Here is a 57671-nt window from a genome sequence, read left to right as displayed (position 1 = left end):
GGTTTGGCTTGCTCAAGTTGTGCGGCGATACGAATCAGTAAATCCTCACGTCCATACGCAGCCACCAGATGGACACCTATCGGTAGTCCTTCTTTACTCCAATGTAACGGTAAAGAGATCGCGGGCTGTCCGGTCTGATTAAACGCTGGAGTAAAGGGAATAATCGTCTCAGTTCTTCGCGCAGCTGCTAGGGGATCACTCCGTGTCGAAACAAACTGCCCAAGCGGTGGAGGTGGTTCAGCCAATGTAGGAGTGAGAAGGAGATCAAATCCTTCGTTCCACCACGCCACGATGCGTCGAGTATCCGCTTGCAGCCAGGTCACGGCTTCAACATACTGTGCCGCAGTTTTCGTCCGCCCAATCTCCGCAATCGTCCAGTTATGCAGCTCAAGATCATCAGCGGTTACTGGTCGCCCGACCCGCTTACTCCACCCTTCAACAACTGCGGCTACCGAACTCGCGACCAAGGTCCACACATGCGCAAACCGTTCGTGATTATTGTCAAGGGTTTTGGGGTAGGACTCTTCAACATGATGGCCGAGGGATTCCAGCAGGCGAGCCGTCTCTGTCACTGCAGCGACACAATCAGGGTGGACCTTAATAGCGCCGCCTGCTGCCGTCGTCATTAGCCCGATGCGTAATTTTCCCAGCTCAGCACCAACTTCCTGCAAAAATGGTCGGGCTGGCGGTGGCGCAAAATAGGGATCACCCGGCATGGCTCCAGCAACAATATCAAGGATCGCTGCCGAGTCACGAACAGATCGACTCACTACATGTTCGACGGCCAACCCAGCCCACAGCTCACCATAGTCCGGTCCCCACGACAAACGACCACGCGACGGTTTGAGTCCAACAAGGCCACACTCACTCGCAGGGATACGAATCGAGCCACCGCCATCGTTAGCGTGCGCGACAGGAACCATCCCAGACGCCACCGCACCGGCTGAGCCACCACTGGAACCACCAGTTGAACGTGTAGGATCCCATGGGTTTCTACTTGGGCCGTATGCTACAGGTTCAGTGGTCGGTAATGTACCAAATTCCGGGGTATTGGTTTTTCCCAAGAAGATGAACCCAGCCGCACGTAACTTCGCTGCCATATAGGTATCTTCTTTTTCCACCCAGCCCGCATTTTTGGCAAAGCGACAGCCCTCATGGTACGGATCACCAGCGGAATGACAGCCAAGGTCTTTCAAGAGAAACGGCACGCCACGAAACGGGCCAGTGGCAAGGGTCGGCGCGTTTGCTTGTAACCGGGCCTTTTCAAAGAGTGGGGTAATGACGGCATTCAGTTGCGGATTCAGCTTTTCGACTCGTGCAATCGCCCGATCGACGAGTTCGATGGGTTTCAGTTCACCACGACGTACCAGATCAGCCTGCGCCATTGCATCGAGAGCAGCAAGTTCATCAGCCATCGCTTTCCCTCCTTTGATGAATTGCTCTCTCTCGTAGCAGAAACACGCGCACAGTGCACCAGTGGCTACTGAGCACGCTTTGTCCTCAAAGGAAGTTTATAGATGTAGGCCGGAATAAGCCAAGCGTTTCCGGCACCGGTTACCCCACTGGCCGTTCGACCAAGTGAATCAACATGCCATGCAGATTTTTGGGATGGATAAAAGCGATGTGAGACCGACGTGAACCTGGCCGTCCAACTGTATCAATGAGCGTATGTCCAGCCTGAGCGAGAGTCTCTAGCGCTTGACTAATATTTTTCACCTTGAGTGCGACATGATGCAGTCCCGGCCCACGTGTCGCAATAAAGCGAGCAATTGCGCTACGATCTTGTTTGGTGTTGCCAGCCTGTCCGTGTTGGATTTGCACACTGAGCTGCGGATCGAGGTCTTGCAAAAATTCCAGTTCACAATCACCAACGGTAATGAAGGCAACGCGCACTCCACCGATCGGCTGTGCCGGTCGCGTATGATAGACAACACCATACTTATCTGAGGTAAAGCTCTCGACTGCGAGTTGGACCTCCATATCAGTTTGTGTACTTTCGAGTGCGTACCCCAGACGATGAGAGAACACATCAATCGCAGTCGTATTGTCACTACTAGCGATGCCAATATGGTCGATACGCTCCACCCATCCAGCAGGTGAGGGTTGCACGTGGAGCGGCTCAGACAGATAGGTCAGGACATGGGCGGTTGCAGGTGCATGCAGTAACAACCGACGGGTGCCTCCGAGTCCTACTTGAGGCGTAGTCGTATCAGAGAGTCCTTTTGAGGCCACGAACGCTGTTGCCGCCGGGAAGTCATCTACCTGCAAGGCAATATGATGCACTCCAGCCTTCGCCGGACCACCGAGAAACGGATCATCAGGAGCAAACAGGGCAAACGCACTCTCACCAACACTGAGAACGGGTGCTGTACGTTGACTATCACCTACAGTGCAGTCAGTGCGATGGAGATCAAAGTCACGAACAAGGGTCGCCGCTGTTGCTTCAACATCCGTCACAACGAACGCCACATACGCCAAGCCATTCCCGAGCATAATCATCCTCCAACCCTTTTGGCTGAGAGATTCAACACGCAATGCGTGTTAATTGCAACTACAATGACCCAATCCCCCAGCGAATGCCACGACGCAGTAACTCATAGTAAACTGGTAACTCCCACGCACAGCGTTCAACCGAACACACGGGCATGATCGGTTGCATGTCGTACTTGCCGCGACAGTGGCCGAGTGTCAGGTACAATACCTCACCTGCGCCATACGGATGGAGATAGAACTGTGGTCGTGACTCGTCTTTGTCCCAGTCTTCTCGTACGTAGCCCGTCGCTTTGGTTGTGTAACGCGACTCCAATAAGGTGTGAACTTTTCCGAAATACTCGCAGTAGTACGGCTCGTCGTACACGTCGAACGCTTGAATGCCGCGTACCAGCGGATGCATCGGGTCTGACACCGTCACATGAAAGTTTTGTTGTGGCGGATGGGCAATGAAACGACTGCCAAGCAACTCCATGAACTTCGGAGCTCTGTCCGGCGTATCGGCGGCACCAGGGATGGTAATATCGCCAACTTTCCGTTCTGGACCGACAAACTCGACTAAGGCATTGGTAGCGTGTAGCGCAAACCAACGCTTGCCGTTGGTCAGAAACTGCTTCAGCCCTTCCTGTTGCTCGGGTGCCGGAGCGACATTACATGTGTATGTCACTAAGAGCTGAGATTGGTTGATAGCGTCGAGGTCGCGATAATCCTCCCCAACTCTCACCATCACATCTTCGTGCTCAGCCAAGAGCTTCAGTAACTCTAAGCGAGCGAAATTGGTGTCGTGAAATCTGGCGTTACAGATCAGATAGACATCAATGCGATTGTTGGTGGTCATGACTTATCTCTCTTCCTTCCCTTTTTACGAGGAGATGTCCCGCTTCTTTGTGAACGCTGTTTCGCTGGGGGCTCTTCAGGCGACTGGGCAAGTTGATAGAACTCATGAAGTTTGCTCTGGAGCAGCTTTTTGTCAGGCAGTTGAGTTTGATACTCGGCAATGAGTGTAGGCGATAGAGAGCGACTGAGAGCGTATTCGACAACCTCGTTGTCCTTGGTGGCGCACAGGAGCACCCCAATAGACGGGCGCTCGTGAGGTTTGCGCACATCGCGATCCAAGGCTTCAAGGTAGAACTCTAACTTGCCAAGATGCTCAGGTTCAAACCGATTCACTTTTAATTCAATAGCTACCAGGCTGTTCAAACCTCGATGGAAGAAGAGAAGGTCCAGAGAAAAATCTCGTCCGCCGACTTGGACGGGATATTCGGAACCAACAAAGCAGAAATCCCGGCCTAGTTCGATGAGGAAATCCTTCAATTTAGCTATGAGGCTGCGGTGCAGATCGGCCTCGGAGTGATCTTGAGGCAACTGGAGAAACTCAACAACGTAGGCATCTTTAAAGACATCCACTGCTTCCGGATGAGAGTTTCGTAGTGCAGCCGCAGCTTTTGGCGGGTTTAGAATAGTGCGCTCGAACAAAGCGCTCTGGAGCTGACGCTCGAGTTCACGTTTTCCCCATCGTTCACGCTGAGTTAAGTGAAGGTAAAACTCACGCTCCTCGGGGCGTTTGGCACGACTCAGAATAAGCAAATTGTGCGTCCACGGTAATTCTCTCACCAGTGGCGAGAGTTTTGGCTCGTCGCGATAGGTCTCATAAAATTGGCGCATCCGCCAAAGGTTTTGAGGGGAAAACCCACGCAAGTTAAGATGAGCTGACCGTATGTAGGCAGCAAGAGATGAAATGGTGGATTTTCCCCATCCATCAACATCAATTCGCTGGCTAATGTACTCGCCTACCTGCCAGTACAAATCAATCAACTCAGTATTGACGGCACGAAAGGCACGTTGGCGGGCCTGCTGGATAAGATCAACAACTTCAGCAAATGAGACGGCAAGCGAAGTTGAGGTAACCTTACGCGAGGAAGAGCCTTGCCGCTTCTTCATGACATCCTCTCCGTTTCCCTTAACCCTACTTGTCTACAGCAACTCGCCCAGCTCTCATTGTCCAGTCAGCGCTTGGACAATTTCGAGATCTGGAAAGACTAACGGCACGCAAGGGTTACCCTGTCACATTAATCACGCTACTGCGACTTCCCTTCTTCACTTCGATACGCATCGGCATAGCGGCAGCGACTTCTTCGACGTGGGTAATGATCCCAACCATGCGCCCTTCCTCGCCACGCAACTCTTGTAGCGTTTCGGTCACAAGCTGTACGCCTTCACGGTCTAACGTACCGAAACCTTCATCGAGAATGAGACATTCGGTCGAGGTACGAGCGGCTTTGCCTGTGGCAAGTTCACGGAAGCCTTGCGAGAGAGCAAGGGCAATGGCTAATGAGGCGAGGAACGTTTCACCTCCTGACAGTGAGTGGGTCGGTCGCTCGCGTTTGTTGTCTTCATGATCAACAATGAGCAGTTCAATCGCTCGGCGTTTATAGGCAATATCGAAGGAATAGCGACCGTGTGTGAGGCGCTGCAAATGCAATGTCGCATCGCGCATCAGCGCTTCCACGGCTTCCTGCGAGAGAAAATCGGTGAACTCGGATCCCAACAACTTGTGTAGATCAGTCGCTAACCGTCCTTCGGTGTCGGCGGCGCGCAGTTTTTCTTCCTCTTGGCCCTTTTCCGCACATCGCCGTTCGAGTTCTGCAACTTCAGCTTCCAGCCGACTGCGACGCTCACGAATGGAAATCTCCTGCGCATGAATACTCGCGAACTGTTCTTTCAACCCTTGCCCATCTTCACCAATATCGGACAGCCCGGCTTTTGCTACTTCTTTCCGTAGGTCTTGGCGCGACCGACTTAGTTCTTGCTCACATTTCGTCACACCCTGTTGCGTTTCTGCTACCGCTCGCTCACGGGCGTGCAAATCCGCTCGGAGGCCCGCCACGGATCGGTCCTGTTTTCCTTGTTCATCTTGTAGTGTTTTCTCTTGCTGCAAGAAAGCCGCATGCCGTTGCTGTTTCTCGGTTAGTGTCACCAGCTCGCTCTCAAGCGTAGTAAGTTCGGGTAAAATTGCGTCGGCAGCAAGGTTGAGATTGTCGCGCACGGCATGCGCTTCACGAAGAGCATGCTGTGTAGCGGCGTCTCTTTGAGAGACCAGAATACCCGCAGTTCCTTCTTGCTGGACTTTCTTGGTCTGTTCTGCCGCCAGAGCCGATTCAAGTGCACGTTGTTGTTGCTCTGTCGTTTCCACTTGTTGTTCGATCTGAACAAGCCGTTGCCGCCGCGCAGTTAATGTGGACTCTGGATCATCGCCAGTCTTTAGGAATGCAGCGAGGGTCTGAGCCAATTCGGCAATCTGAGCGTTGTTCGTCTCCAGCTGAACTGTCAGACTACGTAGAGCCTCCTGCAGAGCCGCTTCTTCCTTCTGTCCCTGTTCTCGTTGCCGGGTCAGCGCTAGTTTCTCTTTCTCCGCAGTTTGCGCCTTTCCTTCGGCCTCTTTGACTGCGGCGACAAGAGTTTGCCGTTGTTGCTGTACGCTAGCGAGCGCAGTCGCTAGGGATGCAAATCCTGGGAAACGACTCACAAACCCTTCCTGCGTTTCCTGGCGCTTCTGTACACGTATAGCAAGCTCTCGTTCAATCGACTCTGTCTTGGTGACTGCGGCTGCGACAGTCGCGTGAGATTTTTGCAGTGCTTGACGTACGCTCTGTGCTGCAGCCTTGGTGGTCTCCACTGAGCGTTGTAGGGTCCCGAGATCACCCATTGCTAACTCGGATATTTCCGGTACTCGTTGAACTGTGACTTCACACACCGGGCACGCCTCACCAACATGCAACGAGGCGCGCAAATGCTCGACTTCATAGCGGCGGCGGGTTTCCTCCAAGTCACGCACTGCGTTTTTTTCTCGCTGTTCCGCTTGTGCAAGGGCACTGTGCTGCTGCTGCAGTTCTTGCTCTGTGACTACTGCTGCAGCACGCGCGTCCTCACATTCCTTCACAAGTCGTTTCTCTTCGCGGACCGCTTCTTGTAACGCTTTTCCCAGTACGTTCGCTTCGTCTTCTAAACGTGCCTTTTCTTGTTCTTCTTCTCGCAAGCGCTCGCGTTGCTGCTGCAAGGTCCGAAGTTCCTGGTCTTTTGTTTCTTCTTGTTGACGATGAGTTGCGAGTGCCTGCTGAACTTGCAGCAATTTTTCATTCTGCTTTTTCTCTTGTTCCTGCAATCGTTGCTGCTCGTGGTGCAACTCTTTCCATCGCTTCGCCTGGGACAACTTTTCGGTCAGAGCCGCAATATCACCGCTCTGGGCAATCTCAGCTTGTAGCGTAGCAGCATGGGCAAGTCGCTCTTGTTCTCTGGCGGCCACTTCTTGTGCTTGAGTTGCAAGCCGCTGAACAAGCGCCTCAATATCTCGCTGGAGGAGCGACAACTCTTGTTGTTTACGCTCAGTTTCGAGTTGTGCCGTATGGTACTCTCGCAAATGTCCGACTGCGCGTCGAAGCACGTCATGGCGAGTAGCGTCATACCCAAGCGCATCGCGGTCTGTAGCGATTTGCGCGAGTCTCTGAGCGAGCGACTGAAGTTCTGTCTCCTCCGCTACAAGAGTTTGCGTTGCTCGCTCCTTCTCATTCGTTCGTGTTTGCGCTTCGGCGTGCAACTCCGTCTGACGACGAACAAGTGTCATCAGAGTATCAACGCGTTGCATCAATGTTTGAAAAACCGCTTCCCGACTGGTCGTTTCAGTCAGTTGCTGCTCAAGTGTCGCAAGTTCTTGGCGGTGTTGTTCAACTCGTTCTTGGCTCACACCTGCATACTGCGAGAGGGTTTCACGTAGGGCATCTGCCCGAGCTTTGGCTTGCCCTGCAACCTCACGTGCGCGTTCGGACACACGAGCATACACACCGAGTTCAAGAATGCTCGCTAGTAATTCACGGCGATCACTTGGTTTGCTGCTGAGAAACTCCGCATAGCGCCCCTGCGGCAGAATCACCGTCTTGGTAAAGCCATCGAAGTCGAGCCCTAACAGCTCCTCAATACGGCCCGTAAGGCGTTCAGAGCCTGAGGCATCTTGAATCCATTCTTCGCCTTCGCGTTCGCTCAACCCAGACTCTGTAGTTTTTCCAGTACGACGCACAGCTCGAAACCAGCGATCGCCGACAGTAAAATCAAATGACACCTCACAGAGCGTTTCACCAGCGGAAACGACCCCTTTGGAATCCGCGCCATAGCGGGCTGTGCGTCCGTAGAGACACCAGACAATCGCATCTATCAATGACGACTTCCCGCTCGCCATCGGACCAGTAATGGCAAAAAGGTCAAGGTTAGAAAAATCGACTTCGTGCGCTTCACCACTGGCAGCACGAAAGGGCATAAAGTTTTTGAGTGTGAGTTTTTGTGGTCGCATAACTTGGGGGTTGGGGATTAGGGGTCGGGATTTGGAGAATTGAGACTTGGGGCTAGAGACTAGGGGCTTGTGGGGAAGGGACCAGTCCCCAACCCCTAACCCCCAACCCCTTTTTTATGTCTCATCCTTTGCCGTGCTTGCTTCCTGATACAATCGATCAAACAATGCTAGCAACTGAGGGTCAGGATCATTCTTGCGTTTGGTGCGGTAATAGTCGGTGAATAACTCACGTGCAGGACGATCCCCATTGCTCCGATTCGCCGATTCCCCGATTCCCCGATTCTGGGTTTCAACTTCCTCAAAGCGCATGGCGATCACACCAGGTAAGGTCCGCACCTGCTCGGCTAGCTCGAAGGCACGTTTATCAGCTTGCAAGACAACCTCTACCCATGCATCAGTAAACTCACTTGCTTGGGAAAGGATCTCCTCAGCACTCCCTGTGCGGCGTAAGAGCCACTTCCCGGCGCTTAATTCGATGGGCGTAACCATCGCTGGCTTATTGGGATGAGCTTCGATGAGACACACGCTCTTTTTGTCATCACGTTCGCCGAAATCCATTTGCAAAATTGAGCCTGCATAACGCGCTTGCGATTTCGCGCCGGGAATCACCTGCGGTTTATGCATGTGCCCGAGCGCGACATATTGCACATGGGCAGGCAGAAACGTCGAGCTGATCGGATAGACACTTGATCGCCATTCACCGCCACCGAACTCACATTCAGAGAGATGAGCGTGCGCAAGCATCACTGTCACAGCGTTCCGATCCTGTCGCTTCATTGCTTCTTCGAGTGCCCGAAAGTAGTCCTGTACTTTGCTCTGATACGTCGCAAGGCGGACATCTTCTGACGCGCCGGCACCTTCGGCTGCAGTTAAGACTGCATGCGGCGACAAATACGGTAGACAGCCCACTAAGGCTTTTTCTTTTCCCTCCCGCGACGGGATCGGCACAATGAGTGAAGAAAGATCTTCGCCAAAGTCAGCCACGACATGGACTTGCACGAGATCACCCAATGGCTTGAGCGTCCGTAAGCGATACGGGTCGTCATGATTACCAGGGATCATTACTGACGGAATTTGCGCCCGAGCAAAATCAGCAAGGGTCTGCGCTACTAATTCTTCGGCTTCAAGCGGTGGGCGACGTTCGTGAAAGACATCGCCAGTAATGAGCACCGCATCAACCTGCTCGCGTTTGGCAATGTCGACAATCTCAGCAAAAACGGCCTGATGTTCGTCAATGCGCGAGCGGTTGCGAATCGTGCGGCCAACATGCCAGTCGGAGGTGTGAAGGAATTTCATACATCCACACCTTGGCAATAAAGTCCCCTCTCCCCTCGGGGGAGAGGGCTAGGGTGAGGGGGACTCAAGAAGAACTCTACAGCAAAAGAACAATCAGACCGAGCGATGTTCATGAACTCCTTCTCACTTTAGCCAACTTCAAATTCGGTGGTGGCATCTCGACTTCTTCCGCTCGCGTCGCCCAAGCTGGCATTGGAAAACAGACCGGCACCGGCGTCGGAATATCAGGCTGTGACACAATCATGCGGCCCGAAGTGAGAATCTTCGCTCTCTGCCGCAGTGTTGGCGGCAGGAAGCCGTATTCCGCGCGTTCCGCCTCTGCTGCGTCTAGTCGACCAACGATACGAAATGCTGGGTTAGCAACAATCCGACGTTCAACTTCTGACGCAGTTTGCTGCGCGCCAATCAAAATCGTGCCGCTGGAACGTCCACGTTCGGCGATTTCCAGCAAGCGCTCACGAATCGGTGACCAGCCATCACGCGGGGCGTAACGGTTCAATTCATCAACAACAATGAAGCACAGTGGCTCAGCCGAACCTGTGGCCTCTTTCTCTTCTTGAATCTGTTGCAGAACTGATCCCACCACAAAGCCTTTACCAACTTCGTAGAGTCCGGTGAGACTGACCACTGTCACCTGCTTCGCACGCCAGTTGATCATGTGCCGCTGGGGATCAGCATCACTCGGATCACGAATGATCGACGACATTTTCTCTTCAGTGCCATAGAGGCGCCGCATAAAGGCGCCAATGGTACCGGAGGCTTGGTTCGTTGAGGACGCAATTGCTTCAATGGCACCAATTAACGAACGGAAGTCACGAATCTCTTGTGGTGGTTCAACTGCACTTTCCTCGCCGTCCTCTTCCCCTTTTCCACTCTTCCTTTTCCTAAGTTGCAGAAAGACGCTTGCACCGTTCGGATCGGTTTTCTCCGCTTCTTCCGCTGCCTCACTTAAACGACGCTCTACTTGATACACTAAGGTCGAGAGTAGCGAAGAATCTTCGCTCGCATCGGTAAACAAGTAGCGTAGCAAATGATCGCGGCAGAAACTGCGTACGGTCCAGAAATATGGCGTCACTTCATCGGCTTTACGCGCTCCAACGCGCGGCTGAATCGGGCCATTGCCATTGTCCACGGGCGGGACATAGAACTGCACCGAATCAAACGCCTCAGCCGGCAGTTCCATCATTTCGTATTCGGCGATATCACCAGGACTTAACTGGTTGTTCTTCTTATCGAGGAACAGCAGGTCTTCGCCCTTCACATTGAAGATAATCGCATGGGTATTGGCCGGATCGCTCAATGCGCCACAATTTAACAAACTGTGCAGAAGAAAGGTCGTGTAGGTCGTCTTGGTGGCAATACCAGAGACACCGCTGATATTGATATGCGCGCCTTTGCGGCCATTGAGAAAGTCGAGATTGCCGTACACCACTTCTTTTCGTGAGAGCGCTAGCCCAAGTGGGAACTTACGCTCCATCTTGTCCATGAACAGCGCTTTGGCATATTCCTCGCCACTGACAACACGGACCTGATCACCCGGGCGAGGCGGATAGTAATATTCAGGGTCAATGCGTGTCACTCGCACATGCGCAGCAATCGAGAGTTCAACCGGTAGTCCGCGTTCGGCTTCGACGACATCAGAATCAAACGTTGACCCTTGATGGCGCGCACGGATAATGTCGACCATACCGAACAACTTGATCGGCCCAACCGGCGTATCGGTCTCGACCACGATCATCTCGTCCTGCTGCACCGGTTCGGTCTCATCCAACCACACCCAGAATTCGAGTGGTGTAGCGTCCTGCGTGCCGATCACTCTGCCCATTATGCCTCCCTATTGCGTCGGTCGAGCAACTCGCGTTCGATACCACGACGCACTAATTGTGGGTCACCCAACTTGTGACGCAACTGTCGTTCGAGCCCGCCAACTGGAATCAAATTCTGCGGTGCACGCGGATCTTTCGGAGCGCGAGAAGCCAGCGCCACAACTTTCACCGCCGCTTGATCGAGCAGCTCCACTGCGTTTTGCACGCCAAGTCCCACCTTTACTTCTAGCCGCACCAGCCCGGCATAGTGATGCTCAATCGGTCGTGGTTCAGCCAAGCGTAAGTAACAGGTATACACCTCAAAGCTGCGATTCTTACTACTGCCAGAGAAACGGAAGAGGGGAGTGCGGTCACCAGGTTTGAGCTTTTCAAGAATCACCGCATCTTTACCAGTGAGGTAGAGCCGTTGGATCGTTTTAATCACTCCGACAATCGATGAGCTATCCGCAAGAAACGTAAGATTACCATCAGCAAGCACTAAATGTTCTGGTCCCGACAATTTGCGGGCAATGTCGATCTCGGTTTGCCGCATTTCGGTCATCAGAGCTCGCCGCAAATCATCAGGCGTTGATTCAGGCGAGCTAATATTACGGTAGACAAGCGGCGTTTTGGTCCCATTGCCAGCTTGGACATGGACATCAGCTCCAGAATAACCACCACCAACAACAAAAAGGCGGTTAATGCTCTCCTCAACAATCGCAACGCGATGATTCACTTGCACCGCACCAGACGCATAGGAACCGAAAATCGCCAGGTAACGCCGATCCTCATCACTCACCACGGCAGGCGCATCAACCCGCATGACGCCATCAATGATCGTCGTCACTTCAGGCAAAGCCGACGGGTTAGGAGTTCGCGGTTTCCATGGTCCCTCCTCCTCTTGCCTACCAATCACTTGTGCTGTCGTCACCTCGCTGTCCACTTCACCAGGAGCCGTCATCTGGCTACCATAGTCTCCACCCCACGGGTCTAGAGAAATGCGCATCACGTTATCGTCCCTCCACCACAAGACGTGCACACGGTCTACACGAGACCTGTAAGCGATGAATCCTTGTTTACACCACTTAGTCTACCCACGCTAGATATAGGGCCCTTCTCCCGGCTCCCCTACCAGCCCTTGTGTTTCTGCCGAGGCTCAGAAACATTGCTACAATGTCGGTCATGGGGGGCTAAAACATGAGTGATGTAGATGCACTGAAAAAAGCCGCCGCCTTGGCGGCACTCGAACTTGTGACAAATAACGCAGTGGTTGGCCTTGGGTCGGGCTCGACGCTTGTGTACTTCATTCAAGAACTGGGAGTGAGAGTCCGCTCAGGCCGACTGCAAGTCGTTGGCGTTCCGACCTCATTTCAATCGCATTTCCTCGCCAAGGAAGCAGGGATACCGCTCCTCGACCCTATGGGTGTGGAACGTGTGGATATTACGGTCGATGGGGCCGATGAAATCGATCCTGCAGGAAACCTGGTGAAAGGTGGTGGCGGCGCCCACATCATGGAAAAACTCGTTGCCGCTATGGCAAAACAATTTGTTGTCGTCGCTGACGAGAGTAAGCCGGTTTCAGTACTCGGCGCACGCACGGCGGTCCCAGTAGAAGTGATTACTCCAGCTCTCGCGTTTGTGATGCAAAAAGTGCGAGAGTTCGGTGGGCAAGCGAAAATTCGCTCAAGCAACGGCAAGCTCGGGCCGGTGATGTCCGACCTTGGGCACCCGATTCTCGATGTCAAGTTTGACGCGATTACCGATGCTGCGCGACTGAATCAGCAACTCAATGCGATTCCGGGTATTGTTGGTCACGGCTTGTTTGTCGGGATGGCAGATCAGACGCTCGTCGCGTGTTCGCCACTCGACTCTCCCAAGATCGAGACACGACACTTCCGTCGGATCGGGTAGCAATTTCCTATTGCGCAGTTGAGCTGGTTAACCGCGTAAGGACCTCCGCCGTCATTCGCTCTCCACGTGCGGCTGTTTCCTCAACACGGTTCAAGACTTCAGCAATCCTTCGTAAGGAAATGACCGTTGCAACACTCGCAGCAATTAACGCAATAGTGTTGATCCAAATGCCGATCGGTATCCAGTTGTCCAGAGCTTGTGACTGTACTTCATGATGGAGGTATACGCCAGAACGACAGCAATACCTGGGTAACAAAAACTCCATACGCTAACCTTGCAAAACCATACGCAATCGGACTAAGCTTGGCCCATCCCGTAAAGGAGGAAAAACACATGGCCGAAAAAAATTATGATCGTACGACACAAGATGTTGGCAACATCTTAGCAATGGAGCACGTCAACGTTACCGTTCCAGATCAAAACATTGCATTACAATTTTATATTCAAACCCTCGGGCTCACCCGCGACCCCTACATGATGGTGGGGACAGAGAATATGTGGGTGAATATCGGTGAGCAGCAATTTCATCTTCCTACTCGGCAACCACAAGTGCTGCGCGGCCTCATCGGCCTCGTCGTTCCCGACCTCGATGGACTCAAACGTCGCTTGGAACGCGCACAGACCAAGCTTACCGGCACCTCGTTCTGCTGCGCAGAAGAGAATGGTCACATTGCTATCACCTGCCCGTGGGGTAATAAGTTTCGTGTCCACGCTCCTGGTCCGCAATTTGGTGATATGACATTAGGAATTCCCTATCTTGAGTTTATGGTCGAACCCAACTCCGCGTTAGGTGTCGCCCAGTTCTACAAGGAAATCATGCAAGCACCAACCACCTGGACGCCGGGCAAACAGGGCGCAGTGGCCTGTGTGCAAGTTGGCCGTTCACAAAAACTGATGTTTCGTGAGACCACCGCGCCGATCCCTGCCTATGATGGCCATCACATTGCCGTGTACATTGCCAACTTCTCCGGTCCACATTCCTTCTTGAAAGAACGTGGGCTCGTCTGCGAAGAAAGTGATAATCATCAGTATCGTTTCCGCGATGTTATCGATCCAGATTCAGGGCGCGTACTGTGCACGATTGAGCATGAAGTGCGTAGCATGTTCCATCCCATGTGGGGACGTGAGTTGGTGAACCGCAACGCGGGGCAAAACATTTTTGCCTATGCGCATGGCAAGGATGCGTTTGCGAGCCAGGGAACGCACGTGGGTGGAAGGTCGTAACACCGACATTCTCAGAGAGACAGGTTTGGCGCGTCAAGGGGTTAGGGGCGAAATCTCACACTGGCATTCACATTTCGTGAGTAAGGGCCTCACGGTGAGTTTTTCAAACGAAGACTTCCTGCGCGCCAGGCCGTTTCCCTATGTTTCGTTCGCTTAAAGTCTTTGCCTTCTTCCTGATCAGCGCCTTCTTGCTCAGTGCTGGCGGCTACATCGCGCTCCATATCGTACTGGGCCTGGCCAAACCGCTGCACAGTAGTGATCCAAAAACTTTTACCATCATTACTCACACGTGGTTAGCAACAGATGCCTAGCGCTACTTCTTTTACGAAAAAGCCATCTCTCAGGAACAGTTCGAAACGCGACACGTAAAAATGAGCAACGTCTGAGAGGAACATCCTGCCATCTGCTATTTTCGACACAAGAAGCGTTTTAGCGCTGGTACCAAGCCTGCGCCTTTCCATGCTTGGCGAAGGCTACTCATGGTGCCTAGTACCGTGTTTCGCAAGTTCATTCGCGGTGAAATCGTAGGGCGCGTACCACGCGCCAGTCAGTTGGCGCGCTTCGCACGCCCTACAACTGCTCACGAAGTTATGAGACACGGTACTAGTGTTGAAGGACAGGTTTAAAGTATCCCTCGATCTTGTACGTCCTGGTTTCGTGAGTGATCGTATCGATTTCCGCAAACGTCACGGACAACCAGCCATAGATGCGAGCGCCCCTCCGCAGGTCAGGAGATTTGAGGCGAAGTTCCTGTTTGAGGATCTTCCACTGCAACGGGTTTGTTAGCGCAGGGTATGTTGCTGAGAATAAACAGCGGTAGTGGAGCGTCCGGTCGATCATAACCGTGAGGGAACTCGCATAGGCTGGGAGTCCACCCGTGAATACGAGTGTGACGCCGTTAGGGGTTGTCATGGCGTCACAAAAGTTCATCTGATGTTTACCCTGATGGCTGGAGACACAACTCGCGGTGTGCTCGACCCGTAGCAGATCGTTGGCGTCAATCACGCCGTCTGTCGTGTCCTCCACATGCCCGTTGTCGTCTTCTACGATCCACCAGTGATACGAGGTCTCCGTCGTATGAAAGAATGGCGTATCGAGCTTTGGCGTAGTGATCGCCTTGCCGAGAAGGGCTTCGTCCCTGGTTACGGCATCGGCAGGCGACGAAGGCAAAATAGCCAGGAACAGCAAGACGAATCGGACGAAGAGGGATGTTCGTGTCATGGTGAAAATCTAAACTCCGTAAAGGTTGTCAGAAAAGTAGGCTGAAACCAATGACCGCCTCTTCCTATATATAATAGATGGGTTCCGTGAGAGGTTTGGCTCTATGTTTCCCGCGGCAGCTTCCGATATCGGTCAGGAGACATCGACGGCGCGTGGGCAGAATTTCTGCACGCCATGCAATTTGGACTACCGGAGGTACGGACGTGGATCGCGGCCTTCTCTAAGCATACTTAGAAGCTGTTGTGCCGATCTGCCCTTACGACAGTCATCGGTGTTCTCAATAACTCCCTATTCGCGGAAAGGTAAGGAGGTCCCTGTGGAGTTCATCATTTTCTGGCAGAGGTTCGTTCTCAGCCTATTCGTTGTCGGAATCTTGTCGTTCACACTCGTTCCACTCCTCTTCGGAAAAGAAGCCATTGACGGTGCGACAGATATCGCGATCGTCTGCATCGGTGGTGCTTTATTCGCCGTGCTCTGGCAGATGGTGCGGCGTATCCGAGGCAGCGCACGGGATCCCGAGCCGATTGTCTTAAGCGAGTCAGCCGTGGTTCTTGACGACAATCAGTCTCACCGAATGCAACGAGTCGAGGAGCGTACGCGAAAAGGCGTTGTCACCAGTCGTTATCAACGAGTGCTCGCTGCCGACGGCACGACGTGGGTCAAGCACGGTCCAACAGAGGAGTTTTTCGCGAATGAAGGGTGGCTATTTTCACGTGGAGAGTACCGGTACGGCAAGCAACACGGTCTCTGGCAAGACTTTCACGAGAATGGTCAACTCTCTACACAAGGCCATTTCGAGAATGGTAAAGAGGTCGGCATCTGGAAAAATTGGGACGAACACGGACACCCAGAAGAACCCGATGAGTATACCGGTGGCACCTCAGAAGACTCGAAGGAATTGGGGCTCCTCCCGAACAGGTAGCGTTACGCCTTCATATTCTTGCCGTGACTCTGGCCGACGGTCGCATTGTTCGCCACCAGTCGATCAATAGCAAGCCGAGCGTCACAAAGGGCAGCCACGGCCACAGCGGTTTGCCGGTCTTTTGTACTGCTCAGGGGAGGCACGCAAGCGCTCCTCTCTTTCGAGAGGTTACGAGGACTTTCCTCATCTCTGTGAGGCACCTGAGATTGACCACGCTACGTTTTAACAGCGTCATGGATTCCGTAGAATTTTTTTTCTTCCCCCCTTTTTTTGCTCCTGAGGAACAACTGCTCCACTCTTTCTTACGCCTATAGAGTACAGGCTGCCTGTCTTGCGTGACTAGACAAGCCAAAAAGGAGGAACCTTGATGCGGTCTCACTGGTACGTACATCGCAGTGTGTTACTCATAACAAATGTGCTCCTGAGTTTGCTCGGCATCGTTTCCCCGAGCCAAGCCGAGGGTCCACCCGCAGTCGTACGGATTACCCCGAACCTGGTCCACATTGAACCTGGGAAGGTACCCCAAGTCATGAGTATGACCGTGAAGATTGTCGACCCGGCAGATCATTTTGTGGTGGATATGCAGACCCAGGGCGAGCCCGTACAGTGGTTGCCGCATGCGGCGACAGGAGACGGCTACTATCGCTATGAAGTGTGGGTGACCTGGCAGGACAATCGTACGGTATCTATCGTTTCACGGTTCGTAACGGACGTATCGAACTGCCGGGTCGACAACTCCGTGATCGGACTGATCCGATGGAGGCGATTGTCGAGTCCATCAGTGGTGGAAAATACACGTCATGGTGGATTCCGCGAGAGAATAGTCAATGAGGAGCTATCTGCATGCTCGACGCCGTGCTGCAAGGTCAAGCCGTTCTGAATGCCCTTACCGTTGCGTTGCGGATCTTTGCTTTCGCACTGGCACTCATCGTCATCGGTGGGCTTGGGCTCTTTCTTAGTAGACGACAAATACGTGCGAACTGGCTGCGGCGTATTGCCCTCGGGGTGTCTGGGCTCGTGGGTATCCTCGGGATACTGCTGCTAGGAGTCGTCGCATACGGCTTCGCGTCTGCGTACTATCAGGCCCACACCCCGATTGCCCTCACTCTTGATTTTCGCGATGGGGCTCGTTTTGACGCCTTCACGCGCATCAAGGAGAATGCGTGTGGCACAACAAAGTATTTTGACACATGTTCTTTCGAAGGAAACATCGAGCTACAGCTATTGTTGCCACATGACCGCGTTATCTCGGATACCGTTCGTACCGTGTGGACTACGGGAAAGGACCAGACGGTCCAGCGTCTGTTGATTATTTCTCAGGCGTACACCAAAGCCGACGCGTTTGCGAAGGCCACAGCCTTATTGCAAAGTTGGCATCTTTCACAAAGCACTCTGAGTGAGTGGTACACAAAGGATCAGAATGAGGAGCTACGATATTTCATCTCGCAAGACTCTCTCGTCGCCGACCAGCGTGCGCCACAACTTCAGCTCTCGCTCCGGCAGATTGAAAACCCAGACTCCGCTGCCACACCGTGGTTCCTTTCTATCGAACTGCGCTGGGATGCAGCAAAGAACTAAGGCGATTTCTTGGAAAAAATATCCCGCAGTCTCTGGTGGCGGGCACAGCCCGCCCTCCGTGTCTTTGCTGGCTCTGGGTAGGGCAGGCTGTGCCTGCCCCTATCAGCAGAACATCGACATCTCAGGGAGCCTCTTTTTCGGAAATCACCTGAAGAAAGACACTTGGAGAAGTGAGATCAGGCGGAGACAGAACATCGGCAACGATACCCTTACTTCATGGGTTCGCAGACATTCTCGTCGGCTGTCGCATTGCCCACCACCACTCGATCATCAGCAAGCACACCACGCCGAGCAGGAGCCACGGCCACAAAGGTTTGCCGGTTTTTTCCAGGGAGAGCGGAGTGGGTGCAGCCAAGGAAGCGACCTGGAGCGGACGCCCGAGTCGCGACTCCTCAGCACTGCTCAGGTTCACCGCAATCTGCCGCTCGCGCCCATTCTCGACAATCGTGTACACACCTTGTTTTGCGAAAAGCGCGGCATTCCCGACTGGCAGCACGCGTTCTCCGTCCGCCATGCGAATCTGCGTTTCGGCATTACTGACCTGCAGCGATGATCCTGTATGCAAATCCAGCGGCAGTCCAGCACGCGCAGCCAACCAGCCCAAGAGATTAAGGGTAAAAATCGAGGTCGGAAGATTTTGCTTCCCCAGGTATGGCAGCAAGTCAAACCCCACCGCTGCATAGCGATATCCATCTCGTTCACCCGCAAGCACAAGCGTTCCCACTGTACCGCTCACAATCGGCGTACACCACCCAACAGGGAGCAACGCCTGCCCATATGATGGCGTTAACAATGAGAACGTCACATAACTGGTCAAAGGATGAGCTGAGGCCCACTGGGTCACCTGTGGTCGCCGAGCAGCTTTTCCCAGAGGGAACAAGGCATTCCCTTCTGGTGGAAAGACAAATGCGGCATTCGTTGCTGGCAGTGTTTCCGGAATCACCAAATGGAACAGAATCAGCGGGAACCCAGCAGCACGCTCAGGCGTGTATTCTGCCGGTGGAACACGTTCAACGCGTAGATTGGGAATTTGATTGAGGCTGTTCACGACATGAGCAGCGGGAGAAACTAACAAGAGAGGAATGGTCCGCAACGACGGGAGGACCACATAGGCTTCGTTGTCGACCGCCAATCCATCGTCCACCAACAACCGTGCACGGTACGTCGTCGCTAGCGGCACGCGTGCAAAGGAAATCTCCGATCGTTCGTGTTTCATCAGGGGTTGAGAGAGCAAGACTTTCCCGGACTCTGCATCTTCAAGATTGACACTTCCGCTCATCCCCCGTTCAAGTCCAGCAATCGTTATCGTTGCTGAGACATCATCGGGAGCAAAGGGGCTGCGATCGACGTGAAACGCTGCGACGGAGACATTGGCCTGCACCGAACCAATAGTGTGTACAGTAAGGGCATCGATCTCTCGCGCTATCGCTAGCGGGCGGTCAGTAAAGAAGACAACGCGCTGAAAATGTTGCTCTTTCAAGAGTTGAGAGAAGAATGCCGAGAGGACCTCATCGCTCACATCTGGCATGTCTGTCACCGTTACCGCTGCCGCTTGTTCGTGGACTCGGGAAGTTGTCTCACTTGACGTCGCAATCAAGGTTGGAAAAGGCGTAGTCACAAAAAAGCTGACGGTATCTTCGCTCGAGAGAGAAGCAATGGTATCGAGCGCCTGTTGTTGCGCCACTGCAAACACGCTACTGCTCGTCGCCGAAGAATGAGCTTGCATGCTCGCTGAGGTATCAAGCACAATTGCGACTTTCTCACCTCGCTGATGCAGAAATGGCTGCGCTGCAGCAGCAATCAACAGCAACAACAATAACAGTTGGAAGAAAAAGAGCGGTGAAAGTCGCAGCCTTCCCCACAATCGGCGTTGTGCCGCTGGCGGAAGACCTTGATAGAGGAACACTGCAGGTACCACTAACCGCTGTGCACGTTCCCGAAAGAGATACGGTATGAACAGCAAGGGAAGAGCATACAGCCATTGCCATGCCGACGGGGAAAGAAAGGAGAAATCCATACGTTCGCTCTCCTTGTCTTGATAGAGCCGAACACGGCATCGAGCAATGGCCTCATCAGCAGCGTCTCCAATTTTCCCGTGTTTAGCGCTTTCCCCATGGCAGACCCATTCGGAGTTTCTCCAGTAGAGGTAAAGGTTCGCTCCTATACGTCGATGACACAAAGGACAAGAGACTGGGGCACGAACGTGACATTAAAGCCATCGCACCAGGTGTGAATCTGTTCCCTCGATCTCGCCAGGGGTGGGCCATATGAATGAAGCGTTTCCATTATCACTGCTCATTACGCAGTTCTTCCGAGGTATCGAAACACTGGAAGGTCGAATCGGTCTGACAAACAATTGCAGCGGCGTACAGAGGATGACGGAGCACCATCTCTCCCTCAGGTGAAAACACGCATGCCAAGACTGAAAAACATTCCGATCCGGGAAAAACTCCAGCTCTTCGCTATCGTGCTCCTCTTTGCGCTCGGAGCAGTTGGACTCGTCGGCCACCAGGGGATTGAACGTGTCAACAATAACAGTGCGCAACATCAACTCTATTTTACGGCAGCCCAAGACATGTTGCAGATCGATATGGCTCACGATGAGTTACGAGCCATCGCTTCCCGCGCCGTCCTCTTAGCGGAACAGCTCGACGCAGAAAACAAGCAACATCTTCAAACGGAACTGCGGGGGGCCGTAGATTCGGTTACCGTTCATCTCACCGAGCTACTGACGCTGCCATTATCTGCTGAGGTCACCCACACACTCACTCTCGTACAACCGCCGTTGGAGAAATACGTTGCCAAAACGGAAGAGGTCGTCGCACAGGCTGTCAATGGCCAAAGACGAGAAGCACGGGCCGCACTGGAGGAACTTGAACAACAGTCTCTCCAATTGCGCGCCAGTTTAGCGATGTTAGATGATAGGCTTGAGGTAGAAGTCTCGGCGATTAAGGCACGGAGTGAACTGATTGCCACTTCTGCAAAACGGACAGCGCAAGGCATTTTCTTTTTTTCGCTACTCCTGACTTTCGCGCTGGGATTCTTCCTCGCCCGCTCGGTGACAAAGCCGTTACTCGACCTGACCAGGGTCGCAACTCATATTGCGTATGGCAACGTCGAACAGCATGTCCCACACGAGTCGCGCGACGAGATTGGCGATCTGGCCGCGGCATTCCGGGCACTCATCCTTTATTTCCGGACCATGGCGAGCGCTGCCGATGCCATCAGTAAGGGAAATCTGGCTATCCACGTATCTGCGCACTCTGAACATGATGTGCTCTCGCATAGTTTCGTGCGGATGATCGGGACGCTCCGAGAGATGAGTGGCCAGATGCAGCACAGCACTCGCGTCTTAGCGTCTGCCATTGAGAGGATTGTTTCATCAATGCAGGAGTTAGGGGCTACTACTACCGAGACCGCAACTTCGGTCGCCCAAACCGCTACAACGATCGAGCAGGTAAGGCAAACCGCAGACGTCTCCAATCAAAAAGCGCAAACCGTTGCAGAAGGCAGCAAACACACGCTACAAGTCTCTCAAGACGGGCAGGACTCGGTCAGTGAAGCGATCAGCGGCATGCATCACGTCCGAGAGCAGATGGAAGTGATTGCCAACGGCGTCGCCGAACTCGGTTCACAAACAGAGATGATCGATAGCATTATCACAACGGTCAATATCTTGGCAGACCAGTCGAATCTTTTGGCGATCAATGCCGCTATCGAAGCGGCAAAAGCTGGTGACGCAGGAAAAGGGTTCCGTGTCGTCGCTCAAGAGGTACGGGGTCTCGCCGAACGGTCCAAACACGCGACGGCACAGGTACAACAGATATTAACCAACATTCGTCGAGCGGCGGCCCTCGCAGTCGGAGTCACGCGGCAAGGCTCTCTCTCTGCAGATCTGGGTGCACAGCGGTCGCTCCAAGCTGGGGAATCGATTCATGCACTCGCACAGAATGTGACTGAGTCCGCTCAAGCCATGACGCAGATTGCCGCTTCCAGTCAACAACAACTCATCGGACTAGCGCAAGTCACGACCGCCATGCACGAGATCAAACATGCGAGTTTACAAAACGCAGACGGGATTCGGCAGGTGCAAGCCGCTGCGCAAAATTTGCAAAATGTTGGACGGGTACTCGCTACGTTAGTCGAACAATTTGTTCTGCCCGCAAGTGAAGAACACGTGACAGAACCCCCTCCTGCCACAGCGTTGCCCTCCTGACTCCGACCACTCGACCTGAGAAGGGGTGCACTGTCTGACAAGCCAGCAGTGGCACGCATCTTTGCGTTCGTTGTCAGTGGCAATCACACCAACAAACCTAACGTGGGCAACTCGCGTAAGACGAACGCTTGCAGATCCTGAGCCGTCGTCAACAATGCGTGATGGACTCCGGTCTGATGACAAAAGCTACGGAGAGCGCGATTGTGAGCGTCGAGTCGCCGGAGATATTCCTTCTTCGCTTCCGCGTCAAATCGCACTAACACCGACTCGCCACTTTCACTATCTACCACGTTGACACCTCCGGCTTGCACCGGTGGATCAACTTCTTCTGCACTGAGGACCTGGATGACAGCAATATCAAAATTGGCTGCGCGTAACAGGTTGAGCCCAGTTTGATACGTGCTCGAAGGGAACAAAAAATCAGAGAGCCAGATCGCTTTCCCAGGGCGATGCACAGTCTGGAGGTGCCGGGCGAGCGCAACAGGCGCTTCAACTTTCCCCCCTGGGCTCCGAGCCTGGAGAAACGCCGCGATATCAAACATCCGCGGACGTCCGCGAAAGAACGGCGTCGCTTGTGCCCCTGTCTGAGTACTGAGCACGTGCAGTTTCACTGCATCATCGTTGGCAAGGACAACGTACGCTAAAGCCAGCGCCAAATCACGCGCTGCTTCATACTTGCCACTCACGGCAGGGCATGCCATCGAGGCACTCAGATCGAGGAACAACGACGTATAGAGTTCTTCTTCTTCCTGAAACAACTTTATGTAGACACGATCAGTCCGACTGTAGAGTTTCCAATCGATATAGCGGAGATCGTCACCTGGTGTGTAGTGACGGTAATCTGCAAACTCAAGGCCTGCGCCACGATGCGGCGATAAGTGACTGCCCGGGCGGTTGCCAAGGTACTGGCGGCGCGCACGGATCCGCAGCGTCTCAAGGCCAGCAAGAAACTGGGGAGTAAAACGGGAGGGAAGCACACTCTTTTTTTCGGCCATGCGTAGCGAGCTTAGCAGCCGGGAGGATGGGAGGGAACGGCAACGCTACATGACTGGCACAAACGCACTCGTACTCCCAGGCGTCAGGCAACGATGCGTTCGCCATCGTGCAGCAATCGTGACATCCGCTTCATACATCGGCAAGAGTTGGAGTGCTAACGGCGCCAGCTCCCCAGCACGATATCCTTCATCTGCTGACAACAGCGCAAGTGGTGCCACAACCCAGGGCAACGCACACGCAACAATTTGTTCATGGCGCATGCGGCGACTGAGCCAGTTCTCAAGTTTCGGCTGGACTTTTTTCATACTGCGCGTCAGCCACTCCATTTCCGTAATGGGGAGCACCTGACCGGCGCCATCTTTCCCCGCGAGAAAAGCGACCTCTCGTATGTACGCTGGATACGCTGGCGGGACAGTCTGCAACTCCCCACGGTCCGTGATCTCAAGCGTTTGAAAGTCTTCAGCATCGAATGTCATTGCCAGAGCGCAGGTACGGTATGGCACATCGCTCACAGTATCCCGCCACGGATAGTACGTCCCTTTGAGATCACAACAATCCCTCACCACCAGGACTCGTTCGACGTTTAACGGATAGGGACCTGAATCAGCACTGCCAACTCGTGCTCCAGCATGCACGCGAATGCTGTAGTCATCGAACGCCGAGAGAAACTGAGACAAGCGAGAGCGAATCATAGGGTCGACCGGCACAAGCACTTCATACAATTGCTGGACGGTCGTCGGCGGTAAGAAATCATTCGTCGCACCGGCATCACTATTATCCAAGCGACCGTCGCCACGATGGGCAAATGCTAGCCGACGCCAGAAATCAAGCACTAAAGCAATATCGTCCGCGTGTGCACTGGCTGACACTTGACCAAAGTCAATGAGAATCTCCCGACCAACCAAAAAGTGATACCCCAAGAGCCAGATTGCCAGTGGGGACACAGCCGAGCCCACGCTTTTCCCGCGCTGGGCAATGGCTTCAGGCGTAGTTCGTTTCAGCGTACGACGGACGGCATCTGGCAGAGCGAGAAAGAGATGCGTCGTCGCTAAAGTCACGGCCTGATTATGAAGTGGGTGGTTCGAGGTCGAATGAGGTTGTTTGGCTAAAGCAGCACGGAACTTTAGCCCCATACTCCAAATGAGCTGATTGAGTCCACCAAGGTCCGCCACGCGTTCGCAACACCTCTATTTCTGGCTTAGCGTACTGTATGCCGCGCGGTCAAGCCAGTGGGGACTTTGGGGCGCAATCGGGTCACGGAACATTCGGACAGTTGGGGTGGCGTGCGCTGTGCGCACGATGCGCTTGCTAGCTTTGATTCCCGTGCGCATGGCGCACGCGACGGCCTCGCCGGTGACAATCCCACGTGTACCAATCTCGGGTGGTTGGATTGCGAGGCTGGAGGTTAGCGTCTCGGTACAAGCATACGAATTTCAAGGGGTTGTCGCCCTGAGAAGGGGAACACCGAAGAATCTCGCAGGTGGACAGTTCCCTATTCACGCCTTTTTTCACCGGTTGCCTCCTGTTTCTGCCATTTTCCCTTTTAGTCTAGCTTGCTATAACAGATAGTCAGGTTGGAGAGACTCCACTTCACAGAATAGCAGGGAGGCATGATGCAGCGGATCTTCCGTCTGGTTGTAGACAAATCTTGGCTCGTCCTGGCGGTTATCTTTGTGTTGACTTGTTTCTTTGCCTATCACGCTCAGCATATCCGACTGGATGGCTCTGTCGAACGGCTGCTGCCTGAGAATGACCCGGATAATCAGTACTATGCCGAAGTCCGAGAACTCTTCGGCAATGACGAAGTCGGTGTCATGGCAGTTGTCGCCGACAACATCTATGCCCCAGAGGTATTACAAAAGATCCAGCGCCTCACTAAAGAAATCGAAAAAGTCGATGGCGTCGCTAGTGCTCTCAGTCTCGCCAACGCAGTGGACCCGGTCGTCGATGTTACCGACCCGCCATTGCTCATGCCGCAAGTCCCGGCAACTCCAGCCGCGGCAGCGGCACTGCAAGCCACCCTCGCGGACCGTCCGGTGTACCTCAAAAATCTCGTGGCTCCCGACGGGCGCGCAGCCGCAATCAATATCTTCTTCGCTGAAATGACCAGCGACGAGTTCATGCGCCGTGGCGTTGATGACGCAATCCAGAACATTGTCGACCGGGAAAACGCCACCGCAACACAAGAGCAGCGCTCGGAACGGTGGTACTACACCGGCCTGCCGCACTTTAAGGTGTATTCCACAAAGGTCATGCAGCGTGACTTGCTACGCTTTGTCCCGCTGATGTTGCTGTTTATTGTTCTCGTCCTCTTCTTTTGTTTCCGCTCGTTGCGTGGCGTGTTGCTCCCGACTCTGACGGTAATCGTGAGCCTCATTTGGACCCTTGGGATCATGGTTCTGCGAGGGGACGCCCTGAGTCTGGGCAGTATCGCCCTGCCTCCCTTAGTGTTGGTAATCGGCGTCGCCTACTCGCTCCATGTGGTCGCTGAGTATTACGAGCTGGCACGCCCAGACCGCTCGCCCAAAGATGTCGTGTTGGAGACATTACAAACGATCAACACGCCCGCGCTCATGGCCGCACTCACCACCGTGCTCGGGTTTTTCTCACAAACGCTCAATCCGATCGTCAGCATTCGCGATATGGGTATCTATGCGTCGCTCGGTATCACGCTGGCGTTCGTCTTCTCGTTAGTCCTAGTACCGGCACTGCTGGCTTTGCTCCGCCTCCCCAGTCGACACTTCGACACTTCTGCTTCCGGCCTCAGTGCGAAGTTGCAGGGACTGACGAATGCTGTCATCCGACAACGACGCACGATTATCACTGTCTGTACACTGATCACTCTCCTTGCGGCGTACTATATTCCCAAAGTTGAAGTGAACTCCGATTTTCAGTCGTTCTTTCGCTCCTCAGACCCTATTCGCCAAGCTACCGATATGGTGAGTCGGAACCTCGCCGGGAGCATGGCGTTCAATGTCGTTATCGATGGAACAACCCAGGATGTGATGAAGCAGTGGGAAACGCTACGACGCATACGTACGTTGCAAGAGGCCATTGATGCGCTACCAGGAGTCGACAAGACGGTATCTTTTGTCGATTACTGCTTGCTTATCGATCGTGGCGTACAAGAGGGAGGTGGCAGCATCGAGGTCTCTCCTGATGGAGAAGTCGTTGAACCATCGACACAACCTTCAGGCCCCAAAACAACCTTTCTCGACAACCCCGAACAACTGAAAGGAGTGATGCAGCTCCTCACCGGGCGACCAAAAAGTTTTGCCCTCGTGGTGAACAAGGAATTCTCGCGCACCAACATTCTGGTACGGACGTCACTTTCACGGTCAAATGACATCGCGGCAACGACCGAAAAGATTCGAACCCTCGCTGCGGAGATCCTTCCTCCAGAACTCAAAGCCCGTCCAACTGGCAGCATCATTCTTTTGACAAAAACTACTGGTGATATTGTCAGCGGGCAAGTGCAAAGTTTAACCCTCACCGCAGTGGTGATTTTCATCCTTATGGCAGCAATGTTTCTCTCGGCGCGGGTCGGAGTGATCGCCATGATTCCCAACCTTTTTCCCATCGTGATCTTCTTCGGACTGATGGGCATTACCGGCATCGCGCTCAACTTCGGGACGAATATTATTGCGTCAATTGCCCTGGGGTTAGCCGTTGATGACACCCTGCACATCATGTGTCGGTTAAGTTCGGAAGTTCGGAATACTGACAAAGAAGGAGAGGCCCTCAGCGAAACCTTATCGACGGCGGGAAAACCTGCGCTTTATTATTCTGGACTATTGCTGTTGGGATTTCTCACCCTTGGCACCTCGGGTTTCGTCCCCATCCAAGAATTCGGCTTGCTGTCAGCCGCGACAATCGTGATCGGGGTCGTGGGTGAGTTGTTGCTCTTACCTGCGCTCCTGGCGACTACGCGTATCATTACAGTGTGGGATTTGCTCAATCTCAAACTTGGCCAGGATCCCCATAAGACGATACAGTTGTTTGACGGGTTACGACCACTCCAGGCGCGGATCGTCACACTTATGGGGGAACTGAAAAAGTTTCCCAAAGGGCAACACATTATCCGCACCGGCGACACTGGCAAGGAAATGTATCTGCTCTTAAGTGGTGGTGCAGACGTTATCATTAACCCGACGACCCAAGCGAAACGGGTACGTACGCTACAACGGGGCGACGTGCTCGGCGAAATGGCGCTGATTGATGATCATGTCCGTACAGCAGATGTCGTCGCCACGGATGAGGTCGAGGTCCTGGCGGTGAACGAGCGATTTCTGAATCGCATGCAGCAGCGCTATCCACGCATCGGTGCCAAGATTTTTCTCAATTTAGCCAAGATTCTTAGTACACGCTTGCAAGATGCGCAGCGACCGACGGCACCAAGACAGTAGAAAGGAAGGGAAGCCCAGGAAAGGAGAAAAAGCAATGAGGATTGGAGAACTGGGAAGAAAGAGTACAATAGCCAGGAATCATGAGGAATACCGACATGGATAGGCGATTACAGCGTCAGCAAGGAATGACCCGTGTCATCCGCTTGCATCAAGATGACGGTGATTGCGATAGAGAATTCTGGCGGACTGTTTCCCCGCATGAGCGCCTAGCACTGGTCTGGGACATGGTAGTAGAAATGCAGGCGTGGCGAGGGAAGGATGGCAGTGAACCCCGACTTCAGAGATCTGTTTGCCGCGTTGAACGACGCCAACACTCTAGAGAAAACGCACCCAGATGAGGATTCCAATGTAGAGTTCCTTCCCCCTGTTAAGAGGGAAGGCTAGGATGGGGGTCGAAGGCGTAGATCAGTATTTTGCTGCCTCTGTCGTCACCCCCTTCCTGACCTTCCCCCATGACTGGGGGAAGGAACCTGTACGTCTGGCACCACATTTCATTGTCACGTTTCTATAGTTGCGGTTTCTATGCTCCGTCACCTCCACATCAAAAACCTCGCACTGATCGATGATCTCGAAGTTTCGTTCGACGAAGGCTTCAATGTCATCACTGGAGAAACCGGCGCAGGCAAAAGTCTCCTCATGCAAGCGCTGGGACTCGTCGTTGGTAGTCGCGCAACCGCCGACCTCATCCGTCATGAAGCGCAAGAAGCGAGTGTCGAAGCTGTCTTTGCCATTGATGACGAACGGATCGCTCGTCTCGTAGAAGAAAGCGGCTATACCAACGACGACGAACTCCTGGTACGGCGCATCATCACTCAGAATGGGCGTGGGCGCGTATATCTCAACGGTGCCGTCGCAACGGTTGCCGTTCTGCGCCAACTCGGCGAACGCCTCATGCATATCTACGGTCAACATGAACAACAAGTGTTGCTCGAAGCAGAAGCAGCGTTAGGGCTGCTCGATGGCTTCGCCAATCATGTATCGCAATTACGTGATATGGAGGCGCGTTATTCTACACTGCGCCAACTGTGGTCCCGATTGCAGGCGTTGACTCAAGGTAAAGAGGCAGCCCAGGCACGACGCGAGTTGCTCCGGTTCCAGGCTGAAGAAATCAAACGTGCGGAACTGCAGGTCGGGGAGGATGACAACCTTCGACAAGAAAAATTGCTACTGGTGAATGCAGAAAAACTGGCACAAGGAGTGAGTGCAGGAGAAGAACTGCTGGTCGGTGGAGAAGAAGCGGTCACTGATCGTCTGGGGCGGTTACTGACGCGACTGCGTGAGTTAGCCCGTATCGATACGAGCCTCGACGAGATTGTCGCATTGGTCGAGAGTAGTGTTGCACAAGTTGAAGAAGCGGCTCGGGCACTGCACAAATACGGCGCCCGTGTTCGTCTCAATCCAGATCGCTTAGAAGAAGTCGATGCCCGGTTGACTCTGCTCTCGCGTCTGAAACACAAATACGGTGGCAGTATTGAGGCAGCACTCGCGTTGTATGAATCAGTGACGAAAGAACTCCAGCAGCTCGAAGGCGGCGAAGAAACATTGAGTGAATTGCGACAAGAGATCGAGAAAGCAGCAACGGCGGCATGGGCGTGTGCGCGAGAGCTTTCACAGCGGCGTCGAGCCTCCGCACAGACCCTTGAAGCCAACATGAAAAAGGAGTTGGCCAAACTCGGCATGAAAGGTGCCACCTTCAGCGTGCGCTTTCTGGAAGCGTCTGACGATGAAGATAGTGAACAAAACGGAACCCCGTTTAACCGAGGCAGTCAACGTCTGCATGCAACAGGTTGTGATCAGGTCGAATTTTACCTCTCTGCCAATGTCGGCGAGCCACTACGTCCGTTGGTACAGGTCGCCTCTGGCGGCGAATTGTCGCGCCTGATGCTGGCGTTGAAAGCGTTGAGCGCGGCTGCAGGAGAAGCACCGACCCTGATCTTTGACGAAGTCGATGCTGGCATTGGTGGTGCCATCGCCGAAGTTGTCGGTCGTCGCCTCAAAAGTCTCGCCAAACAGCGTCAGGTGTTATGTATCACTCATCTGCCGCAGATTGCTGCCTTCGCCGACCATGCCTATACCGTCGTCAAAGCCACGACTCGTGGACGGACCACATCGTCAACAAAAAAGCTGACCCAAAGTGAGCAGTTACAAGAAATTTCCCGCATGCTTGGTGGCGTCGAAATTAGCGCTGAAGCCCGGCGGCATGCGAAAGAAATGTTGGAGGGAGCACGGCGGGGATGACAACTCTAGAAACGGAGAATCGGAGACGGGGAGAGTCGGAGAGAAAAAGAACGTCAAAATCCCCGATTCTCCGTTTCTAGAGTTGTTCACTCGACCGCTTGTATTTCCCCTCCCTTAGGCACTAAAACAGAAAAAGGGGGTCGCATGGACTTTTCGTTCTCACCCGAAGAAGAACAATTCCGTCAAGAACTGCGTCAGTGGTTGAAAACCAATCTCCCCGAAGGTTGGGGAACACCCTCATACAAAGCACCAAAGGGCGAAGGGCGGCTGGCGTTTCTACGCGACTGGCAACGCAAGATGTACGATGGCGGCTATGTCGGCTTGTCCTGGCCGAAAGAGTACGGCGGCCGTGGCGCGTCGATGATCGAAATGGCCATCTTCAACGAAGAGATGGCCAAAGTAGAAGCACCAGGCCCGCTCAACGTGCTGGGGCTCAGCATGGCTGGACCAACGATCATCGTGCATGGCACAGAAGAACAGAAAAAGCGCCACCTGCAAAAAATCCTTAACTGTGACGAAATCTGGTGCCAAGGCTTCTCCGAACCAGGCTCTGGCTCTGATGTCGCTTCGATTCGCACCAAAGCGGAACTACATGGGGATGAGTTTATCGTCAACGGACAAAAAGTGTGGACCACGCTGGCGCATGTCGCCGATTGGTGCATGTTGCTGGTTCGTACTGATCCTGACGCGCCCAAGCATCGTGGCATTTCGTATATTCTTGTCGATACGAAAAGCCCAGGCATTACCGTACGCCCATTGCGGCAAATGACCGGTGAGTCCGAGTTCAACGAGATTTTCTTTGAAGACGTCCGAGTACCGCGGGCCAATTTAGTCGGCGAGCTGAACAATGGCTGGGGTGTTGCATTGACCACGTTGATGAACGAACGTGGTACGGCGTCGTTTGGTACGCAGGCTCGGTTTCGCATTCTCTATGAGAATCTGGTCGGGCTGGCGAAGCAGTCGTCGGTGAATGGTCGCGAGGCAACGAGAGACCCCGTAGTCCGTCAGCAGCTAGCGCAGCATCTCATTGATGTCGAGATTTTGAAATATAGCTGCTATCGTAATTTTACCCGGTTGTTGCGTGGTGGAACACCGGGACCAGAAGGGTCGATTCTTAAACTGTGGTGGAGTGAACTCAATCAACGTATGCAAGAAACCGCAATGATGCTGGAAGGCCCATACAATCAACTGACACGAGAATCGCCGTGGGCAGTCGAAGGCGGACGCTGGCAGCATCACTTCATGCGCTCGCGTGCGAATACCATCGAAGCCGGTACGTCAGAGATACAGCGCAATATCATTGCGGAACGTGTTTTGAGGATGCCGAAAGGGCGATGAAGAAGAATGAAAAATTAAAAATGTAGAATGAAAAATTATCAAAGATGGGAACAAGTTTCCCTCTTTGTTTTTCTCATTTTTCATTTTTCATTCTACATTTTTCATTCTCCGTATAGGAGTAAAAATGGACAGAGACTTAATGATTTCGTTGTATCGTGACATGATTCGCATTCGCCGCTTTGAGGAAGAATGCGCGCGGCAATACACGCGCGGTAAGATCGGTGGGTTCCTCCATCTGTATAACGGCGAAGAAGCGGTCGCCGTTGGCGCAATCTCTGCAGTCGAACCAACCGACTATATCCTTGCCACGTATCGTGAACATGCCCATTACCTGGCACGCGTCGGCGATATGAATGCAGCAATGGCTGAGCTGTTCGCTAAGGCAACCGGTTGCGCAAAAGGTCGGGGCGGGTCAATGCACTTTTTCGATACCAGCAAGCGCTTCATGGGTGGCCATGCCATCGTTGGTGGTCATGTACCAATTGCTGCAGGTATTGCTTTCGCGTCGAAGTATCGCGGGGAGCCCGATGTAACGTTGTGTTTCTTTGGTGAAGGCACCGCCAACATGGGAGCGTTTCACGAAGGGATGGCGCTTGCGTCACTGTGGAAACTGCCAGTGATTTTCATCTGCGAGAACAACCTCTATTCAATGGGCACGCCGTTGTATCGTACGCTGGCAGTTGAAGACATTGCTGTCCGCGCCAAAGGCTATCCGATGGCGCAAGAGATTGTGAACGGAGACGATGTCCTGGAAGTTCGTGATGTTGTTCGTCGTGCAGCAAAGCGCGCGCGAGCCGAGAGTCTCCCGATCCTCGTCGAAGCCAAGACCTATCGTTTCCGTGGCCATTCGATGTCCGACCCAGCCAAGTATCGTACCAAAGAAGAAGTCGAAGAGTGGATGAAACGAGATCCGATTCGCATCCTCGCTGATCGGATCTATGAGTTGGGCATCGCTAACGAAGCCCAGCTTAAAGCCATCGACGAGCAAGCCAAACAAGACGTAGCCGCTGCGGTAAAGTTTGCTGATGAATCTCCAGTTCCTGATCCAGCGACACTGTTCGATGACGTCTACACCGAAACACCACACGCAGGCGAGTCGGAGAAAGTCGTTCCGCTACCACGGCGGGCACGAGCGTAACGATTGCGGATTGTAGATTGTGGATTGAGAGGAGAGACTCAGGTCTCAGGTCAAGGATTCTCCTACTGACTACTGACTACTGACTACTATTTTCCATAGGATACTACTATGCGAGAGATAACCTACCGTGAAGCCCTTCGTGAAGCCATGAGTGAGGAAATGGAGCGCGACGAGCGCGTGTTTTTGATGGGTGAAGAGGTCGGCCATTACAACGGCGCGTACAAAGTTTCGGAAGGTATGCTCGATCGTTTCGGTGAGCGTCGCGTCGTGGATACACCGATTGCCGAGACTGGTTTTGCTGGCATCGGTATTGGGGCAGCGATGGTTGGTTTGCGCCCGATCATTGAGTTCATGACCTGGAACTTCTCGTTGTGTGCTTATGATCAACTCGTCAATAACGCGGCTAAGTTACGCTATATGTCAGGCGGGCAACTTTCGTTGCCGATCGTCTTCCGTGGCCCCGGCGGTGCGGCGCACCAGCTTGCCGCGCAACACTCACAAGCAGTGGAGAGCTTGTACGCATACGTTCCGGGTTTGAAAGTTGTCGCACCGGCTACACCGTACGATGCCAAGGGACTCCTCAAAACCGCCATTCGCGATGAGAACCCAATCGTTTTCATTGAAGGCGAGTTACTCTATGGTCGTAAAGGCCAGGTGCCGGAAGAAGAGTACACCATCCCGCTCGGCAAAGGCGACGTCAAGCGCGAAGGCAAAGATGTGACGATCGTCGCGTGGTCGAAGATGGTGCAAGTCGCACTAGATGCGGCGGCTGAACTGGCGAAATCAGGCGTCGAAGTCGAAATCATCGACCCACGCACGATCCGCCCACTCGATGAAACACTCATTCTCCGCTCAGTGAAGAAAACCAGTCGCTGTGTGATCGTCGAAGAAGGCTGGCCCTTTGCTGGGGCAGGAGCTGAAATTTCACATCGCATCATGACCGGAGCGTTTGATTACCTCGATGCACCAGTCACACGAGTAACAGGTGAAGACGTGCCCATGCCGTACGCTAAGAACCTCGAACAGTTAGTGTTTCCTAATGTCGAGAAAGTGATCAATGCCGTTAAAGGTGTGCTGTATCGACCATAGGGAGGCCCTCCTCGCGATCGGGATTCCCTAGCAACTTGAGTGTATTGTCCCGAATTCTTCATGCTAACAACTCGCCTCCCCAACAATATCACAAGCCGTTTACGGCTACCGTTAATCGCTGCGCCGATGTTGTCCGTATCAGGACCAGACTTAGTGATCGCGGCATGTACAAGTGGCGTGACCGGCGCGTTTCCCGTCGCCAACGCTCGCACAATTGAAGGGCTACAAGCATGGTTGCAGCAAATCGAGTCTGCGCTCCACACTGCGGCTGAAACGCATCCTGAACAACCACCAGCACCATTCTGCCCTAACCTGATTATCAAACGGACAGAAATGAAAGCTGAACTCGCTTGTTTAGTTCAGCATCGTATTGAGATGGTGATTACCAGTGTTGGGTCACCTGCAGAGGTGATCAGTCCGTTGCATGACATCGGCTGCCTGGTATTTGCCGATGTTGCGACCTTACGACATGCTGAGAAAGCGCTTGCCGCAGGAGTCGATGGCCTTGTGCTCCTCACCGCCGGTGCAGGTGGCCAAACCGGCTGGATGAATCCCCTCGCCTTCGTGCGCGCTGTGCGTCAGACGTATAACGGCCCGATTATTCTCGCTGGTGGCATCTCAGATGGGTATGCGCTATGGGCAGCAGAAGTGATGGGCTGTGATTTGGCGTACATGGGGACAAAGTTCATTGCGACAGAGGAAAGTCTTGCAGTCTCCGAGTATAAGCAAATGCTCGTCGCATCGAGCATGGATGATGTTTTGTTGACACAAGCGTTTACCGGCCTGGATACCAACATGCTCAAGCCATCGATCATTGCTGCGGGGCTCGATCCAGCCACTCTCCCCGCACGCGCGTCTGCTGAGGAAGCAGCAAAGAACTTTAGTCACGAAGCGTTACGTCCCGGTCCACGTCGCTATAAAGACATCTGGAGCGCTGGCCATTCGGTCTCAGGCGTCACTCAGGTTCAAAGGGCTACTGCTCTTATTGAGCAGACGTGGCAGGAGTATCAAGATGCTCAGGCGCAGACGGAACGGTTATTGCGGCCCTAAAGAAGTCAGTCACAGAAAGTTTGTGAATATCGTTCAAACACGGGTTCCAAACTCTGACAAACAGTAGCGTGCGTGCGTGTCATTACGAAGCGCCAGAGGCAAGGAAGCACTCGCTAGTGAGCCGAAGAAGAAGGGGGACTAGTAGTCAGTCATGCTGATTCTGAGGGGTAAACGTAGTGGCGTCATTCCCGCGAAAGCGGGAATCCAGGGAGGTTAAGTCGCGGCCCCTGCTTGAAGATCCTGGATGTCCGCCTGCGCGGGCATGACGAAATCGACCCTCAAATTCAGTGTGACTGACTACTAGTACGAGGATCCTTTGGCATCCGCGCGCGAGGCAAGGGTTCTGTCTCAGTGAAAATTAATCGCCGCCGAAATGCGATCGGGCTTTCGGCCAAGAGTAGTGCTTTGAACCCTTCGATGGTCGTTGTGAAGTAGGGACGACGCAGAAATCGTGCGGGCTGTTCTGTCCACGATGGAATCGGCAAGTTCCACCGACGAGCGAGATGCTCACCAATTGCTCCAAGCGAGGCGTGTTCTCTGCTATCTGATACCTCTGGCGGGTCGTCGACAAGACAAGCAGCTGCATCACCGCCTTGCTGTAACGCTCCGTAAAACTCGTCGAGGAACTCACGCAACAGGAAACTGAAGTCTTCTCCAGCATTACGGCGACGAGCGACTTCGGCCAGAGTACATGGGTGTGGCATGACGTTCTTCCTCAGCATACAGCCGGAAACGCTGCGCTTATTCCGGCCTACGTCGAGGCTTGATACGTCAAAGTGAGGATTGCTGGTAGCAGACAGGGATCTGCTGTTCGCCAAGGAGCCAAGCAAAGGCAATGCGTATCATACCAGCCAGAGTCTCAACTCATGGCTCAGTCGCTTTTACTGACCGTACTCGTAAGATCCCTCTCTTTGGTTGCAGCCAGCCTTCAATCACAATTGGGCGATCGTGCATCTCTGGTGCTTGCAGTAACCGCAGCTCTTTTTTTTCTGCAAGGAAACGTAGTCCTAACCCAGGAACACGACGGATTTGCTCTTGTGCCCGATAGGCGGAAAAGACGGCTTCTACGTGCGACACGCGAAAGACGTGTGGGCGTTCATCGATCCATACTCTGAGCACTGGGAATGCTGAGGGTGGGGCTTCTTTGACGAGCTCTAAGACTCCAGTCAGTCGGACTAAGGGAGTTGGGCGAACGTCTGGAGATATTCCTTGCGCAAACGTTTGTCCGGTCGCACATAGGAAAAAGCAGAGTGCAGCAAAAACGATCGTGGCCACGTGCTCCCTCAAATCTCTGCCGGAAACGCTGCGCTTATTCCGGCCTACACTTTTCATTGACTCCGAGACGCTCAGACTCCTAGACTCCCAGACTCTTAGACGCATTATCGTTTTCTCAACGGCGCCTACGGCACGGCTCGTGGCGATACCAATACAACCTATACTCCCGCTATACTCCTGCATCTTACGCAGCAGGGAGAGCGAGGATATAGGCGAGAAACCAGTGACCAGCATAAGAAGAGAGAAACAGGAAGTAAACATACATGGTGGGACGTCATAGCTCACTACTCGATGTGATAAACAGGATATACAGAGATCAGAATGGTCTCTTCATTCCTAAGAACCTGTTGCACGACCTGCTGTAAGGCCGTGGTATATTGCTCAAGTAAGAGCCGATCCTTCTCCCACAAGAAGGGCGTATCGGTGAAAAGGATATTGATCTTGTCAGGCAAGATAGAGCCAGCAGTCGAACGATACTTGCCTTGTGTGGAAGTCACGGTGCAACCGCCGAAGGTATAGCTTAATTCATCGCCTAACTCCTCCAAGAGACGACCGTAAAAGGATCCGGCAGATCCGGAATGAAAAGCTCAATGCGTATCTTTTCTAATAGCGCCAATGAGCTTCTCTTTGCGTTTGGGAAACGCTTTAACTCGATTCAAGGCTTCTTCTCGGCTGATCTGTTCACGCTCAGGGCGTTCGATTTTGACTTTCGGATTCGCAGCTCTCATGATTGTCCCTCTCGTAAATTATGCAGGAGAAGGAAGAAACATAGCAAGACCGGGGCAGAGAAGGACACAAGAAGCAACCATTAAAACCTATTCTAACTTTCTGTTTTATCTAACCGCTGCTCAGTTACGCATTTGCACCCCACTCTATGAAGGCAAATAGCGAATACGATTTATCCACTCCTCAGCCTCAGTAAGAAACCAGATGAGGAAGAGATCCTCAACAACGGTGGCAATCAATAGACAAGTGTTGTGGGACGATAAGCACACCGGGACAAGAGGTGTGAACGATAAATTCTGCAAAGTGCCGTGGCATGGTTTTCTGATCATGCGACACAAGCACTCGTCCCTCTCTCGCTGCTATAGCTAAAACCTCTGGATCTTTCCGACCTGCTAGGTCTGCTGCATTTGCTGTCAGGAAGTCGAGACTAGGTTCTCGACGAGTCGTCGCCAATACAGTGATTTGATTGAGATCGGCGTCAGCTTGAAACCGTATCTTCATGAGCCGTGCCCTGACGTTGACGCTTTGCGTCCGCGAGCTTTTGATAAAACATCGGATCTGCCGCCCGCGCGGCTTGGCGAAGGGTCTCGAAGTCTGCTTCCCCTTGTTTTAGGTATGCGTCGATTTCGGTGCGATGCCCGAGATAGAAGGCAATCGCCCCATAGACTTGCTCAAGCGTGAGCACTGGAAACGATTGCGCGATACTCTCTGCGGTTTGCCCATCAAGAAAAGCATACACAATAGAGTCAAGGGACACTCGCGTTCCAGTGAGGCGATAGGCTCCGTCGATTTGAGAGACGTATTCTTTGCTCATATCCGTAGACTCCTCGCTGCTAACTCCTAACATAGAAACTGAAGTGAGAACATGCAGCACTAACTGAAATCGAGCAGAAAGCTACACCGCAAACACCCCGCGGTACAACACGACCATCTCCATGAAAGCTTGGTCAGTCGCCTCGGGATCGTAGCGCGGGCCTTCGTCGCGCATGAAGGCATGCGCTGCCGTATAGAGTCGTTGTGAAAATGCTGTACCACTCGCTTGCAATGCGGCTGCAATAGTAGCACGCCCTTCTGCTGGAATGTGGGGATCAAGTGTTCCCCATACCAGCAAGAGTTTACCGCGGATTTCGTTGGCTCGTTGCAGTGATCCGGCATCGGCATCTTTACCTAACTTGCCGTTATGGATGCCAGTGCCATAGAAACACACCGTTGCTTTGACCTCTGGTTGGAGTGCCGCACGAAATGCCAAGTGCCCACCGAAACAGAATCCTGCAGCGCCAATTCTTCCTGGTGCCACTGCAGGGTGTTGAGCGAGATAATCCAGCGCAGTCCGACAATCCCGATCAAATTCTGCAGCCAAAGTTTTCGTCGCGTTATCTAAACCGCGGGTGCGTCCGGCATCATCGAAGGGAATCACCGCGCCTGCTGGCTCTGTGCGATGATAAATTTCCGCGGCTGCTACCACAAATCCATAACTGGCTAGGCGGACACACGATCGTAACATTGGCCCGGTCAACTGAAAAATGTCCGAATAACAAAGAATCCCTGGGTAACGGCCCGCAACTCTGGGCGCAGCAACGAAGGTACGCATCACCGTTTTCTCAGCCGGGATGTCCACGTAGTCAGTGGTCACAACCATGAATTTTCTCCCTACCGTAACGCATCCAGATTCTTCTGCGCACGAGCAAAATTCGGATTGAGCGTCAAGGCCGCTTCAAACTCTCTACGCGCATCGTCAGATCGCCCTGCGCGAGTATACACTTCTCCTAACTCGTTGTGCGCCACCTCATCACTCGGGCAGAGGTCGAGCCCTTCTCGATAGCGCGCAATCGCATCATCGTCATTGGTCGCTTTCCGTGCTGCATCAAAGGAAGAAAAGGCTTTGTTACAATTGGCCCGTTCTTTCTCTTCTGTCTCACGCTCGTGTTGTAACGCATCAGCTTCAGCCCTGAGCTGCGCGCTTTCTTGCCTGAGACGTTCGATCTGTACTTTCTGTTGTTCGAGCTTGGTGTTGTCGAAAAGTGTACAGGCAGGAAAAAGTAGCCAGTAGCCAGTAGCCAGTAGCCAGTAGAAAGATACTCTACGATTCATTTACCGTCCTAGATTCCAAGTTTCACGTTCCACGCAACACTCATCAGTCTCATCGCAGCCCCGGCATCACCTCTTCTGTCCAGCGTTTGAGTTGCTGCACGGGGTTCGGGCTGGCAAAGCGCAGAACAATGTATTCAGCCCCAGCGTCGATAAAGCGACGAGTGTGCGCGATACAATCCTCTGGAGTGCCGTGGATAGCGAGGCGCTCAAACGGCTTAGCTGCCATGTTGTAGTTGCTGCTCAAAAACGCGCCAGTTTCCTCCCACGCGGCTGTGCGACTCGTGCCAACATTCGCAAAACAGTAGACCGCAGACTGTACATCTTTGGGATCACGACCCCCTTCACGGCACAGCTCATCGAGTCGCGTTCGTCCTTGCAGAAATCGTTCTGGTGTCACAAACGCCGGTGCCCACGCTTGGCCAAATTTCACGGTCCGTCGCAAAGCACCTTCACTGCGCCCACCAACCCAAATCGGTGGATGTGGCTGCTGCAATGGTGTTGGCTGCATGGCAATCGAATCAAAGCGATAATACTTGCCCTGAAATGCGATCGGCTCGCCGGTCCACAATAGACGCAGCACTTCTAAACCCTCATTGGTCCGGGCTCCGCGTTCTTTCACAGGAACGCCAGACGCCATGAACTCTTTCGGATGTTCGCCGCCAACGCCGACACCGAAGATGAATCGACCACCCGAAATATGATCCAACGTCGCGACGGTCTGCGCCACATGTACCGGGTTGCGCAACGGCAACAACAACACCGCAGGGCCAACCTTAATACGGCTCGTACGTGCCGCTACTGCTGCCAACGTCGTGAAGATCTCAAAGCGTGGGATATGGAACACAATGTGATCTCCACCCCAGACCGAGTCATAGCCATACTCTTCAGCTTTGAGAGCGACTTCCAGATACTCCGTCGCATTCACTTCACTCCGCGGGAAACCGTTGGGAAGGCCGATGCCGAACTTTACTTGAGGCATTACTCTCTCCTGCAGAAGTAGCCAGCATTCAGTAGCCAGTAGTCAGTAGACTGAAGAAGAACCGGAGAATCGGGGAAACAGTGAGTCAACACGCCTTGTCGCCGAGTCTTCCCGCCTCCGACTCTTTTTCCACGCTGACTACTGAATGCTGCCCACTGACTCCTTTCTTGGTTAGAACTTATCCTTCAGATTCCTCGTCTTCTCCAACACGAGGACCGGATCAAGCGCAATCTCGGGGAATTGCTTTTTGACGTTCCCCTGTAACTCGCTGCTATTCACGCGCACGAAGGGGTTGATATCTTTCTCTTCAGCAACAGTCGATGGAATCGTCGGCACATTCTTGGCCCGCTGCGCTTGTGCCCATTGCAGTTTGGCTTGGAGCTTGGCGTTGTGCGGCTCTAAGGTTAACGCAAACTGAAGATTCTTGACGGTGTACTCATGCCCACAATAGACTCGCGTGTCATCAGGGAGTGACATGAGCTTCACCATGTTGCTGTGCATGTCGGCTGCGGTGCCTTCAAATAGCCGTCCACAGCCCGCAACGAACAGTGTGTCGCCGGTAAAGACCGCCTTCTCCTGCGGAAAATGCAGCGCGATGTGACCGCTGGTATGACATGGAATAAAGAGAAAACGCGCCGTGAGTTTGCCGATCTGCAGCGTATCGCCTTCATCAACCATGTTCGTGATCGCTGGCGTACGGTCTTTATCCCGCTTGTGGCCATAGACTTTGAGACCGGGAAATTCTTTGACCAACTCTTCATTGCCACCGACATGGTCCCAATGATGGTGAGTATTAATAATGGAAGTAAACTTCACGCCCTCGCGTTTGACCGCCTCAGCTACCGGCCCAGCCTCCGACGGATCAACCACACCGGCTTCTTTGGTTGCTTCATCAATTAATAAGTACGCATAATTATCAGCTAAAACAGGAATCGGAATGATTTTCATCACCGTCTCCTCTCATGTTGTATTCGCTAAAAGCGAGGGTACTGTATAAGAGAGGTCAGACGTGGGTCAAGCAGCGCGTAACGGAGTTGCGGGAAGCATCCGTGGTGAGTTAAGACAACGTCACGATAATCGATCTGGAGGAACAGTATGCAAGGCATCTTGGATCACATAGTGCTGAACGCCGAAGATGTTGAAGCGTTAGTGCGGTTTTACACTGATATCGTTGAACTCTCACCAGAGCGCGTCGAGGAATATCGTCAAGGCAAAGTGCTCTTTCCCTCCGTCCGGATCAATGAAAACACGCTGATCGATATCGCCCCCAAAGCGATGTGGGAAAAGAACAACCTCCGCTCAGTCGCACGACGCAACCTCAATCACTTGTGCCTGACGCTAGACAAAAGCGAATGGGGCAAACTTTGTGCACGACTCGAAACCCATCGCGTGTCTACCGATGGTCCCCACCCTCGTTGGGGCGCACGCGGGAACGGTACGTCGATTTACTTTCGCGATCCTGAAGGGAATGAAATCGAAGCGCGATATTATGGGGAGTAAACTCATATAGAGAGTGGGGCTACCATTACAGTAGCCCCACGACGCCCCGGTTACTGCTTCATCGGAAACCCATACAACTTCGCCACGTTTTCGTAGACGACTTTTCGTCGCGTCGCTTCTGGGAGTTGTCCGAGTTGCGTTTGCAAGAATTCTTGCGAATCTGGCCAGACGCCGTCAGGGTGCGGGAAGTCTGAGCCCCACATGACGTTGTTCACACCAACTTTCTCAATTTGATCGATACCAGCCTGATCTTGTTGGTAGGTTGCGTACATCTGGCGATACCAATACTCACTGGGCTTCATTTTGAGATCGAGATCCTTGAATTGATCTTCCCATTCATAATCGAGCCGTTCGAGCACGTAAGGAATCCAACCAATGCCTGCTTCACCGATGACAATCTTGAGATTCGGCAACCGTTCGAGCGCGCCGCTGTAAATAATCGCAGCCATCGCTTCAACCATCGACATCTGAAAACCAGCGAGTAGAGTCGCGAGCCATAAACGACGCGAACGATGGTTGGTCAACCAACTCATGTCTTGCTTGGGACCAATAGTGTGGAAGTGAATCGGGATGTGGCACTCATGCGCAGCTTCCCACAATGGATTCCAGTTCTCATGCCACAACGGCATCATACCTGGGGAGATCGGAATTTCAGCGCCTCTAATGCCCATCTTGGCGCAGCGTCGCACTTCATCGGCGGCTTTGTCAGGAGAGAAAGTCGGAAGACAAGCAATCGTCGCTAAACGCTCAGGACAAGCCTTGGCAAAATTCGCGGCAAAATCGTTATAGATACGGACCACAGTCTCAACGATTTCAGGATCTTGTAAGCGGAAAGCGGCACCGAGAATACCGTAGAGGACTTCCCCGACTACCCCATCTCGGTCTTGGTCTAACAAGCGATATTTGGGATCAGACGTGCGGAAAATGCCGCGTTTGTAATCTTCATACAGCCCTTCGGCTGCCATCCGGTCTGACCGGTAAATCTGGCCAGGAACATACTGACGCCCTGCCGATCCCATTCCTCCCGCAAGCCCAAGATTCGCGCCGTTATGGGCAACCCATGATTTTCCCTCGGGACTTTCAACAACTTTCGGCATTTTGTCTTTGAGCGCGGCGGGTGCATTGGCAGTGAACAACGTCGGTGGTAACCACGGCAAGTCGATATGTCCATCTGCAGAAATCACCGGATGATTAAACATGCGCATTTCCTCCCTGGTGTGCTTCCTATAGCAGAAATGGCTCGCCCCTGAAAAGCGCAGCGACAAGCCGCGACTTCTCTTGTATAGTAGAAAGCTTGTAGACTACAAGAGTAAGGTTATTGTGAATTATCGCGCATTTTACATTCTGAATTTCGCCGTGTTTACCGGTATGCTGGGCGTTGGCATCGTCATCCCCTTCTTGCCGATCTATGCCAAAACGCTTGGAGCAACCGGCGTTACCATCGGCGTCTTTTTTGCCAGTTTTTCACTAGCACAAATGCTCTTCATGCCGTTCATCAGTCGTTGGTCAGATAGCCACGGCCGCAAGTGGTTTATCGTTTGCGGCTTGTTCCTCAGTAGTATTCTGTCCTTATGGTACGTGTACGCACCATCGATTGGCTATCTCATTGTTGGACGTTTTTTCCAGGGCGGGATGATGGCCTTGGTCTTGCCGATCGCCTCGGCCTATGTTGGGGACCTCGCTCCACCGCAGCAACGCGGGACCTATTTGGGGATTTTCAATTTGTTTATCACCAGCAGTTTTGGCGTAGGACCACTTGCAGGTGGCTGGATCAGCGACCATTACGGTATTGCCGCAAGTTTCTATTGGATGGGCGGACTCACCTTTTTATCTTTTCTAGCGGTGTTACTGCTGCTACCGGAGTCGCACGGCAGTGCCCAAGCCAAAGCCCAACCAACCTCGTATCGAGAGTTGCTGCAACAACCCAAGGTCAAAGGGCTCGCCCTGTATCGCATGGTCAACTCGATTCAAATGGGGTTGTGGTTTTCTTTTCTTCCATTACTCGCAGCGGAAGTTCTTCAATTGGACAACTCACAGATCGGAACCGTCATTGCCACCCATATGTTGGTCAGCTCCCTCGTGCAGGTTCCGGCTGGCCGTTTGGCCGATCGCATGAGCCGGCATACCCTGGTTTCGCTTGGTGGCTATCTTGGCTCGCTGGCATTTCTGGCAGTATGGTACGCGCAAGGATTTATTCATCTATTAATCATTGGCGCTTTCACTGGCGCCCTGATGGCAGTGGCCATGCCGGCTCTCACCGCACTCGCAGCCGACGAAGGACAAAACAGCGGTATGGGCGCGGTCATGGGGGTACTAAACATGGCGATGAGTGTTGGTATGATGTTGGGACCGGTACTCGCAGGAACACTCGCAGAAATCTTTGGACTACGGTTGTTGTTTGTTTTTGGCGCTGTGGTGGGGGTGCTCGGGACGTTAGGGTTCGCTCGCTTGTCGAAACAACAAGGCGCGCCTGCCCTCGCGGCACCCGATCTGAGAGGACGCCAAACTGAACTGAGCGTGTGACCTCGTCATTAGATAGTCGTCATACCAGAAAGTGGTGCCCGATCATGTCTCTCAACTTCTTTGGCCTCCGGCAAACTCCATTTGGTGAAGTTGACTCAGCGTCGCTGTTCTGGACGCAACAACGACAAGATCTTGCCGCGACCATTCGCCGTTCCCTTATCGAGCGACAAGGAATGGTGATGCTGACCGGCGAGGATGGGAGTGGGAAAACGACTTTTATCCGTGCGGTACTCGACGAACTCCCTGCCCAGTCCATTACAGTCATTCCTCTGTCGGCTGAGAAACTGTCGTTTTCTCTGTTACTCGATACCGTGATTACCAAGTTGGGTGGAACAGTCGAACAAGATTACACGATCTCTCTGGCAGATACACCTGCAGCAGCCACCGCCAATCAACCGTTAGCCCCGTTAGAGGATATCGCCCCGCGCATACGCGCACTCCATGCGGCATTACTGGCAACGTGCGCAGAGCATGAAGGTTCTGTTGTTATCGTCATTGACGATGCCCATCAGCTTCCGGTGAAGACATTGAAGGATTTTCACTGGTTGTCGGTATTGGAAACACAAGGCAAGAAACTCTTACAAACGATCCTTATTGGGAATGCTACGCTACTCCTCAAACTGGAAATGCCCCAGTTACAACAACTGAAACGGCGCATGGCCACCTCTGGAGAACTGCGACCCTTCACATTTGAAGAGAGTTTTGTCTATCTGGTAACCCGGATACGAACCAAAGTCGGTCCACGTCTGGCCACACCACTTTTTTCGGTGGAGGCCCTTCGTCTTCTTGCGCGACATGGCAAAGGCAACCCGCGGACTCTGAATACCCTTGCCAATGCCGCCTTGCATGCTGGGACCGCACGCCAACAAAAACCAATTTCTGGTCCGCTCATGCTTGAGGCGATTGCTGAGGCTCGTGCGCTGCTCATGCTCAACCGCCCGAATATCCCCCCTCAGCCCCCTTCCCGTCCACGAGTGAGTTCACGAGTAACTCCAAAGCGTATACCTCCATCAGTCACTGCACGACCTCTGTGGGCAGCCGGTGTCGGTGCGCTTGCCGCAGCGTTGCTGCTATTTGCCTATCAGAGTGTGAGAGGCGGGTGGGGCGCGATCTGGCACAACCCTTTAGATTTCTTTCGTAAGAGTACAGTAGCGCAGGCATCCCCTGGCACCGGAACCACCCTGCCCTTGGTTTCTTTGTCCACCGAACAATCTGTCACACCAGAGGTCGCGCCCTCTGAAGAACCAGTACAACGTAACCAGCGCAACAAAACGCGGCGGAAGCTAGAAAAAGAGCAAGAAAAAGCTCAAGAGAGCAGCCGGTCTGCGCCGCGGTCATCGGCACGCAGAAATAAAGACACAGAAAAGACCACACGCCGCGCCCCTGGTGGTACTCCAACTTCTTCCCCGGAGCAAAATCGCAGTGCCGCAGAATTGTCAGGACCAGGAAAAATTCTCTATCGCATTCCCCCCAATGCGGCCTCTAATCAAGATCGCCTGTTTGATGAGTAAGGAGACGTGCATGACGAAAAAACCTGCTGTGAGTGTCGCCCCCATGCCTGGGCGACGGAAAACAACAATCGAACTGGCTCAACGGTTTGAAGCCATGGGATTTAGCGGCATATACAGTCCTAGTGTGATCGACAATATGACGTGGTGTGCACTACTCGCGCAGACCACGAAAGAGATTCCGTTCGGCACTGCCATCACTAACATCTATACTCGCCATCCATTCGATTACGCGCAAACAGCGTCATTCATTCACGAACTGTCCGGTGGGCGATTCCAATTTGGTATTGGCGTCAGTCACGGACCAATGCATCAACGTCTGGGACTCCAAGTCGGAAAACCGCTGGGCGATATTCGTAACTTCATTAGCGAAATGAAAAAGAGTGTACCAAGCGCTGATATGTTGCCACCGATAGTCCTGGCAACGCTGCGCAAACCAATGGTGCGTCTAGCTGGTGAAATTGCTCAAGGCGCGTTATGGGCCAATGCCGCACGTTCGCACATGGCCGCTTCTATTGCTGCGTTGCCAGCAGAAAAACGCAAAGATCCCAAGTTCATGATTGGCAACATGGTGCCAACCTGTATTGATGACGACAAAGCTACAGCCGCCGCGGTCAATCGCCGTACGCTGTCCAGCTATGTTCGCCTGCCTAATTATCAACAGTACTGGATCGAAGCAGGCTTTGAAGAAGAGATGATGGCGGTTCGTCAAGCGATCGCCAACAAAGAAGAAGAAAAAATTCCCCAACTGCTGTCGGATCGCTGGTTATCACAAGTGACACTGTACGGCTCGGCCAAAGAAGTGCGCGAAGGAGTCGAAGCGTGGCACGACGCCGGTGTCAATACACTGATTGTGGTACCAACCTCAGCACGTGGCAATCAATTGGTAGCGTTCGAAGAGTTGTTTGCGGCGTATCGGTAACGTTAGCGATCAGCACTCAGCAGTCAGCCAGAAAAATAAGAGTGAAAATTTCTTCAGAAGCTGAAAGCTGACCGCTGAGTGCTACGCCAGCACAAAGGCCCTCTTCACCCTACGACGAATCGCAGCTATATCGACGAAAGAATGCGCGTACACAAAAAATACTGACGCGACATAGGAGGAACTGCATGCTGAAACCGATCATTTCTGCGGATTCACACATCACCGAGCCACCGGGCACGTACGTGGACCGTATCGATAAGAAATATAAAGATACCGCCCCACACATTGTCCGCGACGAAAGAAAAGGGGACCTCTTTATCATCGATGGCTTAAATCAGCCGATTCCGATGGGGCTCGTCGCAGCAGCAGGCAAAAAGGCGGAAGAGTTACAAGCTTTTGGTGCGAAGTTTGAAGAATTACACCGTGGCGGTTGGGATCCTCAGGCTCGCATGGCCGAACAGGATCGCGATGGCGTAGCAGCGGAAGTCATCTATCCGACTGTTGGCATGCTCCTGTGTAATCACCCGGACTTCGATTACAAGAAAGCTTGCTTTGATGCCTATAATCTGTGGGTTACTGAATACTGCTCCTCCAATCCCGATCGTTTAATCGGCCTCGGGCAAACGGCACTGCGATCAGTCGACGAAGGTATTGAAGACTTGCGCAAAATCAAAGCTCTTGGCCTCAAGGGTGTCATGATGCCTGGAAATCCGCAGATCGCCGACTACGATGATCCCATTTATGCACCGTTCTTTGAAGCAGCCATTGATCTGAAGCTCCCACTGAGTTTCCATATTCTCACCAGTAAAGGCGATGTCGTCGGTGCACCATCACGCGGACCGAAAATGAATGGCTTCCTCTCCATCATTCGTGGGTGCCAGGACATCATGGGGACCTTCATCCTCGGTGGAGTGTTTGAACGTCACCCGAAGTTGAAGATTGTTTGCGTTGAAGCCGATGCTGGTTGGGCGCCGCATTACATGTACCGTATGGACCATGCCTATGATCGTCACCGCTACTGGCTCACGGCAAGCAAGCTCAGCAAGATGCCGAGTGAATATTTCCGTGAACATATCTATCTCACCTTCCAGGATGACTGGGTGGCCTTCCAGATGAAGGACCTGTGCAATGTGCGGCGCTTGATGTGGGCAAATGACTTTCCCCATAGCGACTCAACCTGGCCGCACTCGCAAGAGCTGCTCGCGAAACATACCTCGCATCTGACAGAAGAAGAGAAGAACTGGATTCTCCACGATAACGTAGCTGAACTGTACAACTTGCCGAACTAAGTACGGAGACTTCCGCTCTGTCCACGTTCATCGTAAGATCAGGGGCAGCGTACCTCGCTGCCCTTTGAATTTGTGCGTCCTCACGGACAGATTGCTTCATGCGCTCATCACTACCGTCGTACGATTTTAGCCAGCCACATCTGCTCTCGCTGTTGTTGCTCTTGCCGTTATTCTGGCTCTGGCAATGGCGCGCATTCCGTCGCTTGCCATCGTTGTTGAGCGTGCTCCTCCATTCGCTCGTCCTGGCATTGCTGATTCTTGCCGTTGCTGGCTTACACACCTTACGACCAGGTGCCGCTAGCATCCCGCTTCTGGTCATTGACCTGTCTCGCAGTTTGACTGCCCCACAACGACAATGGATACGAGACACGATTGAGCACCAACTCCACCCACAACCTGATACCCCAACGGTTATCTTTGCAGGAGCCGCAAAACAGGTCGACTGGCGAGAAGCCAAGAACCTGCTCGCGAAACCACCCGAAGACTTACAACTCACCGAGACTAGCCTGCAACGCGCGCTCACAGCTTTGCTTGACGAAACCCATAATCGTCATGTCTATCTGTTTACCGATGGTTGGGAAGTCAGAGAAGGTGATCCGTCGACGGGAACACAGAACGACACTCCCGCAACTGCAGCAAAAGCCGTGTTTCCCCTCCTGAAGGAACGACAGTTAAAAATTTATCCCTTCCTTCCGCCACCTCCGGCCATCGTCCCCAACATCGCCATTCAACGGTTTGGGGTCCCGCACGCTGCCAATGGTGGCGACACCATTCAGGCCCGTATCGCGCTGGAAAATACCAACCCGCATCCCGTACGAGGTGAACTCAGGGTGACAGAGACAGATCGGGTCGTCTGGCAACAGCCCCTCACGCTCAATCCCGGCGCCTCAGTCTTCACTCACGCCATTACGTTCCCTGAAACCAGTAGTGGGCTTATTCCTCTCCGTGCCGTCTTCACTCCGAGTGCAGCTTCAGAAGATGCCACCCAACCAGATAATCACGCGACAGCCTGGTTACAGCTGACCCCCAAAGAGCGAGAAATCTTGCTCGTCAGTGCGCGCGCTCAAGACAACCGTTACCTTGCACGGATCCTCAGCAGTCAAGGGTTAGGCACGACAGCCATCGATTTACCTGCCGCAATACCGCCGTTGTCGTCTTTTCGCGCCATCATCCTCAACAACGTCGCGCGCAACAAACTTCCCGGCCCACTTCTTTCCGGGCTCGATAACTACGTCCGTCAAGGTGGTGGACTCATTATGATCGGTGGTGAAGAGAGTCTTGGACTTGGTGGCTACAAGGGTTCAGAAGTTGAACAGATACTACCAGTGACGGTCACTCCACCGCAGAAAGAAGAGCACACGACGGCAGTCGTTCTTGTCATCGACACCTCCGGCAGTATGCGGCGTGAATCGAAAATTCTCTATGCCAAAGAAGGCGTGCGCGCCGTCGCCCGCAATCTGAAAGATCGAGACTTCTTTGGCGTTATTGGTTTTGACACTGAAGCGTTTCCGGTGATTCCCGCGCAGCGCATGAGTGGCGTCCGGGCTGACATCGACAGCCGCTTAGAACGCCTCAAACCGTCGGGCGGCACCTTTCTGTTGCCAGCGCTTGAAGAAGCAAAGCGACAGCTCGAACGACAGCCAGCGACCCGCAAACATATGATTGTCCTCACTGACGGTGAAACCGGCGGGAGTGGGAGTGAATATCTCGACCTCGTGACCGCCATCAATCGCGAACTCAAAATTACGATCTCAGCGATTGCGGTGGGGGAAGAGCCGAACTTGCGGCTCCTCTCACGTATCGCTGACTATGGTGGCGGAGCGTTTCATCACACCACCACCCCAGAAAATCTGCCGGACCTCTTTGTTGGAGAAATGCGGCAAGAAAAGAAACCCGAAGAGAAGACCATGGTCGAAAAAGATCTGGTGCCCGTTGCCAACCCAGGGTCACCCATCCTGCAAAGCCTTGAGAACCGTGCGTTTCCGCCCATCAAAGGGTATGTCACCACCCAAGCCAAGCCGGGTGCCAGAACTGACGTATCACTGCAAGCCAACGGTAAACGCCCACCCCTCCTTGCCTCCTGGTCATACGGGCGTGGAAAATCAATTGCCTTTACTTCGGATGCCAATGGTCGGTGGTCAGCCCCCTGGGTGAGTTGGGATGGATTCGCCAAGTTCTGGGAGCAAGCGATTCGCTGGGCGCTTGGAGACAGCAACAAAGCTGGAGACAAACCGAAAGAGCAGTCACAATTACAATTTTCTGTCGAGCTTGGGCACAATACCGATGGTGTCGTGATTGACGTGTTTGCTTACGGAACCAGCGAAGATGGTAAGTCCGCTTTCGCTCGCATTAACGGTCCCGGTATTACTGATGTCTCGCTCGCCCTGCAACGGCTCGCCCCTGGCCATTATCAAGGGATTTATCGTACCAACAAAATTGGCGACTACCGTGTCGATGTGACGCTTCCCAACGGAGAGCACCTCGGACCACTGGGCTACACCCTCCCCCATCAGAACAACGTCGCCGAGATCCCGCAACCACAACCAAACACCCTGCTCCTCGAAGCACTCGCAACCGCGACTGATGGTGCGATCAATCCCGATCCAACTTCCCTCGTCCTCCCCGTCGCTGTACCAGAACCACACTCTTTGTTACCCTATCTCGTTCCGCTGGCCATGGCCGTGTATTTTCTGGAGCTGCTGATACGACGGCTGGTGTAACTATTTCAACTGTACTGTTGTCATTACGCTCAGCTCTCCGTGCGAGGGCGACTTTTCCCCCTCTAGCTCAGTACCGGCACCTCAGCTATTGTCCATCGCATGAAAAGGACAATGCTTGCCATAACTATCGTAACTGTTGGCCTGTGGGCAGGAACCGTCACCAATGTCTATGGACAAGGCTATAGCGGTCTTGGCGTAGATTTCAGCGGATTTGGAGGGGGCTCTGGAGAAGGGTCAGTATTCCCTATTCGCATCAAGCTCAGAGGCACCTTGAACCCGACGACATTGCAAAAGGATAGTACTAAAGTCGCCACTTTGGCGATTAATGGATATCACGAAACCTATCAGTTTGAGATCACGCAAGCAGAATCGGTCGACGACAAACAAATTCCGCGAAGAGCCATCATCCCAAGGATTACCTTTAACTCTTACGATTATCGTATTTTTGGCAACCGGGACCTTCTCTCAAAGATTGGTCAGGCGGTCCCTAATACACCCCTCACTATCATCGGATTTCTCCGACAACGCAAAAGTGAACTGATCATCGAAAGTATCGAGACGATACACGCTGATGGGCGACCTTCCTTAAGCGGCGGAGCAGGAGGAATCCCGCCTGCTCTCATGTCATCCGAGGATCTCCAACCAGAGTGAGAGGCAGAGAAAGGCTTCACCCGTAGGAAATCTCGGATCGGTACGTATAACGTGGTATAAAAATCTTCACTCAGGGAGGCAAATGATGTCTAAGACCTATCGTCACCAATTTTCTCACTTCATCACTTGTTGTGTGCTTCTCTCTTTATTTTGTGTTGCTCCGAGTGGATTTGCACAGGTGCCACCTGGAGGAATGGATGGGGCGACCTCCGACGCCTCCCGAACCCCATTCAAAATTAAACTCACTGGCTTTTTGAACACGAATCCTGAGGCAGGCTCGAAAGTCCTCAAGTTAGGCATTAACGATTTTCGTGAGACCTATCAGTTTGAATTGGTCAAAGCGGAAGCAGTCGATGATAAGCAAATCGGTGAGGGAGCGATTCTCCAACAAGCAGGCAAATATGCTGTCGATTTCGACCTCGTTGGACCACGCGCCTTGCTCTCCAAAGTCGGTCAAGCTGAGCCAGGAACGCCGCTCACGATGATCGGCTTCTTTACCCAACGCAATCGTAAGCTGCAATTGGAGAGTGTCGACGTGGTTGGGCTGACAGAGTCTCAGGATGCTGTGGAATAAAAACTGCGCATACGTCATATTTGCCCGACGTTGCGATGCGACGTCAGCTCTGCCTGGGCCTGGGCCCCTAAACCGTCGACAGCCCCACCGGGGCTGAGTAAAAAGCCAGCGTAAGCTGGCGGCGTGAATGTAGCCCAGCCTTTCAAGGCTGGGGCAGAGGCTGCCTTTTTGACGTCCGTCGCGTAGTGACGGTTGATAAAAGGGTTCATCTGTAACTAGAAGTTGAAGCCCCGGATCTTTATGGTACTCACCCCGCGTATGTCTGCAATTTTTTCTCTCTGTCTCTCTCTCGCTCTGGCTCTCGCCTTGGTCAGTTGCACTCCAAAACAGCCACTGAAAAAGCGTGTGGCAGAGACGCGTATCCCAACCTGCGAAGAAGCGAATCGACTAGCGCATCGCGCTGTTGTCAGCATGGGCTACGCAGCGGCGGCAGTGCAGATCGCGAAACCTGGACAGCCTGGATTCATTGAGGCTAAAAAAGAAGATGGAAAGTCCGGAAAAGTCACCATTACATGTACCGACGAGAGTCATGCGACTGCGGTACCGGATCGCAGCGGAGAACCCGTTCGAGCGTTGGTCGGCGCCGCGGATAAACCTGGTTCATTCCCGCACGTTTTCACGCAAACCTACAACATCCTGTTGAGTAGTCAGAACCTGGGTGATGACGGGCCGGGGCGCGGCATGTCGATGGTGTTGACCCGCTTAGGAAGTTTCGAGTCACAAATGGAGTTGGGCGCAGACCTACCCAAAAGTGGCGTTCTGCCAATTAAGGCGGTCATTACCAACAACTCGCCACGTCCGTACGGATTGAATGCCGATAAGGTTTTTCTCTCCTCTGCAGGTGGCGGGCAAGTCGCACCAGTCGCAGCACCGACAACGCAAGGCAAAGCGTTGCAGGGTGATATTACCCTGCAACCTGGACAAAGCATTACCGGCTATTTGTTCTACCCCACGGGGCAATACACTTCAGCGCGCACCACACTCACAGATAAGGAGAACGACGAAGAAGAAGGATTTTCCGTGCGATTTGAGTGATTAGGCAACTTGAAACTGCATCATGCCAAAGCCTACAGCCATCGCTTGTTCGTACATCACCACGTTGCCTTTCGTACCTTCGACCACGCCAGCGACCGCAACCCAGTTGCGAATTTCGTGCGTACCATTGCCGATCGCATCGAGTTCTGCATCACTGAAGCTGCACATGGCAGGGTTCTGGGCACACAATAAATCGAGAAACTTTTTATCGAAATCTGGAGTCACTCGCCCCATATCTGGAGTACCAACTGCATGGGATAATCCACCAGTTCCAAGAATCGCCACGCGACGCGAACTATCGGCTTTACGAATCGCCTGCCCCACCATACGGCCAAAGTCATAGCAGCGTTTGAGGCTCGGCAGCGGCGGCAAGACGCAATTCTGAATGAGCCAGAGATACGAAAGATCCCACTTCGGAGTCAGGAAATGTGGGACTGTGAGGAAACCGTGGTCGAGCCCCACTTCCCCCAGACGAGTCAGATCAAACCCTTGCTGCACGCCTTCTTTCATCACCGCTTCAGCGAGATCTGACGCACAATTGATCTTGATACTGTTGCTTGGCATCCCTAACCAATTCTCCACTGGTCCGACCGCCGTTGTTGAGGTCACCACCCCAAACGACGGATAGCGACGTGGATCGAGCGCGTTGAAATGTTCATCAGAAATCACCACGAGTGTATCGACCTTCTTATCAGTGAGCGTCTTTTTCAGCGTATCGAACCCCTGGTGAATACGCTGCCAGGTAGGTTGGTCAGCCATTTGCGGAGCCATAGTCATTAACGGGCTGTGAACCGACGCCATAGCGGCAACAATTTGGGCCATCATTCCTCCTTCAGAAAAGAGAGTAATCAGTAGGCTGAAAACGAATGGGAGAACCGGCGACCTTCCCCTCCCCCGTTTCTCCGTTTCACCGTTTCTCCGTTTCTTTCCCCTTCATCCCCGTCGCCGCTTGTAACGATTGCAGATACTGCCCCAGGTCATGCTTAATGGCAAAGGCATACTGCACGAGAATGTACGGATGAGCACCGTGGGTGTAGAGCCAGCCCATGTCCTTGGCTTTGAGCCGTTCGCGCTCTTCGGAAGTGAGGTCATAACTGGAAGTGACTGAGTCCGGATCCTTTTGGTACTGCTCCAGTTTCTCGTCAGAGCGGAAGAGATCGACAAGCATAATGTTGAGGGCCTGGGCACTCATGAGAGCCTCCTTTTTTCCTGGGAGCGCGGGCGTCTCGCCCGCGCTCCCAGGTTGTCTTTATGCATCAACCCTCGCCGACGCATACCCACTAATCACTTCCTGACCATCCTGATTCACCGTGGAAACATCGAGCTCAACGAAATGTTGACCACCCTCTTGGCGAATTTCTTTGACAGTCGCCTTCGCTGTCAGACTATCGCCCGGCCACACCTGGCGGGTGAACCGCACGCCATATTTCGTCAGGCGCCCATCGCCAACGTAATTAGTCAGCATCTTACCGGTCATGCCCATTGAGCACATGCCGTGGGCAAAGACACTAGGATAGCCCGCAATCTTGGTGGTAAAGAGTTCGTCCGTATGCACAGGGTTATAGTCGCCCGATGCTCCCGCGTACTGCACTAATTGTGTGCGCGTGAGGTTCTCGACAATTTTTTCAGAGTGGGTATCGCCAACTTTGAGATTCTTTGCTGATAATGCCATGACGTTCCTCCTCACTATTTCGGATCAACCGGGCGTTCAGTCTGAACACCGACGCTACGGGCCGTAATCACCAGCTCGCCTTTTTGGTCGCGATACTCAGTAATGGTTTCGGAGAACTTTAGTTTGCCCGAGCGTTTGCCTTCCTTCTCCCAGGCTTTTCCGGGTTTCACCGTCACAGTGAGTACATCACCGGGCTTGAGATGACGATGATATTCGAAGTGCTGCTCAGCATGGAGCCCGCCACCCCCACCGCCGCCGCCACCTTCGCTGCTCTTCTCCCGTTTGATGCCGGTGGGTTCCTTGCCTGAGCCAAACCACGGCTGGCCAATCTTCGGGCGTAAGAAATAGTCAGGATCAAACTGGGCACTGGACTGCGCAAACGTCGGTGGCGCGATAATCGAGCCGACTTCCGTTGTCTTCGCATAGTCGGCGTCCGCATAAATTTTGTTGGCGTCACCAACCGAACGAGCAAACATCATAATGTGGCTTGCTTCAACGGGGAATTTAAACTCCGCCATGATGCTCTCTCCTCCTTATACTCTCCCTAGAGACGTGATGCCGGGAGCATACGTCCGCCTCCAGGATGTTGCAAGTCGCTCCCACACCGAATAGTACGTCTTTGTAGGGCAGGCCGTGCCTGCCGACTCTTAGAAACAATAAAAAACGGAGGAAACCATGCCCAAGAAAAAAATGCTCGTCGCTGGTGCATCCGGCCTCGTTGGCTATGCAGCCGTGCAGCATTTCGCCCAGGCGAAAGACTGGGATGCCGTCGGTATTTCTCGCCGTATCCCCGCAGGTTTAGAAGACGCCACTATCGTTTCTGTCGACCTGCAAAACAAAGCGCAGTGCGCGGAGGTATTCAGCAAGATGCATGACGTTACTCATGTCATCTACGCCGCGCTGTACGAAAAGCCAGGACTCGTACAGGGCTGGCGTGAGCGCGACCAGATGGAAACCAACCTGGCAATGCTCGATAACCTCATGGCACCACTGGAGAAGGTCGCCAAGAATTTGCAGCATGTCTCGTTGCTACAAGGCACCAAAGCTTACGGTGCGCACTTAGAGCCCTTCCCTGTTCCAGCCCGTGAACGCTGGCCCCGGCATCAACACGAGAACTTCTACTGGCTGCAAGAAGACTATCTGCGCGACCACCAGAAAGGGAAGTCGTGGCATTGGACGGTGTGGCGACCGCAACTCATTCTTGGTGAATCATTGGGCAGTCAGATGAATGTCATTCCCGCCATTGGTGTCTATGCTGCCCTGCGACGTGAAGCTGGATTACCACTCTCCTATCCAGGCGGTGCCTCATTCGTGTTGGAAGCAATCGATGCTGATATTCTCGCGCGAGCCTGTGCCTGGGCAGCAACAGCCTCTGCCAGTCACAATGAGGTCTTCAATATCACCAATGGAGACGTTTTCGCCTGGCCGAATGTGTGGCCTGCGATTGCTGATGCATTGGGCATGAAAGTTGGCCCTCCAGAGCCATGCTCGCTTGCCGAAGAGATGCCGAAACACGAGGCGGCATGGGCGGCGATCGTCCGTGAGTATGGACTCCGCTCGCCAGCGAGTCTGCGCGACTTCGTCGGTCAGTCGTTTATCGTCGCCGATTTCTCCTTCGGCTTCGGCAGTCGGCATGATTCACTCCCACCAATGCTCGTCAGCACCATCAAGCTGCGGCAGGCGGGTTTTCATGAGTGCATGGATACCGAAGATTGTTTTCAGAAATGGTTCAGGCAGTTTCAGGAGTTGAAGTGGTTACCGCCGGTGGAACGATAGAACAAGGAGAACGTAGGCCGGAATAAGCGCAGCGTTTCCGGCAAGAGCGCGCCGGGAACGGCTTGTGGCCCCTTCGACTGGGCTCACGAAAAGCTTATCCCAGCCTACGGCTATTTTTTTAATTCCGCAATCCACAATCCGCAATTCTTGCGGGCGAGACGCCTGCGCTGCTAGAGCCTCACATCATCCCCTGCGCATGCTTCTCAATTTTCGGCCAGGCCTCGACACCTTTCTGCTGGAGGTCAGCAATGACCTCTGCGGTGTAATCCGCTGTGATGCCAGTTTTGTACGACGCCCGCGCACTGCAGCGAGCAACCCAGTTCATGACACGCGGATAGCGCTTCTCATACAGTGCCGTCCAACCAAACTGCAGTAATGTCTGGAAATACGGAGCCAAAGCAACATCGGCAAGTGAGAACGTATCGCCAACGACCCACGGATTCTTCTCCAGTGACTTCTCCATATCCTGAATTGTCTTCATGTAGGTCTTCACACCGTCAGCCACATCTGCTGCATCAAGGCCAAACTTCACTAATCGTTTCTGTCGCTCACGTCGTGGAGCTTCGGGGATCTTCTCAAGTAACGCCTGCCGCTCTTCCTCAGTTTTCTTCATCAAGCCAGGCATCATCAGCAACGGCCACTGCATCGCACCACACGAAGGATGGAGTTTGCCATCGACGTGCTTCATCCAGAAGCGCACGTGCGCAGCGAGATAGGGGTCAGACGGCATCAAGCGTTGCTGCGGAAACGCGTCATCCAGATATTCACAGATAATGTTCGACTCAATCACCGGTCGCCCGTCATGGACCAGTGTCGGCACTACGCCCAACGGATTCAGCTTAAGGTATTCAGGCCGCAAGTTCTCTTTATCTGGCAGATTGACATGATGGCTCGTCCAGGAGAGGCCTTTTTCGACTAAGACAATCTTCACTTTCTGTGCACACGGTGACTGCGGATGAGTATAGAGTTCGAGCATCACGGCCTCCTTTTGTTTCTCCATTGACCCATTTACCCTTTTCCCCACTTCCCCTTGCCCCCGTTTATACACCCGCCCTGCGTTCCCGACAAAGGCTATTGTGAATTCCCATACTCGTGATAGGGCTCTGCCAGAGGAAAAGACATGAATACGAGCATTGAAAGCCAGATGAAAGAACTTCTCGATCGCGAACAGATCCGCGACCTCGTACACCGCTACTGCTGGGCAGTCGATCGCGGTACGCTCGAAGAAGTCATGGCGCTGTTCCACACAGAATGTAACCTCGCATTAGTTCCTGGCACACGTTATCCAGGGCGCGAGGCCACTCACAAATGGTATAGCGTCTACATGCAGAACCGCATGGAAGTCCTGCGCCATCTCATTCATAACCAAGTCATCACAGTAGATGGCGACACCGCCACATCAAAGAGCTACTTCGACGCCGTCGGCGATCTCAAAGGTGAGTCGATTACCGTCGCGGGGTTTTACGAAGACACATTGTTTCGCGTGAACAGCGAGTGGAAATTCACCGAGAAGGTTATCAAGCTGGACTTCCTAGTTCCGCTACAAGAAGGCTGGGGAGGGAAGCGGATCAAGCGTAACCTGGTGCCACGGAAGGTGTAAGGTTTCAACTAGTAGATAGTCGGCCCTGAAAAAGTCGATTTTAATTAATAATTGGCTAGTAACAGAGTGTGAAGGATCATTTCTGCCGCGTTTGGAGGGCTTTGGTAGCTCCGATCGCTGAGGAAAGCTGGGGACAAGCCAGAGTGAAATTGCAAACAAATGAGCCAAAGAGCGCAAAACCTGGCAAAATCAAGCGTCGATTTATCAACAAATATTTTGTGTTTCTAGATAGTTAGATATTTTTTTCAGGGCCGACTATTACTACTCCGTTAAGTAATAAGATATAGTAGAAAGAGCGAAGAGACAAGGATGGATGAGCAGCGTGAAACTGGCAGAGTTACGAGCGGTCGAGAAGCAGCTGGGCGCGTTTGTGGAGGAGTTTGCTCCTGAATTGGGGCGCGCGGAACGACGCCACTGGGGCAAGCAGTATCTGATGGGGTTATTAGTGAGCTTCCGGTAAAGCCGCTTGACACCCGAGGTTGAGAGACAGCAAGAGCTGCTGCGTGGTTGTTCGCACCAAACTCTCACGGCCAGACCGATGCAACGAGCACGAGATGTGAAGCCCTCCAGG

General features: G+C 53.2%; 51 protein-coding genes and 1 pseudogene (1 of these 52 running past the window's edge). 24 read left to right on the top strand and 28 right to left on the bottom strand.

Going from position 1 to position 57671, the window contains the following annotated elements; translation table 11 throughout:
• The 8 genes from FJ147_01345 to FJ147_01310 all read right to left on the bottom strand — a co-directional run.
• Positions 1-1415 carry the 5' portion of an amidase gene (locus FJ147_01345; GenBank protein ID MBM4254522.1) on the bottom strand. The gene continues 34 nt to the left of window position 1, outside the view, so only the first 1415 of its 1449 coding nucleotides appear in the window; its start codon is at positions 1413-1415; its stop codon lies off the left edge, out of view.
• Between the two features lie 139 nt (positions 1416-1554).
• On the bottom strand, positions 1555-2499 hold the full coding sequence (locus FJ147_01340) for a hypothetical protein (protein MBM4254521.1): 945 nt from the start codon (positions 2497-2499) through the stop codon (positions 1555-1557).
• 52 nt (positions 2500-2551) lie between these two features.
• Entirely contained in the window at positions 2552-3328 is a 777-nt protein-coding gene (locus FJ147_01335; GenBank protein MBM4254520.1) for a ThuA domain-containing protein, read from the bottom strand.
• On the bottom strand, positions 3325-4431 hold the full coding sequence (locus tag FJ147_01330) for a DUF1016 domain-containing protein (GenBank protein ID MBM4254519.1): 1107 nt from the start codon (positions 4429-4431) through the stop codon (positions 3325-3327). The genes FJ147_01335 and FJ147_01330 overlap by 4 nt, the downstream gene beginning before the upstream one ends.
• A 115-nt stretch (positions 4432-4546) precedes the next feature.
• Positions 4547-7831 carry an SMC family ATPase gene (locus FJ147_01325; protein MBM4254518.1) on the bottom strand — a complete coding sequence of 1095 codons (3285 nt, stop codon included), beginning with the start codon at positions 7829-7831 and terminating at the stop codon, positions 4547-4549.
• Between the two features lie 114 nt (positions 7832-7945).
• Positions 7946-9127, bottom strand: a complete 1182-nt coding sequence (locus tag FJ147_01320; protein MBM4254517.1) for an exonuclease SbcCD subunit D — start codon at positions 9125-9127, stop codon at positions 7946-7948.
• Between the two features lie 109 nt (positions 9128-9236).
• Positions 9237-10952, bottom strand: a complete 1716-nt coding sequence (locus FJ147_01315) for an ATP-binding protein (protein ID MBM4254516.1) — start codon at positions 10950-10952, stop codon at positions 9237-9239.
• A complete protein-coding gene (locus FJ147_01310) occupies positions 10952-11938 on the bottom strand; it encodes a hypothetical protein (GenBank protein ID MBM4254515.1) in 987 nt (328 codons plus the stop codon). The genes FJ147_01315 and FJ147_01310 overlap by 1 nt, the downstream gene beginning before the upstream one ends.
• A gap of 191 nt (positions 11939-12129) precedes the next feature.
• Here FJ147_01310 and rpiA point away from each other — a divergent pair, with 191 nt between their 5' ends.
• Positions 12130-12843 (top strand): ribose-5-phosphate isomerase RpiA, encoded by a 714-nt coding sequence (rpiA, locus tag FJ147_01305; GenBank protein MBM4254514.1) that lies wholly within the window; start codon positions 12130-12132, stop codon positions 12841-12843.
• 7 nt (positions 12844-12850) lie between these two features.
• Here rpiA and FJ147_01300 read toward each other — a convergent pair whose 3' ends face one another.
• A complete protein-coding gene (locus FJ147_01300) occupies positions 12851-13108 on the bottom strand; it encodes a hypothetical protein (protein ID MBM4254513.1) in 258 nt (85 codons plus the stop codon).
• 68 nt (positions 13109-13176) lie between these two features.
• Between FJ147_01300 and FJ147_01295 the strand changes: the two genes are divergently transcribed.
• Positions 13177-14067: a hypothetical protein gene (locus FJ147_01295; GenBank protein ID MBM4254512.1), complete on the top strand. Its 891-nt coding sequence runs from the start codon at positions 13177-13179 to the stop codon at positions 14065-14067.
• A gap of 603 nt (positions 14068-14670) precedes the next feature.
• Here the strand turns inward: FJ147_01295 and FJ147_01290 are convergent.
• Positions 14671-15288: a hypothetical protein gene (locus FJ147_01290; GenBank protein MBM4254511.1), complete on the bottom strand. Its 618-nt coding sequence runs from the start codon at positions 15286-15288 to the stop codon at positions 14671-14673.
• Positions 15289-15604: 316 nt separating this feature from the next.
• Here FJ147_01290 and FJ147_01285 point away from each other — a divergent pair, with 316 nt between their 5' ends.
• From FJ147_01285 to FJ147_01275, 3 genes are all read left to right on the top strand, one after another.
• Positions 15605-16210: a hypothetical protein gene (locus FJ147_01285; protein ID MBM4254510.1), complete on the top strand. Its 606-nt coding sequence runs from the start codon at positions 15605-15607 to the stop codon at positions 16208-16210.
• Positions 16211-16577: 367 nt separating this feature from the next.
• Complete coding sequence (locus FJ147_01280; protein ID MBM4254509.1) at positions 16578-17090, top strand: hypothetical protein; 513 nt, start codon at positions 16578-16580, stop codon at positions 17088-17090.
• On the top strand, positions 17054-17788 hold the full coding sequence (locus FJ147_01275; GenBank protein MBM4254508.1) for a hypothetical protein: 735 nt from the start codon (positions 17054-17056) through the stop codon (positions 17786-17788). The genes FJ147_01280 and FJ147_01275 overlap by 37 nt, the downstream gene beginning before the upstream one ends.
• A gap of 214 nt (positions 17789-18002) precedes the next feature.
• On the opposite strand, the gene FJ147_01270 is transcribed toward FJ147_01275, so the two are convergent.
• Positions 18003-19805, bottom strand: a complete 1803-nt coding sequence (locus FJ147_01270; protein MBM4254507.1) for a hypothetical protein — start codon at positions 19803-19805, stop codon at positions 18003-18005.
• Between the two features lie 396 nt (positions 19806-20201).
• Here FJ147_01270 and FJ147_01265 point away from each other — a divergent pair, with 396 nt between their 5' ends.
• Positions 20202-22004 carry a methyl-accepting chemotaxis protein gene (locus tag FJ147_01265; GenBank protein ID MBM4254506.1) on the top strand — a complete coding sequence of 601 codons (1803 nt, stop codon included), beginning with the start codon at positions 20202-20204 and terminating at the stop codon, positions 22002-22004.
• Positions 22005-22087: 83 nt separating this feature from the next.
• On the opposite strand, the gene FJ147_01260 is transcribed toward FJ147_01265, so the two are convergent.
• Both FJ147_01260 and FJ147_01255 read right to left on the bottom strand, forming a co-directional pair.
• Complete coding sequence (locus FJ147_01260) at positions 22088-22999, bottom strand: DUF58 domain-containing protein (protein ID MBM4254505.1); 912 nt, start codon at positions 22997-22999, stop codon at positions 22088-22090.
• 45 nt (positions 23000-23044) lie between these two features.
• On the bottom strand, positions 23045-24172 hold the full coding sequence (locus FJ147_01255) for a hypothetical protein (protein MBM4254504.1): 1128 nt from the start codon (positions 24170-24172) through the stop codon (positions 23045-23047).
• Positions 24173-24610: 438 nt separating this feature from the next.
• On the opposite strand from FJ147_01255, the gene FJ147_01250 reads away from it, so the two are divergent.
• From FJ147_01250 to FJ147_01225, 6 genes are all read left to right on the top strand, one after another.
• A complete protein-coding gene (locus FJ147_01250) occupies positions 24611-27406 on the top strand; it encodes a cyclic nucleotide-binding domain-containing protein (protein MBM4254503.1) in 2796 nt (931 codons plus the stop codon).
• Between the two features lie 522 nt (positions 27407-27928).
• A complete protein-coding gene (recN, locus tag FJ147_01245) occupies positions 27929-29644 on the top strand; it encodes a DNA repair protein RecN (protein ID MBM4254502.1) in 1716 nt (571 codons plus the stop codon).
• A gap of 144 nt (positions 29645-29788) precedes the next feature.
• Complete coding sequence (locus FJ147_01240) at positions 29789-30982, top strand: acyl-CoA dehydrogenase (GenBank protein MBM4254501.1); 1194 nt, start codon at positions 29789-29791, stop codon at positions 30980-30982.
• 124 nt (positions 30983-31106) lie between these two features.
• Positions 31107-32120: a pyruvate dehydrogenase (acetyl-transferring) E1 component subunit alpha gene (gene pdhA, locus FJ147_01235; GenBank protein MBM4254500.1), complete on the top strand. Its 1014-nt coding sequence runs from the start codon at positions 31107-31109 to the stop codon at positions 32118-32120.
• A 108-nt stretch (positions 32121-32228) separates the two neighbouring features.
• A complete protein-coding gene (locus tag FJ147_01230) occupies positions 32229-33209 on the top strand; it encodes a pyruvate dehydrogenase complex E1 component subunit beta (GenBank protein MBM4254499.1) in 981 nt (326 codons plus the stop codon).
• A gap of 60 nt (positions 33210-33269) precedes the next feature.
• Entirely contained in the window at positions 33270-34259 is a 990-nt protein-coding gene (locus FJ147_01225; protein MBM4254498.1) for a nitronate monooxygenase, read from the top strand.
• A 284-nt stretch (positions 34260-34543) separates the two neighbouring features.
• On the opposite strand, the gene FJ147_01220 is transcribed toward FJ147_01225, so the two are convergent.
• The 9 genes and pseudogenes from FJ147_01220 to gloB form a co-directional block, all read right to left on the bottom strand.
• Positions 34544-34963 (bottom strand): hypothetical protein, encoded by a 420-nt coding sequence (locus tag FJ147_01220; protein ID MBM4254497.1) that lies wholly within the window; start codon positions 34961-34963, stop codon positions 34544-34546.
• Positions 34964-35123: 160 nt separating this feature from the next.
• The gene (locus FJ147_01215) at positions 35124-35534 is read right to left on the bottom strand and encodes a hypothetical protein (protein ID MBM4254496.1); all 411 of its coding nucleotides are present in this window, start codon (positions 35532-35534) and stop codon (positions 35124-35126) included.
• A gap of 284 nt (positions 35535-35818) precedes the next feature.
• On the bottom strand, positions 35819-36031 hold the full coding sequence (locus FJ147_01210; GenBank protein ID MBM4254495.1) for a hypothetical protein: 213 nt from the start codon (positions 36029-36031) through the stop codon (positions 35819-35821).
• Between the two features lie 375 nt (positions 36032-36406).
• Positions 36407-36761: pseudogene (locus FJ147_01205) on the bottom strand (hypothetical protein).
• On the bottom strand, positions 36739-37074 hold the full coding sequence (locus FJ147_01200; GenBank protein ID MBM4254494.1) for a DUF433 domain-containing protein: 336 nt from the start codon (positions 37072-37074) through the stop codon (positions 36739-36741). Before FJ147_01200 ends, FJ147_01205 begins: the two are co-directional and overlap by 23 nt.
• A gap of 81 nt (positions 37075-37155) precedes the next feature.
• Positions 37156-37899, bottom strand: coding sequence for a dienelactone hydrolase family protein (locus tag FJ147_01195; protein MBM4254493.1), 744 nt, complete (start codon positions 37897-37899; stop codon positions 37156-37158).
• A gap of 11 nt (positions 37900-37910) precedes the next feature.
• Entirely contained in the window at positions 37911-38351 is a 441-nt protein-coding gene (locus tag FJ147_01190; protein ID MBM4254492.1) for a tetratricopeptide repeat protein, read from the bottom strand.
• Positions 38352-38400: 49 nt separating this feature from the next.
• Positions 38401-39330: an LLM class flavin-dependent oxidoreductase gene (locus FJ147_01185; protein ID MBM4254491.1), complete on the bottom strand. Its 930-nt coding sequence runs from the start codon at positions 39328-39330 to the stop codon at positions 38401-38403.
• Positions 39331-39501: 171 nt separating this feature from the next.
• On the bottom strand, positions 39502-40278 hold the full coding sequence (gene gloB / locus FJ147_01180) for a hydroxyacylglutathione hydrolase (protein ID MBM4254490.1): 777 nt from the start codon (positions 40276-40278) through the stop codon (positions 39502-39504).
• Between the two features lie 147 nt (positions 40279-40425).
• Here gloB and FJ147_01175 point away from each other — a divergent pair, with 147 nt between their 5' ends.
• The gene (locus tag FJ147_01175; protein ID MBM4254489.1) at positions 40426-40830 is read left to right on the top strand and encodes a VOC family protein; all 405 of its coding nucleotides are present in this window, start codon (positions 40426-40428) and stop codon (positions 40828-40830) included.
• A gap of 50 nt (positions 40831-40880) precedes the next feature.
• Here FJ147_01175 and FJ147_01170 read toward each other — a convergent pair whose 3' ends face one another.
• A complete protein-coding gene (locus FJ147_01170; protein ID MBM4254488.1) occupies positions 40881-42035 on the bottom strand; it encodes an amidohydrolase in 1155 nt (384 codons plus the stop codon).
• 73 nt (positions 42036-42108) lie between these two features.
• Between FJ147_01170 and FJ147_01165 the strand changes: the two genes are divergently transcribed.
• From FJ147_01165 to FJ147_01130, 8 genes are all read left to right on the top strand, one after another.
• Positions 42109-43353: an MFS transporter gene (locus tag FJ147_01165; protein MBM4254487.1), complete on the top strand. Its 1245-nt coding sequence runs from the start codon at positions 42109-42111 to the stop codon at positions 43351-43353.
• A 44-nt stretch (positions 43354-43397) separates the two neighbouring features.
• A complete protein-coding gene (locus tag FJ147_01160; GenBank protein ID MBM4254486.1) occupies positions 43398-44864 on the top strand; it encodes a hypothetical protein in 1467 nt (488 codons plus the stop codon).
• A complete protein-coding gene (locus tag FJ147_01155; GenBank protein MBM4254485.1) occupies positions 44827-45783 on the top strand; it encodes an LLM class flavin-dependent oxidoreductase in 957 nt (318 codons plus the stop codon). Before FJ147_01160 ends, FJ147_01155 begins: the two co-directional genes overlap by 38 nt.
• A gap of 185 nt (positions 45784-45968) precedes the next feature.
• Entirely contained in the window at positions 45969-47072 is a 1104-nt protein-coding gene (locus FJ147_01150) for an amidohydrolase (protein MBM4254484.1), read from the top strand.
• A gap of 98 nt (positions 47073-47170) precedes the next feature.
• Positions 47171-49792, top strand: a complete 2622-nt coding sequence (locus FJ147_01145; GenBank protein MBM4254483.1) for a VWA domain-containing protein — start codon at positions 47171-47173, stop codon at positions 49790-49792.
• 111 nt (positions 49793-49903) lie between these two features.
• Positions 49904-50443 carry a hypothetical protein gene (locus tag FJ147_01140; protein ID MBM4254482.1) on the top strand — a complete coding sequence of 180 codons (540 nt, stop codon included), beginning with the start codon at positions 49904-49906 and terminating at the stop codon, positions 50441-50443.
• Between the two features lie 82 nt (positions 50444-50525).
• Positions 50526-51017, top strand: coding sequence for a hypothetical protein (locus FJ147_01135; GenBank protein ID MBM4254481.1), 492 nt, complete (start codon positions 50526-50528; stop codon positions 51015-51017).
• Positions 51018-51362: 345 nt separating this feature from the next.
• A complete protein-coding gene (locus FJ147_01130) occupies positions 51363-52052 on the top strand; it encodes a hypothetical protein (GenBank protein ID MBM4254480.1) in 690 nt (229 codons plus the stop codon).
• Here the strand turns inward: FJ147_01130 and FJ147_01125 are convergent, their stop codons facing one another.
• From FJ147_01125 to FJ147_01110, 4 genes are all read right to left on the bottom strand, one after another.
• The gene (locus FJ147_01125; protein MBM4254479.1) at positions 52053-52877 is read right to left on the bottom strand and encodes a hypothetical protein; all 825 of its coding nucleotides are present in this window, start codon (positions 52875-52877) and stop codon (positions 52053-52055) included.
• 82 nt (positions 52878-52959) lie between these two features.
• On the bottom strand, positions 52960-53244 hold the full coding sequence (locus FJ147_01120) for a hypothetical protein (protein ID MBM4254478.1): 285 nt from the start codon (positions 53242-53244) through the stop codon (positions 52960-52962).
• A 57-nt stretch (positions 53245-53301) separates the two neighbouring features.
• Positions 53302-53724 (bottom strand): acyl dehydratase, encoded by a 423-nt coding sequence (locus tag FJ147_01115; protein MBM4254477.1) that lies wholly within the window; start codon positions 53722-53724, stop codon positions 53302-53304.
• 14 nt (positions 53725-53738) lie between these two features.
• Positions 53739-54242: a MaoC family dehydratase gene (locus FJ147_01110; protein MBM4254476.1), complete on the bottom strand. Its 504-nt coding sequence runs from the start codon at positions 54240-54242 to the stop codon at positions 53739-53741.
• Between the two features lie 157 nt (positions 54243-54399).
• On the opposite strand from FJ147_01110, the gene FJ147_01105 reads away from it, so the two are divergent.
• A complete protein-coding gene (locus FJ147_01105; protein ID MBM4254475.1) occupies positions 54400-55500 on the top strand; it encodes an SDR family oxidoreductase in 1101 nt (366 codons plus the stop codon).
• A 178-nt stretch (positions 55501-55678) separates the two neighbouring features.
• Here FJ147_01105 and FJ147_01100 read toward each other — a convergent pair whose 3' ends face one another.
• Complete coding sequence (locus FJ147_01100; GenBank protein ID MBM4254474.1) at positions 55679-56476, bottom strand: glutathione S-transferase family protein; 798 nt, start codon at positions 56474-56476, stop codon at positions 55679-55681.
• A 144-nt stretch (positions 56477-56620) separates the two neighbouring features.
• Between FJ147_01100 and FJ147_01095 the strand changes: the two genes are divergently transcribed.
• Together FJ147_01095 and FJ147_01090 are read left to right on the top strand one after the other, a co-directional pair.
• Positions 56621-57100 carry a nuclear transport factor 2 family protein gene (locus FJ147_01095; GenBank protein MBM4254473.1) on the top strand — a complete coding sequence of 160 codons (480 nt, stop codon included), beginning with the start codon at positions 56621-56623 and terminating at the stop codon, positions 57098-57100.
• Positions 57101-57413: 313 nt separating this feature from the next.
• The gene (locus FJ147_01090; protein MBM4254472.1) at positions 57414-57560 is read left to right on the top strand and encodes a transposase; all 147 of its coding nucleotides are present in this window, start codon (positions 57414-57416) and stop codon (positions 57558-57560) included.
• Positions 57561-57671 lie beyond the last annotated feature (111 nt).

The sequence above is a fragment of the Deltaproteobacteria bacterium genome (genome assembly GCA_016874775.1).
In the GTDB taxonomy this organism is placed as follows: Bacteria; Desulfobacterota; Binatia; order Bin18; family Bin18; genus VGTJ01.
The sequence above is the reverse complement of the archived record's forward strand: the minus strand, read 5'-3'. Positions and strand labels throughout refer to the sequence as shown.

Bases quoted from the DNA above. Each gene is read 5' to 3' on its own strand.
- FJ147_01140 (MBM4254482.1), top strand. From the start codon at position 49,904: ATGCTTGCCATAACTATCGTAACTGTTGGCCTGTGGGCAGGAACCGTC.
- FJ147_01230 (MBM4254499.1), top strand. From the start codon at position 32,229: ATGCGAGAGATAACCTACCGTGAAGCCCTTCGTGAAGCCATGAGTGAG.
- FJ147_01320 (MBM4254517.1), bottom strand. From the start codon at position 9,127: ATGAAATTCCTTCACACCTCCGACTGGCATGTTGGCCGCACGATTCGC.
- FJ147_01335 (MBM4254520.1), bottom strand. From the start codon at position 3,328: ATGACCACCAACAATCGCATTGATGTCTATCTGATCTGTAACGCCAGA.
- FJ147_01265 (MBM4254506.1), top strand. From the start codon at position 20,202: ATGCCAAGACTGAAAAACATTCCGATCCGGGAAAAACTCCAGCTCTTC.
- FJ147_01125 (MBM4254479.1), bottom strand. From the start codon at position 52,877: ATGATGGCCCAAATTGTTGCCGCTATGGCGTCGGTTCACAGCCCGTTA.
- FJ147_01160 (MBM4254486.1), top strand. From the start codon at position 43,398: ATGTCTCTCAACTTCTTTGGCCTCCGGCAAACTCCATTTGGTGAAGTT.
- FJ147_01295 (MBM4254512.1), top strand. From the start codon at position 13,177: ATGGCCGAAAAAAATTATGATCGTACGACACAAGATGTTGGCAACATC.
- FJ147_01225 (MBM4254498.1), top strand. From the start codon at position 33,270: ATGCTAACAACTCGCCTCCCCAACAATATCACAAGCCGTTTACGGCTA.
- FJ147_01200 (MBM4254494.1), bottom strand. From the start codon at position 37,074: ATGAGCAAAGAATACGTCTCTCAAATCGACGGAGCCTATCGCCTCACT.
- FJ147_01195 (MBM4254493.1), bottom strand. From the start codon at position 37,899: ATGGTTGTGACCACTGACTACGTGGACATCCCGGCTGAGAAAACGGTG.
- FJ147_01190 (MBM4254492.1), bottom strand. From the start codon at position 38,351: ATGAATCGTAGAGTATCTTTCTACTGGCTACTGGCTACTGGCTACTGG.
- FJ147_01115 (MBM4254477.1), bottom strand. From the start codon at position 53,724: ATGGCATTATCAGCAAAGAATCTCAAAGTTGGCGATACCCACTCTGAA.
- FJ147_01240 (MBM4254501.1), top strand. From the start codon at position 29,789: ATGGACTTTTCGTTCTCACCCGAAGAAGAACAATTCCGTCAAGAACTG.
- FJ147_01090 (MBM4254472.1), top strand. From the start codon at position 57,414: ATGAGCAGCGTGAAACTGGCAGAGTTACGAGCGGTCGAGAAGCAGCTG.
- recN (MBM4254502.1), top strand. From the start codon at position 27,929: ATGCTCCGTCACCTCCACATCAAAAACCTCGCACTGATCGATGATCTC.
- FJ147_01260 (MBM4254505.1), bottom strand. From the start codon at position 22,999: ATGGCCGAAAAAAAGAGTGTGCTTCCCTCCCGTTTTACTCCCCAGTTT.
- FJ147_01150 (MBM4254484.1), top strand. From the start codon at position 45,969: ATGCTGAAACCGATCATTTCTGCGGATTCACACATCACCGAGCCACCG.
- rpiA (MBM4254514.1), top strand. From the start codon at position 12,130: ATGAGTGATGTAGATGCACTGAAAAAAGCCGCCGCCTTGGCGGCACTC.
- FJ147_01155 (MBM4254485.1), top strand. From the start codon at position 44,827: ATGCGGCCTCTAATCAAGATCGCCTGTTTGATGAGTAAGGAGACGTGC.
- FJ147_01310 (MBM4254515.1), bottom strand. From the start codon at position 11,938: ATGCGCATTTCTCTAGACCCGTGGGGTGGAGACTATGGTAGCCAGATG.
- FJ147_01330 (MBM4254519.1), bottom strand. From the start codon at position 4,431: ATGAAGAAGCGGCAAGGCTCTTCCTCGCGTAAGGTTACCTCAACTTCG.
- gloB (MBM4254490.1), bottom strand. From the start codon at position 40,278: ATGAAAATCATTCCGATTCCTGTTTTAGCTGATAATTATGCGTACTTA.
- FJ147_01105 (MBM4254475.1), top strand. From the start codon at position 54,400: ATGCCCAAGAAAAAAATGCTCGTCGCTGGTGCATCCGGCCTCGTTGGC.
- FJ147_01175 (MBM4254489.1), top strand. From the start codon at position 40,426: ATGCAAGGCATCTTGGATCACATAGTGCTGAACGCCGAAGATGTTGAA.
- FJ147_01095 (MBM4254473.1), top strand. From the start codon at position 56,621: ATGAATACGAGCATTGAAAGCCAGATGAAAGAACTTCTCGATCGCGAA.
- FJ147_01250 (MBM4254503.1), top strand. From the start codon at position 24,611: ATGATGCAGCGGATCTTCCGTCTGGTTGTAGACAAATCTTGGCTCGTC.
- FJ147_01300 (MBM4254513.1), bottom strand. From the start codon at position 13,108: ATGGAGTTTTTGTTACCCAGGTATTGCTGTCGTTCTGGCGTATACCTC.
- FJ147_01170 (MBM4254488.1), bottom strand. From the start codon at position 42,035: ATGCGCATGTTTAATCATCCGGTGATTTCTGCAGATGGACATATCGAC.
- FJ147_01290 (MBM4254511.1), bottom strand. From the start codon at position 15,288: ATGACACGAACATCCCTCTTCGTCCGATTCGTCTTGCTGTTCCTGGCT.
- FJ147_01340 (MBM4254521.1), bottom strand. From the start codon at position 2,499: ATGATTATGCTCGGGAATGGCTTGGCGTATGTGGCGTTCGTTGTGACG.
- FJ147_01325 (MBM4254518.1), bottom strand. From the start codon at position 7,831: ATGCGACCACAAAAACTCACACTCAAAAACTTTATGCCCTTTCGTGCT.
- FJ147_01110 (MBM4254476.1), bottom strand. From the start codon at position 54,242: ATGGCGGAGTTTAAATTCCCCGTTGAAGCAAGCCACATTATGATGTTT.
- FJ147_01280 (MBM4254509.1), top strand. From the start codon at position 16,578: ATGCGGTCTCACTGGTACGTACATCGCAGTGTGTTACTCATAACAAAT.
- FJ147_01220 (MBM4254497.1), bottom strand. From the start codon at position 34,963: ATGCCACACCCATGTACTCTGGCCGAAGTCGCTCGTCGCCGTAATGCT.
- FJ147_01275 (MBM4254508.1), top strand. From the start codon at position 17,054: ATGCTCGACGCCGTGCTGCAAGGTCAAGCCGTTCTGAATGCCCTTACC.
- FJ147_01145 (MBM4254483.1), top strand. From the start codon at position 47,171: ATGCGCTCATCACTACCGTCGTACGATTTTAGCCAGCCACATCTGCTC.
- pdhA (MBM4254500.1), top strand. From the start codon at position 31,107: ATGGACAGAGACTTAATGATTTCGTTGTATCGTGACATGATTCGCATT.
- FJ147_01120 (MBM4254478.1), bottom strand. From the start codon at position 53,244: ATGAGTGCCCAGGCCCTCAACATTATGCTTGTCGATCTCTTCCGCTCT.
- FJ147_01100 (MBM4254474.1), bottom strand. From the start codon at position 56,476: ATGCTCGAACTCTATACTCATCCGCAGTCACCGTGTGCACAGAAAGTG.
- FJ147_01270 (MBM4254507.1), bottom strand. From the start codon at position 19,805: ATGGATTTCTCCTTTCTTTCCCCGTCGGCATGGCAATGGCTGTATGCT.
- FJ147_01315 (MBM4254516.1), bottom strand. From the start codon at position 10,952: ATGGGCAGAGTGATCGGCACGCAGGACGCTACACCACTCGAATTCTGG.
- FJ147_01135 (MBM4254481.1), top strand. From the start codon at position 50,526: ATGATGTCTAAGACCTATCGTCACCAATTTTCTCACTTCATCACTTGT.
- FJ147_01185 (MBM4254491.1), bottom strand. From the start codon at position 39,330: ATGCCTCAAGTAAAGTTCGGCATCGGCCTTCCCAACGGTTTCCCGCGG.